This is a genomic window from Rhizobium sp. YIM 134829 (genome assembly GCF_046546455.1).
In genome coordinates, this window is record NZ_JBKHKI010000006.1 from 1 (window position 1) to 57671 (window position 57671).

General features: G+C 66.4%; 42 protein-coding genes (1 of these 42 running past the window's edge). 20 read left to right on the top strand and 22 right to left on the bottom strand.

Annotation, left to right across the window (positions count from 1 at the left end):
* Both ACLE20_RS11935 and hutC read right to left on the bottom strand, forming a co-directional pair.
* A partial coding sequence (locus ACLE20_RS11935) for a HAMP domain-containing protein (protein ID WP_410940522.1) occupies positions 1–1215 on the bottom strand: 1215 nt, incomplete at its 3' end.
* A 155-nt stretch (positions 1216–1370) separates the two neighbouring features.
* Complete coding sequence (hutC, locus tag ACLE20_RS11940) at positions 1371–2150, bottom strand: histidine utilization repressor (RefSeq protein ID WP_410940523.1); 780 nt, start codon at positions 2148–2150, stop codon at positions 1371–1373.
* Positions 2151–2298: 148 nt separating this feature from the next.
* On the opposite strand from hutC, the gene hutI reads away from it, so the two are divergent.
* The 5 genes from hutI to ACLE20_RS11965 are packed head-to-tail and all read left to right on the top strand — an operon-like array spanning position 2299 to position 8240.
* Complete coding sequence (gene hutI / locus ACLE20_RS11945) at positions 2299–3555, top strand: imidazolonepropionase (RefSeq protein ID WP_410940524.1); 1257 nt, start codon at positions 2299–2301, stop codon at positions 3553–3555.
* Positions 3556–3591: 36 nt separating this feature from the next.
* Complete coding sequence (gene hutH / locus ACLE20_RS11950) at positions 3592–5127, top strand: histidine ammonia-lyase (protein ID WP_410940525.1); 1536 nt, start codon at positions 3592–3594, stop codon at positions 5125–5127.
* 1 nt (position 5128) lies between these two features.
* On the top strand, positions 5129–5938 hold the full coding sequence (hutG, locus tag ACLE20_RS11955) for an N-formylglutamate deformylase (RefSeq protein ID WP_410940526.1): 810 nt from the start codon (positions 5129–5131) through the stop codon (positions 5936–5938).
* 21 nt (positions 5939–5959) lie between these two features.
* Positions 5960–7645: a urocanate hydratase gene (hutU, locus tag ACLE20_RS11960; protein WP_410940527.1), complete on the top strand. Its 1686-nt coding sequence runs from the start codon at positions 5960–5962 to the stop codon at positions 7643–7645.
* 4 nt (positions 7646–7649) lie between these two features.
* On the top strand, positions 7650–8240 hold the full coding sequence (locus ACLE20_RS11965; protein WP_410940528.1) for a HutD family protein: 591 nt from the start codon (positions 7650–7652) through the stop codon (positions 8238–8240).
* Here the strand turns inward: ACLE20_RS11965 and solA are convergent.
* Positions 8212–9357 (bottom strand): N-methyl-L-tryptophan oxidase, encoded by a 1146-nt coding sequence (gene solA, locus ACLE20_RS11970; RefSeq protein ID WP_410940529.1) that lies wholly within the window; start codon positions 9355–9357, stop codon positions 8212–8214. The genes ACLE20_RS11965 and solA overlap by 29 nt on opposite strands.
* A 319-nt stretch (positions 9358–9676) precedes the next feature.
* On the opposite strand from solA, the gene ACLE20_RS11975 reads away from it, so the two are divergent.
* Positions 9677–11791, top strand: coding sequence for a methyl-accepting chemotaxis protein (locus ACLE20_RS11975; RefSeq protein ID WP_410940819.1), 2115 nt, complete (start codon positions 9677–9679; stop codon positions 11789–11791).
* 172 nt (positions 11792–11963) lie between these two features.
* Complete coding sequence (locus ACLE20_RS11980) at positions 11964–12950, top strand: aldo/keto reductase (protein ID WP_410940530.1); 987 nt, start codon at positions 11964–11966, stop codon at positions 12948–12950.
* Between the two features lie 79 nt (positions 12951–13029).
* Here the strand turns inward: ACLE20_RS11980 and ACLE20_RS11985 are convergent, their stop codons facing one another.
* Positions 13030–13389: a c-type cytochrome gene (locus ACLE20_RS11985; protein ID WP_410940531.1), complete on the bottom strand. Its 360-nt coding sequence runs from the start codon at positions 13387–13389 to the stop codon at positions 13030–13032.
* Positions 13390–13502: 113 nt separating this feature from the next.
* On the bottom strand, positions 13503–14471 hold the full coding sequence (locus ACLE20_RS11990; RefSeq protein WP_410940532.1) for an AraC family transcriptional regulator: 969 nt from the start codon (positions 14469–14471) through the stop codon (positions 13503–13505).
* 184 nt (positions 14472–14655) lie between these two features.
* Here ACLE20_RS11990 and ACLE20_RS11995 point away from each other — a divergent pair, with 184 nt between their 5' ends.
* Positions 14656–15837, top strand: a complete 1182-nt coding sequence (locus tag ACLE20_RS11995; RefSeq protein ID WP_410940820.1) for an MFS transporter — start codon at positions 14656–14658, stop codon at positions 15835–15837.
* A 187-nt stretch (positions 15838–16024) separates the two neighbouring features.
* On the opposite strand, the gene ACLE20_RS12000 is transcribed toward ACLE20_RS11995, so the two are convergent.
* Positions 16025–16936 carry a LysR family transcriptional regulator gene (locus ACLE20_RS12000; protein ID WP_410940533.1) on the bottom strand — a complete coding sequence of 304 codons (912 nt, stop codon included), beginning with the start codon at positions 16934–16936 and terminating at the stop codon, positions 16025–16027.
* Positions 16937–17080: 144 nt separating this feature from the next.
* Here ACLE20_RS12000 and ACLE20_RS12005 point away from each other — a divergent pair, with 144 nt between their 5' ends.
* The 3 genes from ACLE20_RS12005 to ACLE20_RS12015 all read left to right on the top strand — a co-directional run bounded on the left by ACLE20_RS12005 (position 17081) and on the right by ACLE20_RS12015 (position 22532).
* A complete protein-coding gene (locus ACLE20_RS12005; RefSeq protein ID WP_410940534.1) occupies positions 17081–17926 on the top strand; it encodes an alpha/beta hydrolase fold domain-containing protein in 846 nt (281 codons plus the stop codon).
* A gap of 52 nt (positions 17927–17978) precedes the next feature.
* A complete protein-coding gene (locus tag ACLE20_RS12010; RefSeq protein WP_410940535.1) occupies positions 17979–19172 on the top strand; it encodes an efflux RND transporter periplasmic adaptor subunit in 1194 nt (397 codons plus the stop codon).
* 132 nt (positions 19173–19304) lie between these two features.
* On the top strand, positions 19305–22532 hold the full coding sequence (locus ACLE20_RS12015) for an efflux RND transporter permease subunit (RefSeq protein WP_410940536.1): 3228 nt from the start codon (positions 19305–19307) through the stop codon (positions 22530–22532).
* Positions 22533–22594: 62 nt separating this feature from the next.
* On the opposite strand, the gene ACLE20_RS12020 is transcribed toward ACLE20_RS12015, so the two are convergent.
* From ACLE20_RS12020 to ACLE20_RS12035, 4 genes are all read right to left on the bottom strand, one after another.
* Entirely contained in the window at positions 22595–22882 is a 288-nt protein-coding gene (locus ACLE20_RS12020) for a hypothetical protein (RefSeq protein WP_410940537.1), read from the bottom strand.
* A 74-nt stretch (positions 22883–22956) separates the two neighbouring features.
* The gene (locus ACLE20_RS12025; protein ID WP_410940538.1) at positions 22957–24051 is read right to left on the bottom strand and encodes a lipocalin-like domain-containing protein; all 1095 of its coding nucleotides are present in this window, start codon (positions 24049–24051) and stop codon (positions 22957–22959) included.
* On the bottom strand, positions 24041–26452 hold the full coding sequence (locus ACLE20_RS12030; RefSeq protein ID WP_410940539.1) for an FtsX-like permease family protein: 2412 nt from the start codon (positions 26450–26452) through the stop codon (positions 24041–24043). Before ACLE20_RS12030 ends, ACLE20_RS12025 begins: the two co-directional genes overlap by 11 nt.
* The gene (locus tag ACLE20_RS12035) at positions 26449–27105 is read right to left on the bottom strand and encodes an ABC transporter ATP-binding protein (protein ID WP_410940540.1); all 657 of its coding nucleotides are present in this window, start codon (positions 27103–27105) and stop codon (positions 26449–26451) included. The genes ACLE20_RS12030 and ACLE20_RS12035 overlap by 4 nt, the downstream gene beginning before the upstream one ends.
* Positions 27106–27335: 230 nt before the next feature.
* Here ACLE20_RS12035 and ACLE20_RS12040 point away from each other — a divergent pair, with 230 nt between their 5' ends.
* The 5 genes from ACLE20_RS12040 (at position 27336) to glgB (ending at position 38036) form a co-directional block, all read left to right on the top strand.
* Entirely contained in the window at positions 27336–28511 is a 1176-nt protein-coding gene (locus tag ACLE20_RS12040; RefSeq protein WP_410940541.1) for a zinc-dependent alcohol dehydrogenase, read from the top strand.
* Positions 28512–28553: 42 nt separating this feature from the next.
* A complete protein-coding gene (locus tag ACLE20_RS12045; protein WP_410940542.1) occupies positions 28554–29117 on the top strand; it encodes a hypothetical protein in 564 nt (187 codons plus the stop codon).
* Between the two features lie 120 nt (positions 29118–29237).
* A complete protein-coding gene (locus tag ACLE20_RS12050; protein WP_410940543.1) occupies positions 29238–32477 on the top strand; it encodes a maltotransferase domain-containing protein in 3240 nt (1079 codons plus the stop codon).
* 98 nt (positions 32478–32575) lie between these two features.
* Positions 32576–35836 (top strand): maltose alpha-D-glucosyltransferase, encoded by a 3261-nt coding sequence (gene treS / locus ACLE20_RS12055; RefSeq protein ID WP_410940821.1) that lies wholly within the window; start codon positions 32576–32578, stop codon positions 35834–35836.
* Entirely contained in the window at positions 35829–38036 is a 2208-nt protein-coding gene (gene glgB / locus ACLE20_RS12060) for a 1,4-alpha-glucan branching protein GlgB (RefSeq protein WP_410940544.1), read from the top strand. The genes treS and glgB overlap by 8 nt, the downstream gene beginning before the upstream one ends.
* 190 nt (positions 38037–38226) lie before the next feature.
* Here the strand turns inward: glgB and malQ are convergent, their stop codons facing one another.
* Entirely contained in the window at positions 38227–40035 is a 1809-nt protein-coding gene (gene malQ / locus ACLE20_RS12065) for a 4-alpha-glucanotransferase (protein ID WP_410940822.1), read from the bottom strand.
* A 151-nt stretch (positions 40036–40186) separates the two neighbouring features.
* Entirely contained in the window at positions 40187–41959 is a 1773-nt protein-coding gene (gene treZ, locus ACLE20_RS12070; RefSeq protein WP_410940545.1) for a malto-oligosyltrehalose trehalohydrolase, read from the bottom strand.
* 236 nt (positions 41960–42195) lie between these two features.
* Between treZ and ACLE20_RS12075 the strand changes: the two genes are divergently transcribed.
* The 4 genes from ACLE20_RS12075 (at position 42196) to ACLE20_RS12090 (ending at position 46515) form a co-directional block, all read left to right on the top strand.
* The gene (locus ACLE20_RS12075; protein WP_410940546.1) at positions 42196–43002 is read left to right on the top strand and encodes a hypothetical protein; all 807 of its coding nucleotides are present in this window, start codon (positions 42196–42198) and stop codon (positions 43000–43002) included.
* Positions 42995–43414, top strand: a complete 420-nt coding sequence (locus ACLE20_RS12080; RefSeq protein WP_410940547.1) for a phage holin family protein — start codon at positions 42995–42997, stop codon at positions 43412–43414. The genes ACLE20_RS12075 and ACLE20_RS12080 overlap by 8 nt, the downstream gene beginning before the upstream one ends.
* Positions 43411–44418: a DUF3618 domain-containing protein gene (locus ACLE20_RS12085; protein WP_410940548.1), complete on the top strand. Its 1008-nt coding sequence runs from the start codon at positions 43411–43413 to the stop codon at positions 44416–44418. Before ACLE20_RS12080 ends, ACLE20_RS12085 begins: the two co-directional genes overlap by 4 nt.
* A gap of 270 nt (positions 44419–44688) precedes the next feature.
* Positions 44689–46515 (top strand): PAS domain S-box protein, encoded by a 1827-nt coding sequence (locus ACLE20_RS12090; protein WP_410940549.1) that lies wholly within the window; start codon positions 44689–44691, stop codon positions 46513–46515.
* A 17-nt stretch (positions 46516–46532) separates the two neighbouring features.
* On the opposite strand, the gene ACLE20_RS12095 is transcribed toward ACLE20_RS12090, so the two are convergent.
* The 10 genes from ACLE20_RS12095 to ACLE20_RS12140 form a co-directional block, all read right to left on the bottom strand.
* Positions 46533–48074 carry a cation:proton antiporter gene (locus tag ACLE20_RS12095; RefSeq protein ID WP_410940550.1) on the bottom strand — a complete coding sequence of 514 codons (1542 nt, stop codon included), beginning with the start codon at positions 48072–48074 and terminating at the stop codon, positions 46533–46535.
* A gap of 153 nt (positions 48075–48227) precedes the next feature.
* Positions 48228–49112 (bottom strand): PhnA-like protein, encoded by an 885-nt coding sequence (locus tag ACLE20_RS12100; protein WP_410940551.1) that lies wholly within the window; start codon positions 49110–49112, stop codon positions 48228–48230.
* Positions 49113–49333: 221 nt separating this feature from the next.
* The gene (locus ACLE20_RS12105; protein ID WP_410940552.1) at positions 49334–50389 is read right to left on the bottom strand and encodes an LLM class flavin-dependent oxidoreductase; all 1056 of its coding nucleotides are present in this window, start codon (positions 50387–50389) and stop codon (positions 49334–49336) included.
* Positions 50390–50771: 382 nt separating this feature from the next.
* Positions 50772–51656: an MBL fold metallo-hydrolase gene (locus ACLE20_RS12110; RefSeq protein ID WP_410940553.1), complete on the bottom strand. Its 885-nt coding sequence runs from the start codon at positions 51654–51656 to the stop codon at positions 50772–50774.
* Between the two features lie 282 nt (positions 51657–51938).
* Entirely contained in the window at positions 51939–52145 is a 207-nt protein-coding gene (locus tag ACLE20_RS12115) for a hypothetical protein (RefSeq protein WP_410940554.1), read from the bottom strand.
* Between the two features lie 77 nt (positions 52146–52222).
* Positions 52223–53650 (bottom strand): gamma-aminobutyraldehyde dehydrogenase, encoded by a 1428-nt coding sequence (locus tag ACLE20_RS12120; RefSeq protein ID WP_410940555.1) that lies wholly within the window; start codon positions 53648–53650, stop codon positions 52223–52225.
* Between the two features lie 34 nt (positions 53651–53684).
* A complete protein-coding gene (locus ACLE20_RS12125; protein ID WP_410940556.1) occupies positions 53685–54500 on the bottom strand; it encodes an ABC transporter permease in 816 nt (271 codons plus the stop codon).
* On the bottom strand, positions 54490–55443 hold the full coding sequence (locus tag ACLE20_RS12130; RefSeq protein WP_410940557.1) for an ABC transporter permease: 954 nt from the start codon (positions 55441–55443) through the stop codon (positions 54490–54492). Before ACLE20_RS12130 ends, ACLE20_RS12125 begins: the two co-directional genes overlap by 11 nt.
* The gene (locus ACLE20_RS12135) at positions 55443–56441 is read right to left on the bottom strand and encodes an ABC transporter ATP-binding protein (protein ID WP_410940823.1); all 999 of its coding nucleotides are present in this window, start codon (positions 56439–56441) and stop codon (positions 55443–55445) included. Before ACLE20_RS12135 ends, ACLE20_RS12130 begins: the two co-directional genes overlap by 1 nt.
* 218 nt (positions 56442–56659) lie before the next feature.
* Positions 56660–57671 carry the 3' portion of an ABC transporter substrate-binding protein gene (locus ACLE20_RS12140; RefSeq protein WP_410940558.1) on the bottom strand. The gene runs 149 nt beyond the window's last position, so only the last 1012 of its 1161 coding nucleotides appear in the window; the start codon falls outside the window, past its right edge; the stop codon is at positions 56660–56662.

Here is a 57671-nt window from a genome sequence, read left to right on the forward strand (position 1 = left end):
GCGGGCCTCTTCCGCACGCTTGGACGAGTTCGCCACATTGGCGGTGATCTCGTCGAGCGCGGCGGCGGTTTCCTCGAGCGAGGCCGCCTGCTGTTCGGTGCGCTTGGAGAGGTCGTCGGCGCTGCGGCTGATCTCGCGCGAGCCGCCATCGATCGAGCCGGTGGCATCGGCGACGGAGGCGAGCGTCGTGCGCAGCTGGTCGACGGCCTGGTTGAAGTCGGCGCGCAGGCTTTCGAACTCCTCGGCGAAACGGTCGGTCAGCTGGAAGGCGAGGTCGCCGGAGGCGAGATGCTTCAGCCCGCTTGCCAGACCCGAAGTCGCTTCGGCCATGGCCTGCGCCCGGCGGCGATCCTCTTCCTCGCGGGTCAGGCGTTCCTGATCCGACAGGCTGCGCTGACGCTCGGCTTCGGATTCCAGGTCGCGGGCCTTCAGGCCATTATCCTTAAAGATCTGCACGGCGCGGGCCATGCCGCCCACTTCGTCTCGACGCGCGGTGCCATCAACGGGGGCCGTCAGGTCGCCGCTGGCCAACGTCGTCATCACGCCCGAGAGCGTGGTGATCGGGCGGATCAGCCAAGCGCGGATGGCAAAGAAGCCGATCAGGACGACGACCAGCGTACCGCCGATCACGAGGCCGAGCGTCGTCCAATAGGTCGCAATCGAGGTGGCCGTCAGCTCGTCGCTGCGGCGGTCGACATTGGCGAGCAGCGTGTTGGTGCCCTCGGTCAGGGCCTTGCTGAGCGGCGGAAAGTTGGGCTCGCATTCGCGCAGATAGGCGGCCTGCGCGCTGATCCGGTCCTGCGAACCGCGTGCCTGCGCGCCGCGGGTAAAGGCATTGGCGCAGGTCTGGTCGAGCACCGTCAGGCCATCGGCCTTCAGCTTGGAAATGATCGTGTCGCTTTCGCTGGCCGCCAGGGCATTGTCCGCATGCAGCACGAATTCGTCGTGGGCCTGCTTGAGATTGTCGGCCGCGGTCTTGGTGGCCTCGGCCGTGTTGACGATCATCAGCGTTCCGGCGGCAGCCCGCGCGGCCTGGAAGGCGCGGTTGGCGCGGGCAAGTTCGGTCGCGGCGCGGCTCTCATTCTTGAGCATGTCCGAATAGGCGTCGTCCGTTCGGATAATCCGGTCACCCGAATAGAGCGCCGTCCCAAGAGAGAACAGAGCGAAGAGACCCATCAGGGCCAGAAATTTTCCGATGATTGGAATGTTTTGCATGGAACGCCTCGAGCGAAGTCTGAGCCGGAACACGGCTCCCTGAGTAAGGGAGCCCGGACGTTATTCGCATCAATTTAAGGCGAGGTTTACGGAGTTTCCTCTTTTCAGGCATCTGCAACCGTACAGAGGATCGTGAGAACTCCGCCGCCCTCCGCCTATCGCTCCTTCGGCTGCGAAGGGGCGAAGCTCGCGGTCAGCGCATGGCGGTCGCCAGGATAGATCAATCTCACATGGGTGATGGTCGCGCTCTGGCTGAAGGTGCGCCGCTCGACGATGAGGCATGGGGCGCCAGGCCCGAGGCCGAGCGCTTCGGCAATCTCGGCATCGGCGGCACGCGCCCGAATCGTGTGCTCGGCCGCATTCCAGGGCACGAGCGTCAGCAGCCAGGCGCCGGGCGCGGTCTCGGCGAAGCTCTCCTCCTCCGCGCCGGGGGCGCAGTCGAGATTGATCAGCCGCTCTTCCAGACAGAAAGGCCGCCCGCCGGCCAGATGCAGGCAGGTGAGCTCGAGCACCGGCCGACGGAGCGGAAGCCCCAGCCGGTCGCGGTCCTGCGCGCTTGCCAGCCGGCGCTTGCGGGAGAGCAGCCTGTAGTCATAGGCAAGCTCCAGCCCTTCCACCTCGGCGCGGATTTCGTGGATCTCCAGAACGGCGGATTGGGAGACCGGGGCGCGCACCGTCGAGCCGCTCTTGCGACGCCGTTCGATCAGGCCGAGCCTGGCCAGTTCGGACAGCGCCTTGTTCGCGGTCATGCGTGAGCAGCCATAGGTTTCCGCCAGCGCCGTTTCCGCCGGGATCTTGTAGCCGGGCGGCCAGGCGCCGGACAGGATCTGGCCCTCGATGGCGTGAAAGATGCGCTGGTGCAGCGTGCCTTCGCCAGCTCCATCCGGCCCTGCCGCCTGCGGCGTCGGTGTGTCGCGTGTCTGATCGTCCGTCATCCGCGGTCCTTCGCCATCCCGTGAGGCTCTTCAGCCGGTCCTGCGGTCTGTCCGCAAGGTCATGCGCCGGTTCCGCAGCTGAAAATCCGCTTGCCGGTTTCGATATTATGTCTATACATAACTTCGGAACCGGAAAGGCGCAAGATTCATGTCGTCCTCGACCCCGCAGGCATCCTCTCCCTCATCCGCCGGCACCCGCTATGATCGGGTCTGGCGTAATGCGCGGCTGGCGACGCTCGATCCGCGTCTGCCGGGCCTTGGCCTGGTCGAGGGTGGCGCGATCGCCGTGCGCGATGGCCGCATTGCCTATGCGGGGTCGGAAGAGGGGCTGGCGCTCGCTGCTGGAGAGGCCGGAGAGGTGATCGACTGCGAGGGTCGCTGGATCACGCCGGGCCTCATCGATTGCCACACCCATCTCGTTCATGCCGGCAACCGGGCCAACGAGTTCGAGATGCGGCTTGCCGGTGCGACTTATGAGGAGATGGCGCGTGCCGGCGGCGGCATCATCTCTTCGGTCAGGGCGCTGCGGGCGGCCAGCGAAGAGCGACTGGTCGAGGAAAGCCTGCCGCGGCTCGATGCGCTGATTGCCGAAGGCGTCACCACGGTCGAGATCAAGTCCGGCTACGGCCTGGACCTCGATAATGAGGCGAAGGCGCTGCGCGCCGCGCGGACGCTCGGTGAGCGGCGCGATGTCACCGTCCGCACCAGCTTCCTCGGTGCCCACGCCCTGCCGCCGGAATACAAGACCGACCGCGCCGGCTATCTTGCTCGGCTGATCGACGAGATGCTGCCGGCAATCGCAACCGAAGGTCTGGCCGATGCGGTGGATGGCTTCTGCGAAGGCATCGCCTTTTCGCCGGAGGAGATCGCTCAGCTCTTCACGGCCGCGCGGGCGTTCGGCCTGCCGGTCAAGCTCCATGCCGACCAGCTTTCCAATCTTCATGGCGCGGCGCTCGCCGCCTCCCTCGGAGCGCTCTCCGCCGACCATCTGGAACATACGGATGCCGAAGGCGTCGCGGCCATGAAGGCGAGCGGTACCGTCGCGGTCATCCTGCCCGGCGCCTATTATTTCATCCGTGAAACGCAGAAGCCGCCGATCGCGCTCTTTCGCGAGGCGGGCGTGCCGATGGCGGTGGCGACGGACTGCAATCCCGGCACATCGCCGCTCACCTCGCTGCTGCTCACCATGAACATGGCCGCGACGCTGTTCGGCCTGACGGTCGAGGAATGTCTTGCCGGTGTGACGCGCGAGGCGGCTCGGGCGCTCGGCATCGGTCACGAGGTCGGCACGCTGGAGACCGGCAAATGGGCCGATTTCGCGCTCTGGAACATCGAGCGCCCCGCCGAACTCGTCTACCGCATGGGCTTCAATCCGCTCCATGCCCGCATTCGCAACGGACAGTGATGTGGCCGCGCCGCCACTGAGGAGGACCCTATCGCCATGACCCTCGTTCTCCATCCGGGCTCCGTTCCGCTCTCGGTGCTGGAAACCATCTACTGGACCGGCGAGCCGGCCCGGCTCGATTCCGCCTTCGATGCGGGCATCGAGAAGGCGGCGCGGCGCATTGCCGAGATCGCGGCCGGCAATGCGCCGGTCTATGGCATCAATACAGGCTTCGGGAAGCTCGCCAGCATCAAGATCGACGCGGCGGATGTGGCGACCTTGCAGCGCAACCTCATCCTCTCTCATTGCTGCGGCGTCGGCGCGCCGCTGCCGGAGGATGTGGTACGGCTGATCATGGCGCTGAAGCTCATCTCGCTCGGCCGCGGCGCCTCCGGCGTGCGGCTGGCGCTGGTGCGGCTGATCGAGGCGATGCTCGATCGCGGCGTCCTTCCGGTCATTCCGGAAAAGGGCTCGGTCGGCGCGTCAGGCGATCTCGCCCCGCTCGCCCACCTGGCCGCGGTGATGATGGGCGAGGGGGAGGCCGTCTATCAGGGTCAGCGCCTGGAGGGTCGCCTGGCGCTGGAGCGGGCCGGGCTGGAGCCGGTGGTGCTGGCGGCCAAGGAGGGCCTGGCGCTGATCAACGGCACCCAGGCCTCGACCGCGCTGGCACTGGCCGGCCTCTTCCGCGCCCACCGCGCGGCGCAATCGGCTCTCATCACCGGGGCGCTCTCGACCGATGCCGCCATGGGCTCCTCCGCACCCTTCCATGCCGACATTCACACGCTGCGCGGCCATCGCGGCCAGATCGATGCGGCGGCGGCGCTGCGCGGCCTGCTCGCCGGCTCGGTCATCCGCGAGAGCCATATCGAGGGCGACGAACGCGTCCAGGATCCCTATTGCATCCGCTGCCAGCCGCAGGTGGATGGCGCCTGCCTCGACCTTCTGCGCGCTGTGGCGCGGACGCTGGAGAGCGAGGCCAATGCGGTGACCGACAATCCGCTGGTCCTCTCCGACGACAGCGTCGTCTCCGGCGGCAATTTCCACGCCGAGCCGGTGGCCTTCGCCGCCGACCAGATCGCCATCGCCGTCTGCGAGATCGGCGCGATCGCCCAGCGCCGCATCGCACTGCTCGTCGATCCGGCGCTCTCCTACGGCCTGCCGGCCTTCCTCGCCAAAAAGCCGGGGCTGAATTCCGGCCTGATGATCGCCGAGGTCACCTCGGCGGCTTTGATGAGCGAGAACAAGCAGATGTCCCATCCGGCCTCGGTCGATTCGACGCCGACGTCGGCCAATCAGGAAGACCATGTCTCCATGGCCTGCCATGGCGCCCGGCGGCTCCTGCCGATGACCGACAATCTCTTCGGCATCATCGGCATCGAGGCGCTGACGGCGGCGCAAGGGGTCGAGTTCCGCGCCCCGCTTGCCACCAGCCCGGAGCTGCAAAAGGCGATCGGCGCGATCCGCGGCGTCGTCGAGACGCTGGAGACCGACCGCTATATGGCGAACGACCTGAAGGCCGCGAGCGACCTGATCGCCACGGGTAAGCTCAACGCTGCGGTCTCGCCCGGCATCCTGCCGAGACTGGAGGCGTGACATGGCCGTTTTCGAACTCATCCAGGGGACGTCCCCCGTCATTCTCGCCTTTCCCCATACCGGCACCGCCGTGCCGGAGCGCATCTATGCCCGGCTGAACGAGAAAGGCCGGATGCTTGCCGATACCGACTGGCACATTCACCGGCTCTATGACGGATTGCTGCCGCGCGCGACGACCGTTCGGGCGCTCTTCCATCGCTATGTGATCGACGCCAACCGCGATCCGGCGGGTGCCAGCCTCTATCCAGGCCAGAACACGACCGGCCTCGTGCCCGAGACCGACTTCGACGGCCAGCCGATCTGGCGCGAGGGCGAGGCCCCGGATGCCGCCGAGATCGCCGAACGCACGGCCGCCTTCCACGCGCCTTACCACGCCGCGCTGGCCGCCGAGATTGCGCGAATCCATGCGTTGCATGGCATCGCCGTCGTCTATGACTGCCACTCGATCCGCTCGCACATCCCCTACCTCTTCGAGGGCACGTTGCCCGACTTCAATATCGGCACCAATGACGGGACGAGCTGCGACGCCGTCTTCGAGGCCGCCGCGATCGAGGGCGCGCGACAGGCGGAGCGCTATACGAGCGTGCTCAACGGCCGCTTCAAGGGCGGCTGGACGACGCGCCATTACGGTCGGCCGGAAACGGGTGTGCATGCGGTTCAGATGGAGCTCGCGCAGGCGACTCATCTCGCAACCGAGGCGCCACCTTTCGCCTATGACGCGGCCAAGGCCGAGCGGCTGCGCCAGTCGCTGAAAGCCATTCTCACCACCATCGAAGGCCGGGCGCTCACGCTGTCGCGCCAACCCCACTGAACGACAAGAAAGGGACCACCCATGAGCAACCCGCGCCACAACCTCCGGGACGTTCGCGCCCCCCGCGGCCCGAATCTCAATGCCAAGAGCTGGATGACCGAAGCGCCGCTGCGCATGCTGATGAACAATCTCGACCCGGACGTGGCCGAGAACCCGCATGAGCTGGTCGTCTATGGCGGTATCGGCCGCGCCGCGCGCACCTGGGAGGATTTCGACCGGATCGTTGCCGCCTTGAAGGATCTCGAGGAGGAGGAAACGCTCCTCGTCCAGTCGGGCAAGCCGGTCGGCATCTTCCGCACGCACAAGGATGCGCCGCGCGTCCTGATCGCCAATTCCAATCTGGTGCCGCATTGGGCGACTTGGGATCATTTTCACGAACTGGATAAGAAGGGCCTCGCCATGTACGGCCAGATGACGGCCGGCTCCTGGATCTATATCGGCAGCCAGGGCATCGTGCAGGGCACTTATGAAACCTTCGTCGAGGCGGGGCGCCAGCATTATGGCGGCGATCTCACGGGCAAGTGGATTCTGACCGGCGGGCTCGGCGGCATGGGCGGCGCCCAGCCGCTTGCCGCCGTCATGGCCGGCGCCTGCTGCCTCGCCGTCGAATGTGACGAGACCCGTATCGATTTCCGCATCCGCACCCGTTACGTCGATGAGAAGGCCACCTCGCTCGACGAGGCGCTCGAGAAGATCGACCGCTGGACGAAGGCGGGGGAGGCGAAGTCGGTTGGCCTGCTCGGCAATGCCGCCGACATCTTCCCGGAACTGCTCGCCCGCATGAAGGCCGGCGGCCCGCGGCCGGATATCGTCACCGACCAGACCTCGGCCCATGATCCGCTCAACGGCTATCTGCCCTCCGGCTGGACGGTCGAGGAGGCGAAAGCCAAGCGCGAGAGTGATCCGAAGGCGGTGGAAGCGGCGGCCCGCGCTTCGATGCGCACCCATGTCGAAGCCATGGTCGGCTTCTGGAATGCCGGCGTTCCGACGCTGGACTACGGCAACAACATCCGCCAGGTGGCCAAGGACGAGGGGCTGGAAAATGCCTTCGCCTTCCCAGGATTCGTCCCGGCCTATATCCGCCCGCTTTTCTGCCGCGGCATCGGTCCCTTCCGCTGGGCGGCGCTTTCCGGCGATCCCGAAGATATCCGCAAGACCGACGCGAAGGTAAAGGAGCTGCTGCCCGACAATGCCGCACTTCACCGCTGGCTCGACATGGCAGCCGAGCGGATCGCCTTCCAGGGCCTGCCGGCCCGCATCTGCTGGGTCGGGCTGGGGGATCGCCACCGCCTCGGCCTCGCCTTCAACGAGATGGTGCGCAATGGCGAGCTCAGCGCGCCGATCGTCATCGGCCGCGATCACCTGGATTCCGGCTCCGTCGCCTCGCCGAACCGCGAGACGGAAGCCATGAAGGACGGATCGGACGCTGTGTCCGACTGGCCGCTGCTGAACGCGCTGCTCAACACCGCGTCCGGCGCCACCTGGGTGTCGCTGCATCACGGCGGCGGGGTCGGCATGGGCTTCTCGCAGCATTCGGGCGTCGTCATCTGCTGCGACGGTTCGGAAGCCGCCGACCAACGCATCGCCCGCGTGCTCTGGAACGATCCCGCCACCGGCGTCATGCGCCATGCCGATGCCGGCTACGAGATCGCGCTCGACTGCGCCCGCGACAAGGGTCTGCGCCTGCCCGGCATTCTCGGCAACTGAGCCGATGGCAAGCGAGACGGGGGTGACGATCCTGCGCAGCGCCAACCACCGGCGCATGCCCTGGAAGAATGGTGGCGGCGAGACGATGGAGATTGCCGTCCATCCCACGAACTCCGGGCTCGAGGACTTCGGCTGGCGGGTAAGCATGGCGCGGGTGGAGAGCGACGGGCACTTCTCGCTCTTCCCCGGCATCGACCGGACGCTGGCGCTCCTTGAGGGTGACGGCATGGCGCTCGCGATCGACGGCGCCGCCGAGCGCCTGGTCACACCCGCCACAGAGCCGCTGACCTTCCCCGCCGATCGGCCGACCGAGGCCCGCCTGGTCGGCGGCCCGATCCTCGACCTGAACGTGATGACCCGACGCGGGCTCTGGGACCATAGCGTCACGCATCTGTCGCTCGCGGGGCCACATCTTCTGACGCCCAGGGCAGAGCTGACGCTGCTGCTTGCGCTCGCACCCATCGAGATCGACGCGCATGGCAAGCTCGATCGGCTCGATGCGGCCCTTCTATCGACGCCCGTTCACGTCGCCGCCGAACAGCCGGCGAGCGTTTACCTGATCGCGCTCACGCCGTCCGCGCGGCGAGGGCGCTGAAGGAGAAGGGGGCGATCGGCAGGCCGGTCTCGCCGTCAGCAGCCAGATCGGCGAGGATTTCGCCGATGACGCTGACGAACTTGAAGCCATGGCCGGAGCAGGGGGAGGCGACGACGATCCGCTTCTCGCCCGGCATTGTGTCGATGAGAAAGGTCTCGCCCGGCAGCATCGTATAGCGGCAGGAGACGGCGCGGCTGCGCCGGCCACGACCGGTCGGAATGCGGCGGGCGATGAAGTCGTCGATCAAGGCCAGATCGACATCGTTGACCGGCGGGTTCGGCTGGTCTGGATCGATCTCTTCCTGCAGATGCAGATGCCGGCCGACCTTATATCCGTCCGGGCCGATCACGGGGAAGCCGAAGAAGCTCCCCTCTTCCCCCTCATCGCGAATGAAGGATGGCATGCGGCCGGGAACGGTCAGGAACCCATCTTCGGGCTGATACCAGGCGACCACCTGCTTGATCGGCACCGCATGCGGCCGAAGCGCCGGGACGAGCCGGCTGATCCAGGGCCCGGTGGCCACGATCACCTTGGCGGCGCGCAACCGGCGCCCCGCGCTCACCACGGTCACGCCGGCATCGTCCGGCTCGATCGCCTCGACCGCCTCGTTGAAGTGCAGCTGCGCGCCCGCGGCGGCCGCCAGCCGGACATGGCCGGCTATCGCCCGCTCCGGCCGCAAATAGCCGCCCTGCGGGTCGAAACAGGCGACTTCGCCCTCGTCCATGGTAAAGGCCGGATGACGCTGGCGGACGGTTTCGCGGTCGAGCATCTCGATCGTCAGCCCGTGCAGCGCGGCGCTCTTCTTTGTCCCGAGCACCACGTCGCAATCCGGTGCGCCGATCTGCAGCACGCCGGTCAGCGTCAGGATTTCCTCCCGCAGCGCCTGTTCCAGTTTGCGCCAGTTTTCGTAGGCGCGGCGGAGCAGGGGGACGTAAGCGGGATCTTCGAAATAGCCGAGGCGGATCAGGCGGCTGTCGCCATGCGAAGAGGAAAGGGGATGCGCCGGATAGGCCGCCTCGAACCCGACCACACGCACTCCCCGGGCGGCGAGATGCGCGGCGGCCGCGCTCCCCATCGCGCCGAGGCCCACAATCGCCACGTCGAAACCATCACTCACTGCCTTGCTCCTGCCGCCGATCGGCCCATGCCCTGCGCATGGCCTCGACTGCGGATTAAGCATGCCGAGCGCCGCGCCGCGAGGGCTTTTGTCAGAATCACACCGTTCGGCGATCGGCGCGAAGCTGAGCGACCGTTTAGATCACATTAACGTTGCATCGTTAGTTTCCGCTTGCCAAGGCCGCAGATCGGCCGGGACGGTCGCATGAGGCGGCCGACAATGCCGGACGCGGCATATGTCTCCTTGCAGCGAACCTCCCCGCTTTCACCCCGTGCTGCCCTCGTGCAGGCCCGGCCGCATGCGCGGTCCCTTGTTGGCTGTGCGGCCGCTCTTGAAGGATTCGAACTTGCCCAGACGGTCCAACCTCATGACGCGCATTCTGCTTGCCGCGTCCGTCGCCGTGGCCGGCGCCTTTGCCGGCTTTTCCCTCTATATCGACACGCTGCAGCACGGCGCCGCGAGGCAGGCGGTGGAATCGACCGTTGCCTCGTCCGGCAAGCAGGCGGCGCAGAGCGTCGCCAACTGGCTGAATGGCCGCGTGACGCTGACGGCGATGACCGCCCAGGCCGCAGGCAGCGCCGAGGGAGAGGATGGCCTCCTCCGCGTTTTGAAGAACGACGTCCTGGTCAAGGAATTCATGACGACCTATGTCGGCGACGAGACCGGACGCTTCACCATGTGGCCGGACAGCCCGATGCCGGCCGGTTACGACCCGCGTCAGCGCCCCTGGTACCAGGATGCCGTCAAGGCGCAGAGCGCGGTGCTGACCGATCCCTATATCGATGCCTCCACCAATGAGTTGATCATCAGCGCCGCCGTGCCGGTCACGAAGGATGGGGCGCTCAAGGGGGTTGCCGGCAGCGACTTCTCGCTGAAGACGCTGGTCTCGATGATCCAGTCGATCGATGCCGGCCCGGGCGGCTTTGCCTTCCTCGTCAACAAATCCGGCCAGATTCTCGTCCATCCCGACGCCAAGCTGGTGACGAAGCCGATCGCCGAGGCCTTCCCCACCAACACGCCGGCTATTGCGAGCGACATTTCCACGACCGAGCTCGCCGGCAAGCCGATGTTGGTCAGCTTCGTCCCCGTGGCCGGCCTGCCGACGGTCGAATGGTATGTCGGCTTTGCGGTCGATGCGGATGCCGCCTATGCCGGCGTCGGCCAGTTCCGCGCCGCCGCTGCGGTCGCAACTCTGCTCGCCGTGGGCATCATGATCGCGCTGATGGCGAGCCTGCTCAGCCGCCTCGTGGTCCGCCCGGTGACCGAGATGACCGGCGCGATGGAAAAGCTCGCTGCCGGCCAGTATGACGTCACCATTCCCGGCGAAGAACGTCGCGACCAGATCGGCTCCATGGCCGCCGCCGTCGCCGTCTTCCGCGGCAATGCCATCGAGCGGGCACGTCTCGAAGGCGAGGCTGAAACCGGCCGTTCGCTTTCCGAGCAGGAACGGCGCGAGCGCGAAGTGGTCAAGGCGCGGGAAACCGCCGATATCCAGCAGGCGGTCGAGGAACTGGCCACCGGTCTCGGCCGGCTGGCCGAGGGCGATCTTGGCTATCGGATCGACCGGCCCTTCGTTCAGCATCTCGACCGGCTGCGGGCCGACTTCAACAATGCCGTCGGCAAGCTTCACGATGCGCTCGAAACCGTCGGCAGCAATGCCAAGGCGATCGATGCCGGCGCCAGCGAGATCCGCCATGCCGCCGATGACCTCGCCCGCCGCACCGAGCAGCAGGCCGCATCGGTGGAAGAGACCGCCGCGGCGCTGGAAGAGATCACCACCACCGTGCGCGACAGTGCGCGGCGGGCCGAGGAAGTCGGCGCCCTGGTCGACCGCACGCGTGCCGGTGCCGAGAAGTCGGGCGATGTCGTCGGCAAGGCCGTCCAGGCCATGCAGGGCATCGAGCGCTCCTCGGGCGAGATCGCCAACATCATCGGCGTGATCGACGAGATCGCCTTCCAGACCAACCTGCTGGCGCTGAATGCCGGTGTGGAAGCCGCCCGCGCCGGGGAGGCCGGCAAGGGCTTTGCGGTGGTCGCTCAGGAAGTGCGCGAGCTTGCGCAGCGTTCCGCCAATGCCGCCAAGGAGATCAAGGCGCTGATCACCACCTCGAGCGAGCAGGTTCGCGCCGGCGTGACTCTCGTCGGCGAAACCGGGCAGTCCTTGCAGGCGATCGTTGGCCAGGTCCAGGAGATCAACGGCCATATCAACGCCATCGTCACGGCAACGCGCGAACAGTCGACCGGCCTGCAGGAGATCAACACTGCGGTCAACAGCATGGATCAGGGCACGCAGCAGAACGCGGCGATGGTCGAGGAGCAGACCGCGGCGAGCCATGGCCTCGCCTCCGAAGCCGCGGCGCTCAACGACCTGCTCGCCCAGTTCCGCCTCGGCGCCACACGGCAAAGCACCACGCCGCATCGCCGCGCGGCCTGAGTCTGCGACGGATCGAACCAGAGAAGGGGCCGGGGAGACCTGGCCCTTTTCCATGTGAGATCATTCCGAATGTCCGCTCCGCCTTGCCAAGCCCGGCCCCATCGGCCATAGGCTTGCGCCTTGAGTGACGTGCATCGGCTTTCCCGATGCCGTCCCAAGCGGAGGTCTTGTCGTGAAATATCATTCCTTTGGGCGCATGCCCTTCACCGTCTCCAATGTCGGCTTCGGCGCCTGGCAGATCGGCGGGTCCTGGGGCGAGATCAGCGAGGCGGATGGCCGCAAGGCGCTGAACGCCGCGCTCGATGCCGGCATCACCTTCATCGACACGGCCGACGTCTATGGCGATGGCCGCTCGGAGAAGATCATCGCCGAGGTTCTCTCCGAACGCGTTGGCGATCGCCCCATGGTTGCCACCAAGGCCGGCCGCCGGCTGAGCCCACATGTGGCCGACGGCTATACCAAGGCCAATCTCGAAGGGTTCATCGACCGGAGTCTCGCCAATCTGAAGGTCGAGTGCCTCGATCTCGTCCAGCTCCACTGCCCGCCGACCGAGGTGCTCTACCGCCAGGAGGTGTTCGAGGGCCTGGCCGAGCTACAGGCGGCGGGCAAGATCGCCGGCTACGGCGTGTCGGTCGAAAAGGTCGAGGAAGCGCTGAAGGCGATCGAGTATCCGGGCGTCGTCAGCATCCAGATCATCTACAACCTGTTCCGCCAGCGCCCGGACCATCTGTTCTTTACCGAAGCGCGGCGGAAAAACGTGGCCGTCATCGCCCGCGTGCCCCTGGCCAGCGGCCTGCTCTCCGGCAAGATCAAGGCCGAGACGCAATTTGCCGCCGACGACCACCGCAACTTCAACCGCAATGGTGAGGCTTTCGATGTCGGGGAGACCTTCGCGGGCGTTCCCTTCGAGGTCGGGCTGCAGGCGGTCGAGGAGGTGCGCAAGCTGGTGCCGGAGGGGGCGAGCATGGCCGCCTTCGCGCTGCGCTGGATCCTGATGAGCGAGGCCGTCACCGTCGTTATCCCCGGCGCCCGCAACGAGGAGCAGGCGCGCGCCAATGCCGCCGCCGCCGATCTGGCACCGCTGTCCAATGAGCTGATGACCGCCTCACGCGAGATCTACACGCGGCTGATCAAGCCGCATGTGCATCAGCGCTGGTAGCGGCACTGCCGCCTCTCATCTCTGCGGTGAGGGGCGGGCCCGCCAACCTGCCGGCCTTTCTGTCAAGCGGGCTCGGTCCTCAAGGGTTTGCCTTGAGATAGGCGATGACGTCGTCGATCGAGGATTGCGACCAGAAGCCCCAGAAGCGCATGCTGGTGCCGGGCACCTTGCGCTTGGGGTTTGAGAGGAAGGCGGAGAGATCGGCCTCGGTCCAGACGAGGCCTTGGTCTCCCGCTGCCTTCATCGCCTCCGAATAGCGAAAGCCAGGCAGGCTGCCGGCGCGCCGGCCGACGACGCCCTGCAGGCTTGGGCCGAAGACGGTGCGGTCACCGACGGCCACATGGCAATTGGAGCAGGCCTTGAAGGTCGCTGCCCCGCGCTTGGCGTCGCCGTCTTCGGCGCACGCGGTGAACGGCACGGCCAGCAGGGTCGCGAGCACCAATATCGTCCGTATTCTCCAAGAACGCTGTCCCATCCGCCGACCTCCTGAGCATGACGCCTTCGCCATCTTGAGCCGGAAGATAGGGCGGCTGCCGGCTTCCCGAAGGCCGCTTATTCTGCGGCGGCCAGAGGTGTGGCCGCCAGAGGTGCGGCGGCGAGCGAGGCGCGGCCTGGGCTGCGCGCCTGGCTCGGCGAGGTGCCGACGATGCGCTTGAAGGCGCGGCTGAAGGAGGCCTCCGACTCATAGCCGAGCCGCTCGGCCACCAAGGCCACGCGCTGGCCGTCGCGCAGCCATTGATGCGCCTGCTGCATCCGCATGCGCGCCACATAGCGGGCCGGCGTTTCTCCGACGGCGTCAGCAAAGCGCTGGGCGAAGCCGGAGCGCGAGGCACCCATCTCGCGCGCCAGGGCCTCGACGCTCCAGTCGTGGGCGGGGTTCAGGTGAATGGCGGCGAGCACCCGGCCGACATCGGGATGGCGCACGGCGGCCAGCCAGCCCGAGGAATCGCCGCAGCCATGCTCCACCCAGGTGCGGATCAGCGTCGCGGTCAGCACGTCGGCGAGGCGCGCGAGAATACCGCCGGCGCCGACACGGTCCATGTCGACCTCGCGCATCATCGCGTCGAGCAGCGGCGGGATCGTGGGCTCGCTCGCGGCCAGATCGCGCGTTTCGATCACTGCCGGCATCATCTGCAGAAGCGGATGGCGCTTGTCGATATTGAACCGCATCTCGGCGAAGAACAGCGTGTTGCGCTTCTCCGCGCAGGGGCATTGCAGGTCGATGATCCCATCGCAGACGGTCTTGCGCGGCATGGCCCCGACCGGGACCGGCGGCAGCCCCGGTTCGCTCGCCAGCACATGCGCATCGCCGCGCGGCAGAAGCACGGCGTCACCTGCCTGCATCTCGATCCAGTGCCCGTCCGGTGCCTGCAGGAAGGCATGGCCCATGGCAAGGAAGTGAAAATGCGCCTCCTCCTTGGCTGGGAAGCCCGTGGCAAACGGATGAGAGGGCTGGCAGCGTCCATATTCCACGCCGTCCAGTCTCAGGCCGCGCAACATTTCGGTGAGGGGATCATGCATGCCCGGCTCCTGCAACAGAGGTTTACGCTCTGCAATGCATGACCTGCATTGGACGAAAGGTCAAGATTTTTGGATTAACTAGCATAGAAACGCCAGGACGTGGCGCCTAGCTTGCGGCTTCCTCCCAAGGAGCACGCTGATGAATACCACCTCCCTTTCTGATCCCTTCGACGACGACCGCACCATGGCCGAGACCGGACCCGAGCAACCCGCTTATTGGGCCGGCGTCGTCTCGCTGGCGCTCGGCGTCTTCGGCCTCGTCACGGCCGAGTTCCTGCCGGCCAGCCTCCTGACCCCGATCGCCAAGGATCTCGGCGTCAGCCTCGGCGCGGCCGGCCAGTCCATGACCATGACCGCCGTCGTCGGCGCCATCGCCGGTCCGGGCGTCGTCATCGCCACCCGCAGCTTCGACCGCCGCCTCGTCCTCTTCGGCCTGACGGCGACGCTGGTCCTCTCCAGCCTGCTCGCCGCCACCGCCGGCGGGCTGGTCCAGCTATTCCTCGCCCGTGCCCTGCTCGGCATCGGGCTCGGCGGTTTCTGGGCCATGTCGCTGGCGCTCGCCATGCGGCTGGTACCCGGGCGGCTGATGCCGCGCGCCATGGCAATCGTCATGTCCGGCGTGTCCGCCGCCACCGTCTGCGCGGCGCCTATCGGCGCCTATGTCGGCGACCTGCTCGGCTGGCGCGCCGCTTTCGCCATCGCCGCGGTTCTCGGCCTCGCGGCACTCCTCTTGCAGATCCTGACGCTGCCGGCCATGCCGCCCAAGGGCTCGGCCAGTCTCGCGACCATGGCGGCCGTGCTGCGCCGGCCGAGCATTCGGCTCGGGCTGCTCACCGTGCTTTTGGTTGTCTCGGGGCATTTCGCCGGCTTCACATTCATCCGGCCCTTTCTCGAAACCGGGCCGCAGATGAGCGTCGGCGGCATTTCCGCGACGCTGCTCGCCTTCGGCGTCGGCGGCTTCCTCGGCAATCTGGTCGGCGGCGTCCTCGCCGAGCGCAACACGCCGCGCGCCATCATCTTCTCCTCCGGCGGCATCGCCGCCATGGCGCTGGTGTTGACGCTTGCCGGAAGCTCGGTCGCCCTCGTTGCCATCGCCACCGCGCTCTGGGGCTTCTTCTTCGGCGCCCTGCCGGTCAGCGTTCAGAGCTTCGTGACCAAGGCGGCCGGCGACGAGGCCGAAAGTGCCGGCGCCATGATGCTCACCACCTTCCAGATCGCCATCTGCAGCGGCGCCATCTTCGGCGGCCTGATCGTCAACACGCAGGGCCCCGCTGGTGTCTTCGCCTTCACGACCCTCGGCACCCTCCTTGGCGCCGCCACCATCGCCTTCGGCAGCCGGAGACGGCTGGTGCCGAGCGAGGGGTGAATTCATCCTCGGCCAGTGGAATGGACAACGCCGTCTCTCGCGAGACGGCGTTGTCCATTGCAAGAGAAGCCGTTTAGTGAAATTGAAAGTGCGAGCTTTAGCAGGAGCTTGCCCGGGCGGCATGATGCAGTCGACGAAAGACTTCATCCACCCTGCGAATCGCCGGAAACGTCCCGCCACCAGCGCCTTACAGCCCCGCCGCCCTATGGCTCTGGATCAGCTTGGCGAGCCAGTCGACGAAGACGCGGACCTTGTTGGAGAGGTGGCGGGTCTGGGGGTAGACGATGTAGAGCGGAATGCTCTCGCCCGACCATTCGGGGAGGATCCGCACCAGCTCGCCCTTCGCCAAGGCCTCGCCGACCATGAAGCGTGGTGACTGGATGACGCCCATGCCGGCGAGTGCGGCGCTGACATAGGAGCGGGCATCGTTGACGGAGACGATGTAGTTGGGCGTAATCTCCCGCAGCTCCTCGCCGCGGCGGAACTCCATCGGATAGACGCGGCCGGTCTGCGTGGCGAGATAGCCGACGGCCCAGTGCTCGCCGTTGAGATCTTCGGGATTTTCCGGCAGGCCGAACTGCTCGATATAGCTGGGGGCGGCGCAGGGCACCATGGCCATCTCGCCCACCTTGCGGGCGATGAGCGACTGGTCGCCCGGCGTGCCCGCGCGCAGCGCGCAGTCGACATTCTCGGCGATATAGTCGACCAGCCGGTCGCCGACGCCGATGTCGAGTCTAATCTGCGGATATTGCTGGTAGAAGTCGCAGAGGGCCGGGACGACGATCAGGTCGGCAAAGGCGCCGGCCATTTCGACCCGAAGCCGGCCGCTCGGCTGTGTCTGGGAGCTGGAGAGGCTTGAATCGAGCTCGTCGAGCTCGGCCAGGATCTGCATGGCCCGCTCGTAATAGAGCGCGCCATCATTGGTAACCATGACGCGGCGGGTGGTGCGATTGAGCAGCGTGGTGCGCAAATGCTGCTCCAGGCCTTGGACCAAAGTCGTGACCGTCGTCTTCGGGATGTTCAGCGTCGTTGCGGCCCGGGTGAAGTTGCCGGTTTCCACGACGCGGACAAAGGCCCGCATTGCCGCAATCTGGTCCATGATCGCTCTCTCTTGCTGCGCCGCGGAATTGTTCGGAAATCCGGAACAGTGATGTCGTCTACAGCTGCTTGTGTCGTTTGCGCGGAATAATAATATGCAAACAGACGAGGCCGCAAGTGACGGCTAACTTTTGGAGTTCGGCGGATGACCGGCGAGTGGCGCGAAATGGCGGTGGAAGGGCAGGGCGGTGCGCCATTGGCGCTGCGCTTGCATGCGCCGCACAAGGCCGACAAGGCCGCGCCGCTGGTCCTCTATTTGGGCGGCGGCGCCTTCCTGGACAAGGGCCTGCCGGTTGAGGCCGGGCCGGCCGTGCGTGCACTCGGTGCCAGCGGCGCGATCGTGCTCGAAGCCGATTATGCGACTGCATCCGAGAACGAGTTTCCCCAGGCGCTTGAAACGGCTTTCGCGGCGCTCCAGCAGCTCTCGGTCAAGCGCAAGCAGTTCGGTGGCGGCGTCAAGGCGCCGCTTTTCGTCGCTGGCGCCGAGGCCGGCGGAAACGTTGCAGCCGGCGTGGCGCTAAAGGCCCGCGATCAGATGCCGGGCGGGCTTACCGGGCAGATCCTGCTCTCGCCGATGATCGACCCGCGCATGACGACCCATTCCATCCGCCGGGCAAACGAAATCGGCATGCTCGACCGCTGGTCGGACGGCTGGCGCAATTATCTGCGCCAGACGCTCTGCGGCACGCAGCATCCATATGCGGCGCCCTGTCTCTGTTCGCGGCTGATGGGCGTTGCGCCCGCGCTCGTCCTCACTTCCGAGGACGACCCGCTGAAGGACGAAGTGCTCGGCTATGCCGACCGGCTGGCGCAGGGCGGAACGCTGGTGCGTCGGACCATTCTGCCGGAAAGCCTCGGCTGGACCGGCATCTATCGGGGGAAGACGGGAGCTTGGGTCGAGGCGCTCAAGGCGGCCTTCACCCATTTCGTCGAGGAGCTTCGGCCCGGCGCTTTGCCGGGTCTTCGGGCGGGGGCGGTCGTCCCCACCTGAGTTGATTTTGATGAGTGATTGAAACGGCCCGAACCGGCCGAGGAGTAGCATCATGACAGCGACACGCAACCGCTGGGCCCTGACGGGCGCCGGCCTGGGCCTTGCTGCGACCATCGCAGCCGCCACCGTCACCTTCGACCTTCCCTTTGGCAGCCATGCCAGCGCGGAGACGACCGCGGCCGCCGCGCCGCCGCCGGCAACGCCGGTGACCGTCACCACCGTCGAGCCGAAGCGCGTCTCCACCTGGCAGGATTTCTCCGGCCGTCTCGAAGCGGTCGGCCGCGTGCAGATCCGCCCGCGGGTGGCGGGCACCATCCAGTCGGTCCATTTCCGCGAGGGCGGTCTGGTCAAGGCCGGCGATCTGCTGGTGACCATCGATCCCGAGCCCTACCAGGCGGTGGTGGCTCAGGCGGAAGGGCAGGTTGCCTCCGCACGTGCCAGGGTCGAGCTTGCCAAGACAGAGCTCGATCGTGGCCAGAAGCTCGCCGCCAAGGAAGTGATCTCCGATACCGATCTCGTCCAGCGCGGCAGCACCTATCAGGAAGCGGAAGCCACGCTTAAATCGGCGCTTGCCACGCTGAAATCGGCCCAGCTCAACCTCGGCTATACCGAGATCCGCGCGCCGATCTCCGGCCGTGTCGGTCGTCTGGAGATCACCGAAGGCAATCTGGTCGCGGCCGGATCCGAGGCGCCGCCGCTAACGACGCTCGTGTCGATGGATCCGATCTATGCGAGCTTCGACGCCAATGAGGAGCTGGTCGGCCGGACGCTCTCCGAGCTCACTCCCGGTCCCGACGGTACGCCCAATCTGGCGGATGTGCCGATCGAGCTGGGGCTGGCCAGCGATAGCGGCACGCCGGTCCATGGCAAGCTGCAGCTGGTCGACAATGAGGTGAACTCTGCCAGCGGCACGCTGCGGCTGCGCGCCATCTTCGACAATCCCGGCGGGCGGCTGATCCCCGGCCAGTTCGTGCGGCTGCGCATGGGCGAGCCCAAGGCCGAGGAGCATCTGATGATCAGCGAGCGGGCGATCGGCACCGACCAGGACAAGAAGTTCGTCTATGTGGTCGGCGCCGACAACACGGTCGCCTATCGCCAGGTGGCGCTCGGCGCGGCCGTCGAAGGTCAGCGCATCGTGACCAGCGGGCTGAACGCCGGCGATCGCATCGTCATCAATGGCCTGCAGCGCATCCGCCCCGGCGCGCTGGTTGCCCCGTCGACCGAGCCCGAAGTCGCCCAGAAGTAAAACGGTGCGGCGGACTGTTCCACCCGCCGCCCGCACCCACTGCCTGACGCCAGAGCCTGCCCTTGCGGTCCATGCCGGATCCGCAAGCGGTAGCCTGCGCCATTCTCGTTCATTCCCGGAGAGGGTTTCGATATGAACATTTCCCGTTTCTTCGTCGACAGGCCAGTATTTGCCGGCGTGCTGTCGGTGCTCATTCTGGTCGCGGGCCTGCTCGGCATGCGCGCGCTGCCGATTTCGGAATATCCCGATGTCGTGCCGCCTTCGATCGTCGTGCGCGGCACCTATCCGGGCGCCAATCCCAAGGTGATCGCCGAAACGGTGGCAACGCCGCTCGAGGAATCGATCAACGGTGTCGAGGACATGCTCTACATGTCCAGCCAGGCGACCTCGGACGGAGTTCTGACGCTGACGGTCACCTTCAAGCTCGGCACCGATCCGGACAAGGCCCAGCAGCTGGTGCAGAACCGCGTCTCTCAGGCCGAACCGCGCCTGCCGGCTGAAGTCCGCGCGCTCGGCGTCACCACGGTCAAGAGCTCGCCCGACCTGATGATGGTCGTCCACCTCGTTTCGACCGGCGACCGCTACGACCTCACCTATCTGCGCAATTACGCGGTGCTCAACGTCAAGGACCGGCTCGCCCGCATCGAGGGCGTCGGCCAGGTCCAGGTTTTCGGCGCCGGCGACTATTCCATGCGCGTCTGGATCGATCCGCAGAAGGCGGCCGAGCATGATCTCGCTGCGAGCGACATCACCAATGCCATTCGCCAGCAGAACGTCCAGGCCGCCGCCGGCACGATCGGCGCCTCGCCGAGCCTCGCCGGCGTCGATCTGCAGCTCTCCGTCAACGCGCAGGGCCGCCTGCAGACGCCGGAGCAGTTCGGCAATATCATCGTGAAGAGCGGCGCCAATGGCGAGATCACCCGGCTGCGCGACGTTGCACGGGTGGAAATGGGGGCAGCGGACTATACGCTGCGCTCGCTGCTCGATGGCAAGCCTGCCGTCGCCGTGCCGGTCTTCCAGGCGCCGGGCTCCAACGCGATCGCCATTTCGGACGCCGTTCAGGAAACGATGAAGCAGCTGAAGGTCGCCATGCCGGAGGGCGTGAGCTACGAGATCGTCTACGACACGACCGAATTCGTCCGCTCCTCGATCGACAAGGTCATCGATACGCTGCTCGAAGCCGTTGCCCTCGTCGTCCTCGTCGTCATCCTCTTCCTGCAGACCTGGCGCGCCTCGATCATCCCGCTGATCGCGGTTCCGGTTTCGATCGTCGGCACCTTCGCCGTCATGTACGTCTTCGGCTTCTCCATCAATGCGCTGACGCTCTTCGGCCTCGTGCTGGCGATCGGCATCGTGGTCGACGATGCGATCGTCGTCGTCGAGAATGTCGAGCGCAATATCGAAGCCGGCTTCTCGCCGCGCGAGGCGACCTACCGGGCGATGCGCGAAGTCTCCGGCCCGATCATCGCCATCGCGCTGGTGCTCGTCGCCGTCTTCGTGCCGCTCGCCTTCATCACCGGCCTGTCCGGCCAGTTCTACCGACAGTTCGCGCTGACCATCGCCATCTCGACGGTCATTTCGGCGATCAATTCGCTGACCTTGTCGCCGGCGCTCGCCGCCCTGCTCCTGAAGGACCATCATGCCAAGAAGGATTTCCTGACCGTCTTCATGGACAAGACGCTCGGCTGGTTCTTCCGCGGCTTCAACCGCGCCTTCGGCGCCATGTCGCGCGGCTATGGCCGCAGCATCGGCGGGTTGCTCACCCGCAAGAGCATCGTCATGGTAATCTATCTGGCGCTGGCCGGTGCCACCTACAGCATGTTCAACGCCGTGCCCGGCGGCTTCGTGCCGGCGCAGGACAAACAGTATCTCATCGGCTTCGCCCAGCTTCCCGACGGCGCGACGCTCGACCGCACCGAAGAGGTGATCAAGAAGATGAGCGCGATCGCGCTCGAACAGCCTGGCGTGAAGAATGCGCTGGCCTTCCCCGGCCTGTCGATCAATGGCTTCACCATCGGCTCCAATGCCGGCATCGTCTTCGCCGTGCTCGACGATTTCGAGGATCGCAAGACGCCCGAACTCTCGGGCGGGGCGATCGCCATGCAGCTGAATCAGAAGTTCACCGGCATTCAGGATGCCTTCATCGCCATGTTCCCGCCGCCGCCGGTCAACGGTCTCGGCACGACGGGCGGCTTCAAGCTGCAGATCGAGGACCGCGCCGGCCTCGGCTACCAGGCGCTGGACGAGGCGGCCAAGGCCTTCATCGGCAAGGCCTACCAGACGCCGGAACTGGCCGGCATCTTCTCGAGCTACCAGATCAACGTGCCGCAGCTCTATGCCGATCTCGACCGCACCAAGGCCGAGCAGTTGGGGGTTTCGGTCACCGACGTCTTCGATGCGCTGCAGATCTATCTGGGCTCGCTCTATGTGAACGACTTCAATGCTTTCGGCCGCACCTACAGTGTGCGCGTCCAGGCGGATGCGAAGTTCCGCGCCAAGCCCGAGGATATTGGCCAGCTGAAGGTCCGTTCGCAGTCCGGCCAGATGATTCCGCTTTCGGCACTTCTGAAGGTGGATGCGACGACCGGGCCGGAGCGCACGACGCGCTATAACGGCTTCCTCGCCGCCGACGTCAATGGCGGGCCGGCACCGGGCTTCTCCTCCGGCCAGGCCCAAGCGGCGATCGAACGGATCGCCGACGAGACGCTGCCCACCGGCATCGACTTTGAATGGACGGACCTCACCTATCAGCAGATTCTCGCAGGCGACTCCGGCATTCTGGTCTTCCCGCTCGCTCTGCTGCTCGTCTATCTGGTGCTTGCCGCCCAGTATGAGAGCCTGACGCTGCCGATTGCCATCATCATGATCGTGCCGATGGGCGTGCTCGCAGCCTTGACCGGGGTTTGGTTCACCGGAGGGGACAACAACATCTTCACCCAGATCGGGTTGGTGGTGCTGGTGGGGCTTTCGGCGAAGAACGCGATCCTGATCGTCGAATTCGCGCGCGAGCTCGAATTTGCCGGGCGGACGCCGGTTCAGGCGGCGGTGGAAGCGAGCCGCTTGCGGCTGCGGCCGATCCTGATGACGTCGATGGCCTTCATCATGGGCGTCGTGCCGCTGGTGATCTCCACCGGCGCCGGTGCCGAAATGCGGGCTGCCATGGGCATCGCCGTCTTCTCGGGCATGATCGGCGTGACCTTCTTCGGCATCTTCATGACGCCGATCTTCTATGTGCTCGTCCGGCTGCTGTCCGGCAACCGGCCGCTGAAGAACCATGGCGCCGTGGAGGATATCGCCCCGGCGCATGTGCCGGCCGAGAAGGACGAGCCGCAGCTCGCCCTACCTCTCGCCGCCGAGTAAAGACCTGCCGATCGTCCGATGGATCGACGCGCCCCCGCCACCCGGCGGGGGCGTTGTCTCGTTCAGGGCCTGTCGCTCAAGCCCACCTGGCGGGCGAAGGCCTTGAAGCTCGCGCTCTCGCCGCGCTCGGCGGCGTCGTTGGCGAGGCTCAGCAGCCGGATGGGGAAAAGGATGCCCTTCTGGTTCGAGCCGGAGAGTTCGCTGCCGGCACTCGCCACTGCTTCCGCCTCCGCCTGGCCGAGCGCGCTGCGGATGTCCTGATGCGTCACCAGGCCCTTTTCCGTCAGCATCCGGGTGATGGCCGCCACCGCCATGGTCAAGCCTTCGAGCTGTAGATTGGCCGTATTCATGCCGCGTCTCCTCCTCCTCATCGATACAACTTCAGAATGGCGCCTCCCTGCCGAGGTTCCAGCTTTCGCTGGGCTCAGTAGCCGGTCATCTCCAGATAGCCGCGGCCCTTGTGACTGCCTGAAATGGTGATCGGGCCTTCCCAATAGGGCGTGCGGGTTGCCATCCAGGCCTGAGTGTTGATCGGTTCGGTCACGATGTCGAGCCCGCGGGCCGGGAGGCGGACCTGCCAGCGTGTCGGAACCGCACGGCCGGCGACCTTGCTACTGCCGAGCGGCACGACGCTGAGGGCACCCGCGGGCAGAGGCGTCGGCGTACCGTTGGCGGCGATCCAGGTGGCGGACGTATAGCCCTCTCCGCTGTCGCGCAGGCGAAAGCCCATCAGCTTCTCGCCGCTGGCAAAATGGAGCGAGAACCAGTCCCAGCCGGTCTGGTCGCTGGCCAGCGGCTGCGAGGACCATTCGCGGTCCAGCCATGCCTGGCCGGTGACGGGGATGGTGCCAGAGGGGAGGACGAGGGTGCCTTCGACCGTATAGAAAGGCTGAGAATAATAGAAGCTCGCCTGGCCCGCGGCGGATTTGACCGAATAGCCGTTCTGCCCCTGTGGCACCAAGGGTCCGGTGGCGGTGAGGCGGAGATCATAGGAAAACTCCGTACCGCTTGCCTGCAACGCGACATGGGAGAGCTCGTCGGCGCCTGCCGGAGCGTCCGGGCGGCGGGCGAGCCGCCAGTCGTCGATCGAGGCGGCGAAGGGTGCGGCGATGACGCCCGCCTGTCCGATACCACCGCGCGACAGCCTTTCGGCGACGAACTGCTTGTCGCGCGTGGTGATCGCCGCATGGCCGAGCCAGATCTGCGGGCTCTGCCAGCCCTCTGCCTCGCGTGGGGCGAGCGCGGAGCGGAACAGCGTCCATTGCACGCCATAGGGCGTGCCGTCGGGTCCTTCGAGGTTGGCCGTCAGGTACCACCATTCGATGCGGAAATGCGGATGGGCGCCGTGGTCGCGCGGAAAGACGAAGGGCTTGCCCGGCGCCGGCACGGAGAAGCCCTCGGCCGTGGTGCCGAGCCCCGCAAAGCCCTGCGCCAAGGCCAGGCGCGGCACAGCGAGGCTCGCGAGCCCGCCCAGCAGCAGGCTGCGGCGCAAGAAGCCCGGAGCGGCGTCATCGTTCATTGGCGAAGACCTTCAAAAGATCGGCCGGTGCGAGCACCGCCAGCCGGCGCAGCGGGATCAGGGCCGAGACCAGGCTGGCGAGGAGCGCCAGGCCGCCCAGCCTCAACCAGTCGGCGGGGAAGATGTGGATCGGCAGCCGCCAGCCGAAGGCCTCGACATTGACGATCGAAAGCAGCACCCAGGCAAGCCCCAGGCCGACGGGCAGGGCGGCGACGAAGGTCAGCAGTGCCAGCACCAGCGTCCGCAGCACTTCGAGACCGACCAGCTGGCGGCGGGTGAGCCCCATCGCCCAGACAGGCGCGAGCTGCGGAAGGCGCATGGTGGAAAGCGTCATCAGGCTCGCGAACATCGCCAGGCCCGCGACCCCGAGGGTTAGAACATTGAGCGCCGCGGTGACGGAGAAAGTCTGCTCGAAGATCTCCAGCGAGCGCCGCTTGAGTGCGGCCTGGTCGATCATCGCCTCTTCTGGCAGGCCGAATCGCTCGCGAAGGGCGGCTTTCAGCGCCGGCACTTCGGCCGGTGGCAGGCGCAGGCCGTAGCGCAGCCGCTCGACTTCCGGAAAGTGCCGAGCCAGCGCCTCGACATTGACGATCACCTGGCCGACCGGATTGCCATAGTCGGAATAGATGCCGGCGACCCGCGTCGCCCAGCCGCCCGGCAGGGCGAGCGGGTCGCCGACCGCAATGCCGTCGCGCCGGGCCATCTGCTCGTTGACGAGCGCGCCGGTGCCGCGTGCCACCTGGTCCCAGGCATCCGGCGCGCGGTCGAGAAGCGGCCAGTTGTCGCGATAGGTGGCATGGTCGGCGGCGCCATAGATCTCGGCGGGCTGTCCGGCCACCATGCCCTCCACGCTCCAGATCGGCAGGATCGCCTGCACTCTACCCGGCAGGAAGGCGCGAAGGGCGGCCGCCTCGCTCTCGTTGCGGGCGGTGACATAGAGTTCGGAGGCGAGCCGCTGGTCGAGCCAGCCGGTGAAGGTGAGGCGGAAACTCGAGACCATGGTGCCGACGCCGATATTGGCGGAGAGAGCCAGGAGCAGAGCCATCAGCGCCAGCGACAGACCGGGCAGCTGCTGGCGCGTATCGGCCCAGAACCACTGCGGCAGCGCTTGATGCGACAGCCGCTCCATGCCCGCCAGCAGCAGGGTGAGAAGAACCGGCAGGAGCAGGGCCGCACCGAGCAGCAGCGCGCCGAGGACGGCAAAGCCGGCAACAAGGCCGTGGCCCCAGACAGCAAGCGCGATCGAGGCCATGAACAGCAGAACGCTCGCCAGCGCCTGGATCCGCAGCGCACGCTCGGAGGCGCGTGCCCAGGCCCGTGGCTGCGCTGGGGCGAGCAGCGGCATATGCGCAACCCGCCAGAGGCTTTGCGTGGCGGCGGCGAGAGCACCGAGGATGGCGATCAGCAGGCCGGAGACCCACCATTCGGGCCGAAGCGTCAGCGCGCCCGGCACCGAGGCGCCATAGAGCCCCTGCAGGGTGGCTGCAACACCCGGCAGCAGCAGCGAGCCGACGAGATAGCCGAGCGCGACGCCGGCCAGCCCGGCGAGCGTTGCGAAGGCGAGCAGCTCGGCGATCAGCAGCAGGGTCAGCGCCCGGGCGGAGAGGCCGAGCGAGCGCAGCGTGCGAAAGGTCGCGCGGCGCTGTTCGAAGGCAAGGCCAATCGCCGAATAGACGATGAAGAGCCCGACGGCGAAGGCCAGGAAGCCGAAGGCGGTGAGGTTCAGGTGAAAGCTGTCGGTGAGGCGGGAGATGTCGCCGCCGCCCTCCGGCGCCTTCACCGTCAGGTCCGGCGCCACCTCGGCGAGCGGCCGGCGCGCCGCAGGCTGATCCGGCGCCAGCAGCAGGCGGCTGATCTCGCCGGGGCGGTTGAGCAGCGTCTGAGCAATGCCGATATCGGCCGTGCCGGTTCCGGGCACCATGCTCTGCTCGGCCTTGAGCGGCACGGGGGAGGCGGCGCGGAGGCGCTCGGCGGTCTCGGGCGCGACGACGATCAGGCCGGGGGGCGTGATGAAGGGCAGGAAGTCGCCAAGCGCGTCGGCGGAGAGGGCGCCGGCCTCGCTTGGTAGGGTGGCAGGGTCGATGCCGATCAGCCGCAACCGCGTCGCCCCGATCTTCAGCTCGCCCTCCAGCACCGGCGAGACGAGCCAGCCCGCCTGGCGGAGCGCGACATAGGTCGCCTGCGAAATCGGTCGTCCATCGGCGTGGACGAGCTCAGACAGCCGGTCCTGGCCGATCAGCCGGGCGGCACGGTCGTAGCTCGCCCGCGCCTCGGCATTGATCGCCTGCACGCCCGACCAGAGCGCGGTGGCGAGCGACAGGCCGAGGAGCAGCATGAGGAGTTGCATTGGCCGGCGCCGCCAGTGGGAGAGCAGCGCCCCGAGCGCGGTGGTGGCGCTCATGCGATGCGCCCGGCGGTCAGATGAACGCGGCGGTCGAGCCGGTCGGCGAGCTTCAGCGAGTGCGTGACCATCAGCAGCGCGGCGCCGGTCTCGGCCACCAGCGACAGCATCAGGTTCAGCACCTGCGCGCTCGTCGCCTCGTCGAGATTGCCGGTCGGCTCATCGGCCAGCACCAGCTTGGGCCAGGCCGCCAGCGTCCGGCCGATCGCGACGCGCTGCTGCTGCCCGCCCGAGAGCTGTTCCGGATAGCGCGCGAGCAGGCTGTCGAGGCCGAGCCGCTTGGCGAGCGTGTCGTTCCAAGCCGGATCATGCCGGCCGGCGAGCCTCGCGTGAAAGGCGAGATTGGCGCCGACGGTCAGAGAGGGGATCAGATTGAACTGCTGGAAGATCAGCCCCACCGTGCTGCGCCGCAGGGCCGCGCGGCCGCGATCGTTGAGCGTGCTCATCTCCGCGCCGTCGATCACGATGCGCCCGCCGTCGGGATGGTCGAGACCGGCGGCGAGATGCAGGAGTGTGCTTTTACCGCTGCCGGACTCGCCGGTCAGCGCCAGGCTCTCGCCGGATTTGAGCGTGAGGTCGATCCCGTCCAGAACCTTGAGCGGCCCCTCGGCTGTCCGATAGGTCTTCGACACGTCCGTCATCGCGATGACCATGCGGTTCCCGTCCGTTTCCTCGTTTGTTGAAGGGCATATAGGCGGGAGCGCCCAGCCTGCGAGGCGTCACAGTGCCGCGCCGCCAAAAGGCACGCTTTGCGGAAAAGCTGCCCGACGCCCTGCAACTTCCCCAGTTTCTATGGGTTGGACGGACCAGCGGCAGGCCAGCACCGATTGCACAGCCCGCCTCTGACCATAGTGAAACGGGACAGAAACAGGCGGAATTCATCATGCGGGCATTGGTTTGGCACGGCAAGGAAGACATTCGATGTGACACTGTCAGCGATCCGGAAATCGAGGATCCGCGCGATGCCATCATCAAGGTGACGAGCTGCGCGATCTGCGGCTCGGACCTCCATCTCTTCCACAATTTCATTCCGGCGATGATGCCGGGTGACGTCATGGGCCACGAAATGATGGGCGAGGTCGTCGAGACCGGTTCGGATATGCGTGGCAAGCTCAAGAAGGGCGATCGCATTGTCGTGCCCTTCACCATCAATTGCGGCGAATGCGACCAGTGCAAGCGCGGCAATTTTTCGGTCTGCGAGCGGTCCAACCGCAACAAGAAGATCGCCGACAAGGCCTTCGGCCACACGACGGCCGGCCTCTTCGGCTATACGCATCTGACCGGCGGCTATCCGGGCGGGCAGGCGGAATATCTGCGCGTCCCCTTTGCCGACGAAACCCATATCAAGGTGCCCGACAGCCTGACCGACGAGCAGGTGCTCTTCCTCGGCGACATCTTCCCGACCGGCTGGCAGGCGGCCGTTCATTGCGACATCGAACCCACTGACACGGTGGCGGTCTGGGGCTGCGGTCCCGTCGGCCAGATGTCGATCCGCAGCGCCATCCTGCTCGGCGCCAAGCAGGTCGTGGCGATCGACTGCATCTCCGAGCGCCTGTCCATGGCGAAGGCCTCCGGGGCGATCACCATCGATTTCTCCGAAGAGAGCGTCGTCGAGCGGCTGAACGAGCTGACCGGGGGCAAGGGGCCGCAGAAATGCATCGACAGCGTCGGGCTCGAAGCCCATGTCTCCGTTGGACAGCCGGACACGCTGCTCGACCGCGCCAAGCAGATGATGATGCTCGAAAACGATCGACCGCATGTGCTGCGCGAGATGATCTATGTCTGCCGACCCGGCGGCATCATCTCCATTCCCGGCGTCTATTCCGGCCTCGTCGATAAGATCCCCATGGGCCAGGCCATGAACAAGGGGCTCACCTTCCGTATGGGGCAGACCCATGTGCGCCGCTGGACCGACGATCTTCTGCGCCGCATCGAGGAAGGCCAGATCGACCCGTCCTTCGTCATCACCCATACGGCGACGCTGGAGGAGGGGCCCGAGATGTACAAGGTGTTCCGCGACAAGCAGGACAGCTGCATCAAGGTCGTGCTCAAGCCCTGATCCTCCCCGCTCCACCTTTCAATTCCTCCAAGGAGTCTCACCATGACATTCCTGTCCAACTACGTCCGCTCGGAGGGCGATCCGAAAGTCATCTCCAGCGGGCCGAGCTCCCGCTCCACCGCCGACAGTCTGGCGAAGGGCCTCGGCTGGTTCAGCCTGGCGCTCGGTTTCACCGAACTCATCGCGCCCGGTCGCCTTGCCCGCACGCTCGGCCTCGAAGGCAAGGAGAATTTGATCCGAGCCTATGGCATCCGCGAGATCGGCTCTGGCATGCTGACGCTGTCGGTCGACAGCCAGGCCGGGCTGATGAGCCGTGTCGCCGGCGATGGTCTCGACATTGTTACCCTGATGGGCGCGATGGGCGAGAACAATCGAAAGCGGCACAATGCCGGTGCGGCTCTGGCCATGGTGCTGGGCATCACGGCGTTGGACCTCATCGCCACCAAGGCCACGAATGCCCGCCATTCCCGGACGGCCGGCGGGCCGACGGGCCGCGATTATTCGGGTCGCACCGGCTTCCCGAAGGGCGTCGCATCCGCCCGCGGGGCGGGTGTCACTCCGCCCAAACAGATCTCCGACCAACGCAGTGCGCCGCAGCCTGCCTGACACTCAAAGACGCGATCATTTTAGAGCAGTGCGGGAGAGCGCTCCTTCCGCACTGCGAAAGATCGCGAGGAACCGAACCGGCTCCCCGGGGTTCTCAATGAAAAGCTGCGAGACGAACTCATGAATGCACATGCCCGTCCCGAAACCACGACAAGCCTCGACCAGCCACCCCGCATCTACTATGCCCACCCGCTCCTTCTGAGCGGACTGGATCAGTGGCGGGAGTTGTTCGACCACGTGCGGTCGCTCGGCTTCGATGCGGTGATGGTGGCACCGCTCTTTCCGCGTGGCGAGGGCGCCAGCGTCTTCGTCAGCCGCAGTCAGGACCGTCTCGATCCCGTCTATGGCCTCGGCGAGGACCTCGACCAGGGTCTGCGCAGTCTCGTGGCTGCGGCGCGGGCCGCCGGCCTGACGCTGATGATGGATCTGGTCGTTGACCGGATCGCCGAGGAGACGGGTGGCGCGCGACAAGCGCTCGACCCGCGCATTCCGCCGGTCGTCGCCGGCAGCCGCCGGCTCGACCCCCTGCAGGATGGGGAGACGTCCACCCGCTGGGCGGAGCGTCTGACGCGGCTTGCCGGCCTGGGCCTCGGCGGCGTCCGCTGCCTCGGACTCGCCGATGCCGATCCCGCTGCCTGGCGGACTCTGATCGCCTCCGTCCGCGCCGCGGCGCCGGGATTCAGGCTCTTTGCGTGGACGCCGGGCACGTCCTTTTCTACCCGTGCGGCGCTCGCCGGCGCCGGGTTCGACGGCTGCTTTTCCTCCTTCGCCTGGTGGGACCTCGAGGAGCGATGGTTCCTGGACGAGGCCGAGGTTCAGGGCGCGTTTCCGCTGCAGATCGCCTTTCCCGAAGCACCCTTCGCCAAGCGTGTCGCCCATGGCACGGAGAGCGCGGAGGTGCTGGAGCGCCGCGCGGCCCGCATGCTGCGGCTTGCCGCGCTACTTGGCGGCGGGCTGATGGTGCCGATGGGCTTCGAGTTCGGCGTGGCAGCGCCGCTTGACCCGCTTTTCGGCCGACCCGACGGATTGCGCGGCCTCAGGGACAACCGCGCCTTCGACCTCTCCGCCGAGATCCGCAGCGTCAATCAGTCGCTCGCCACGCAGGGCGCGGCGCCGCGCCCTGCGCCGCAGCTGATCACGGCAGCGAAGTCGTCCGTGGCCGCACTGATTTCCGGCGATCGCGCCGATCTGCGCCAGGCCGAGCGGGTGCGCGTCGTTCTCTTCAACCGCGATCTGCGCCAAAGCGCCCGCGTGCCCTTCAATGCCGTGCGCGAGGCTGTTTCCGCCTTCCTGCCGCTGGCTTCAGTGGAGGATGGCTCGCTCGTTCTGGACGCGGGCCTTCGTCTCGCTCCCGGCGCTGTCCGGGTCTTCGAAGGCAGCGCCTCGCCCGTGATCCGCCTGGACGACTGGGCCGTCGAGGCAACCGATGCGGCGGCCTCGCCGCGTCTGGCGATCGAGGCGGTGACGCCATCGGTCGATGAGGGGCGCTTTCCCGTCAAGCGCGTCGTCGGCGAGACGGTCCGGGTCGAGGCTGACATCTTCGGCGACGGTCATGACCCGCTCGCTGCTGCCCTCTTCTGGCGTGCGGCGGATGAGGCGGAATGGACGGAGGTGCCGCTGCAGCTGGTCGTCAACGACCGCTGGCGCGCGGAATTTACCCCGCGGCGCATGGGTCGGCATGAATTCGTCGTTGAGGCCTGGCGCAACCCCTTCGCCATCTTCCGCTACGAGCTCGGCAAGAAGCACGAGGCGCGGCTCGATCTCACGCTCGAGAACCAGGAAGGCATCAACCTCGTCAAGGAGGCCGCAGCCGAAGCGCCGGCAGCGCTGAAGACCGAACTCGACGCTCTCGTGAAGCGGCTGGAAACGGCGGATGCCGCAGGCCGCACCAGCCTCCTGCTCTCTGCGGAGGTCTCGGCGCTGATGGCGCGTGCCGACCGGCGGCCGCATCGCGTGCGTTCCGCGGTCATCCCGCTTGATGCCGAGCGCAAGGCAGCGGCCTTTGCGAGCTGGTTCCAGGTCTTCCCGCGCTCGCAGAGCGGCGACGCCAATTGCCATGGCACCTTCGACGACGTGATCGGCCGGCTGCCGGCGATCCGCGAGATGGGCTTCGACGTCCTCTACTTCCCGCCCATCCACCCGATTGGCAAGACCAACCGCAAGGGCCGCAACAACACGCTGACGCCGGCCCCGAACGATCCGGGCAGCCCCTATGCAATCGGTTCGCCGGAAGGCGGCCACAAGGCGATCCATCCCGAACTCGGCGATTTCGACGACTTCCGCCGTCTGATTGCCGCCGCTGCCGATTACGGTCTTGAAATCGCGCTCGATCTCGCCATCCAGGCCTCGCCTGACCATCCCTGGCTGAAAGAACATCCAGGCTGGTTCGACTGGCGACCGGACGGCACGATCCGCTATGCGGAAAACCCGCCGAAGAAATATGAAGACATCGTCAATGTCGATTTCTACGCGAAGGACGCCGTGCCCTCGCTCTGGATCGAGCTGCGCGACACCGTCCAGCTCTGGGTCGACCAGGGCGTCAAGCTGTTCCGCGTCGACAATCCGCACACCAAGCCGTTCCCCTTCTGGGAATGGCTGATCGCCGATATCCGCGCCCGTCATCCGGAGGTGGTCTTCCTCTCCGAAGCCTTCACGAAGCCCAAGGTCATGTACCGGCTGGCGAAGGTCGGCTTCTCGCAATCCTACACCTACTTCACCTGGCGCAACACCAAGTGGGAGCTGGAGGAGTATATGCGCGAGATCACGACGCAGGCGCCGAAGGAGTTCTTCCGGCCGCATTTCTTCGTCAACACGCATGACATCAATCCGGACTTCCTGCAGAACGCCCCGCGCTCGGCCTATCTGATCCGCGCGGCCCTGGCCGCGACGCTCTCCGGCCTCTGGGGCGTCTATAACGGCTTCGAACTCTGCGAGGGTCGGCCGGATGCCAAGCGCAAGGAATATGCCGACAGCGAGAAATACGAGATCCGCGCCTGGGACTATGACAGGCCCGGCCATATCAAAAGCGAGATCGCGATGCTCAACCGCATCCGCCGCGACAATCCGGCGCTGCACTCGCATCTCGGCCTGACGCTGCTTCCCGCCTGGAACGACAATGTCATGTTCTTCGAGAAGGCGAGCGCCGGCCGCGAGAATGTCGTCCTCGTCGGCATCAGCCTGGATCCGCACCACGACCAGGAAGCCGATGTCGAGATCCCGCTGTGGTCGTGGAACCTTCCGGACAGTGCATCCCTTCCCATGGAAGATTTGATCGCCAACCGCGCCTTGACCTGGACAGGGAAAATCCAGCGCCTGCGCTTTAGTCCGCACATGCCCTTCGGCATTTGGCGCGTGAGATGATGGGAGAGATGAGAATGGATGCGACGACCGCCGAGACCCGGGCCGATTACGAGACGCAGACCCAGACGGGCGGCCCCGATGCGACGGCGACCGTGCAGATGGACCCGCTCTGGTTCAAGGATGCGATCATCTACCAGCTGCACATCAAGTCGTTCTGCGACGGCAATGGCGACGGCATCGGCGATTTTGAGGGCCTGCTCGGCAAGCTCGACCATATCGCCTCGCTCGGCGCCACCGCCATCTGGATTCTGCCCTTCTTCCCGTCGCCGCGCCGTGACGATGGCTATGACATTGCGGACTACGGCAATGTGAGCCCGGATTACGGGACGATGGAGGATTTCCGCGCTTTCGTCGCCGCCGCGCATGCGCGGGGCCTGAAGGTCATCATCGAGCTCGTCATCAACCACACCTCCGACCAGCATCCCTGGTTCCAGCGCGCCCGCAACGCGCCGATCGGTTCCCCCGAGCGCGACTTCTATGTCTGGTCGGATACGGACCAGAAATTCCCCGAGACGCGGATCATCTTCCTCGACACGGAAAAGTCGAACTGGACCTGGGATCCGGTGGCCGGCCAGTATTATTGGCACCGCTTCTATTCCCACCAGCCGGACCTCAACTTCGACAATCCGCTGGTGATGGAAGAACTGCTTTCGGTCATGCGCTTCTGGCTGGAGACCGGCATCGACGGCTTCCGGCTGGATGCCATCCCCTATCTCGTCGAACGGGAAGGGACGAACAACGAGAACCTGCCGGAAACCCACGACATCCTGAAGCGGATCCGCGCCGCCCTCGATGCGAGCCATCCCGGCAAGATGCTGCTTGCCGAAGCCAATCAGTGGCCGGAAGACACCAACGAATATTTTGGCGATGGCGACGAATGCCACATGGCCTTCCACTTCCCGCTGATGCCGCGCATGTATATGGCGATCGCCAAGGAAGACCGCTTCCCGATCACCGACATCATGCGCCAGACGCCGGAGATCCCGGAAAATTGCCAATGGGCGATCTTCCTGCGCAATCACGACGAGCTGACGCTCGAAATGGTGACGGATGCGGAGCGTGACTATCTCTGGAACACTTATGCCGCCGACCGGCGGGCCCGCATCAACCTCGGCATCCGGCGGCGCCTGGCGCCCTTGATGGAGCGTGACCGGCGCCGCGTCGAGCTGATGAACGCGCTGCTTCTCTCCATGCCGGGCACGCCTGTGCTCTATTACGGCGATGAGATCGGCATGGGCGACAATATTTATCTCGGCGACCGCGATGGGGTGCGCACCCCCATGCAATGGTCGCCGGATCGGAATGGCGGCTTCTCCCGCGCCGACCCGGCCCGCCTCGTCCTGCCACCGATCATGGACCCGCTCTATGGCTATGAAGCGGTCAATGTCGAGGCACAGTCGGCCGATGCGCATTCGCTGCTGAACTGGACGCGGCGCATGCTGGCATTGCGCGGTCGCCATACGGCCTTCGGCCGCGGCACACTGAAATTCATCAACGCCGGTAACCGAAAGATCCTGACCTATCTGCGCGAGCATGAGGGCGAGACGATCCTCTGCGTCTTCAACCTCTCGCGCCTTCCGCAGGCGGTCGAGCTCGATCTCTCCGCCTTCGAAGGCCGCGTGCCGATCGAGCTGACCGGCATGTCGCCCTTTCCGCCGATCGGCCAGCTGACCTATCTCCTGACCCTGCCTCCCTATGGCTTCTTCTGGTTCCAGCTGGTTGCCGAGGCCGATGGCCCCGTCTGGCGCACCGATCCGCCGGAGCAGCTGCCGGATTTCGTGACCATGGTCATGCGCCGCGATCTGATGGAGGTCGTGGAAGAGCCCCGGCTCTCCGGCGTGCTGTCGCGCGAGGTGCTCCCTGCCTATCTGGAAAAGCGCCGCTGGTTCGGCTCCAAGGGCGAGCGGCTGAAACGCGCCGAGGTGGTGGCCGCGACGCCGATGGGCTTCCCGCACAATGTGTTGCTTGGAGAACTGGAAGCGGAGATGGAGGGTCACACCGAGACCTATCTCCTGCCGCTCGCCGTCGCCTGGGACGAGACGCAGCCGCCGGCCCTTGCCCAGCAGCTGGCTCTCGCTCGCATCCGCCACGGACGGCGCGTCGGCTTCCTGACCGATGGTTTCGCGATGGAGAGCTTCGCCCGCGGCGTCATCAAGGGCCTGTGCGAGCGCGCCACAATCTCAGGCCGCAACGGCACGCTCGAATTCCTGGGCACAGACCAGCTCGACTGCATGGCGGTGACCGATGACATGCCGGTGCGCTGGCTGTCGGCGGAGCAGTCGAACAGCTCGCTGATCGTCGGCGATCTCGCCATGGTCAAGCTCATCCGCCACATCTTCCCCGGCATCCATCCGGAAGTGGAGATGACCCGCTATCTGACCGAGGTCGGCTACCAGAACACTGCGCCGCTGCTCGGCGAAGTGGCGCGGACGAATGCGGACGGTGTTCGCACGACGCTGATCATCATCCAGGGCGCCATCCGCAACCAGGGCGACGCCTGGAACTGGATGCTGACCAATCTGCGCCGCGCACTCGACGAGGTGCTTCTGGCCGAGGGCGAGGTGAGTGGCGAGGCGGAGACGTTCCGCCCGCTGGTCGACTTCGCCGGCATGGTCGGCAAGCGCCTGGGCGAGCTGCATGTGGCGTTGAGCCGTCCGACCGAGGACGAGGCCTTTGCGCCCGTGACGGCGGGCGATGGCGAGATCGATGCCTGGAAGCAAACGATCCTGGCGCAGGTGACGGAAAGCCTCGACATCCTCGCCGACGCGCGAGGGGCGTTGGAGGCAGACGTCGCGAGGGACGCCGATGCGCTGCTCGCCCGTCGTGACGAGGCGATGGCCATCGTCGCCGGACTCGCCGACTCGGCTCTGGGCACGCTGATGACCCGCAACCACGGCGACTTCCATCTGGGCCAGGTGCTGGTGGCCGAGGCGGATGCCTACATCATCGACTTCGAGGGAGAGCCCGCCCGCGATCTCGCCGACCGTCGCGCCAAGACCAATCCGCTGCGCGACGTCGCCGGCCTGCTGCGCTCGCTCGGCTATCTCGCCGCCACCGCCGAACTCGACATCGAGGGTGTGGGCGATCCGGGCGATCCGCGCCGGCCGGGGCTGATCCGCGACTTCACCTGGCGAGCGCACCAGGCCTTCCTCTCGATGTATTTCGAGGCGACGGCGGCCTCCGAAGCGCTGGCGCTGACACAGGATCAGCGTGTGCGCATCCTCGACCTCTTCCTCCTCGAAAAGGCGGCCTACGAGATCGCCTATGAGGCACGCAACCGGCCGAAATGGCTGCCGATCCCGCTCGAGGGCTTCGCTACCATCGTCCACAGATTGTCGGAGCCGACAGAGAATGCTTGAGCGTCTGGACACTCTTTCCGGTCTCGATCCCCAGGCCGTAAGCGCGCTCGTCGAAGGTCGTCATGGCGATCCCTTCGCGATCCTCGGTCGTCATCCCTATGGAGACCGAACCGTGGTGCGGACGCTGGTGCCCGGTGCCGTCGGGGTCGAGCTGATCGATCCCGGCAGCAATGCGGTCGTGGCGCAGATGACGCTCGCCCATCCGGCCGGCCTCTTCGCCGCTGTGGTGGATTCGATCGCGCGGCCGCTCTTCCGCATTCACTGGCCGGACGCGATCCAGGAGACGGAGGATCCCTATTCCTTCGGCCTGCTGCTTGGCGATCTCGATCTGCATCTCTTCTCGCAGGGCACGCATTACAGCCTCGGCCGCACCTTTGGTGCTCGGCCGATGGAGATCGACGGGGTATCCGGCGTGCGCTTTGCCGTCTGGGCGCCGAACGCGCGGCGCGTCTCCGTCGTCGGCGATTTCAACGCCTGGGATGGGCGGCGCAATCCGATGCGCTTGAGGCCGTCGGCAGGTGTCTGGGAGCTCTTCCTGCCGCGGCTCGGCAAGGGCGAGCGCTACAAATTCGAGGTGCTCGACGCCTGGGGCAACCTCCTGCCGCAGAAGGCCGATCCCGTCGCCCGCGCCAGCGAGGCGGCGCCGGCCACAGCCTCCGTCGTCGCCTCCGCCACGCCCTATGCCTGGACGGACGACGCCTATATGCGGGCGCGCGCCGAAAACCGCTCGGGCGAGGAGGCAATCTCGGTCTATGAGGTGCATCTCGCCTCCTGGCTGCGCATTCTGGAGGAGGATCAGCGCTCGCTCGATTGGGTCGAGCTCAGCCAGCGGCTGATTCCCTATGCCAAGACCATGGGCTTCACCCATATCGAGCTGCTGCCGATCATGGAGCACCCGTTCGGCGGCTCCTGGGGCTACCAGCCGCTCGGCCTTTTCGCGCCGACCGGGCGCTATGGCACGCCGGAGGATTTTGCCTATTTCGTCGACCGCTGCCATGCCGCCGGCATCGGCGTCATCCTCGACTGGGTGCCGGCGCATTTCCCGACCGATGTCTGGGGCCTCGCGCGCTTCGACGGAACGGCGCTCTACGAGCATGAGGATCCGCGCGAGGGGTTTCACAGGGACTGGAACACGCTGATCTACAATTTCGGCCGCAACGAGGTGAAGGGGTTCCTGATCGCCAGCGCGCTCGAATGGCTCGAAGAGTACCATGTCGACGCTCTGCGCGTGGACGCGGTCGCCTCCATGCTCTACCGCGACTACAGCCGCAACGCCGGCGAGTGGGTCCCCAACAAATATGGCGGACGGGAGAACCTCGAAGCCGTCGAGTTCTTCAAGCATCTGAACTCGATCATTCATCAACGCTGCCCGCATGCGATGACGATCGCCGAGGAATCGACGGCCTGGCCGGGCGTGACGAAGCATGTCGCCGATGGCGGGCTGGGCTTCGACTTCAAGTGGAACATGGGCTGGATGCACGACACCCTGCATTACATGCAGGAGGATCCGGTCTATCGCCGCTACCATCACGGCATGATGACCTTCGGCATGGTCTATGCCTATTCCGAGCGCTTCATGCTGCCGATTTCGCATGACGAGGTGGTGCATGGCAAAGGCTCGCTGATCGGCAAGATGCCGGGCGACGCCTGGCAGAAACGGGCGAACCTGCGCGCCTATTTCGGTTTCATGTGGGCCCATCCCGGCAAGAAGCTGCTCTTCATGGGCCAGGAGATCGGCCAGACGACCGAATGGAACCATGACGGCTCGGTGGTCTGGAACCTGCTCGATCAGCCGGAGCATCGCGGCATCCAGAGCCTGGTGGCCGATCTGAACGCCCTTTACCAGAGCGAGCCGGCCCTTCAGTTCGGCGACCTCGATCCCGCCGGCTTCGAATGGGCGGTGGGCGACGATGCCGAACACTCCGTCTTCGGCATGCTGCGCAGCGCGCGCGACGGCGCAAGCCGCATCCTGGCGCTGTCCAATATGACCCCCGTGCCGCGCACCGGCTACCGGGTCGGCGTTCCCGAGGAAGGGCGCTGGGAAGAGGTGTTGAACTCCGACGCCGGCGTCTATGGCGGCTCGAACCTCGGCAATGTCGAAGCCTGGACCAGCCCCGATCCGGCCCATGGCAAACCCCACTCCCTCCTCCTGACCCTCCCACCGCTCTCGACGATTTTCCTGCGCTGGCGGCAAGCGTAGCGACTTCTCGCTTTCGCCTTGGTCCGCCGCGCAAGCTCATCATCCTCGGGCTTGTCCCGAGGATCTGCTGCCGTTGCCGCGACTGGGAGGATGATGGCTTCGCTCCGCGTCGGCCGGCGTCCAGCCCGCTGCAGCTTCGGCAGATGCTCGGCACGGGGCCGAGCATGACGATCGCGGTGAGAACCGCTTCTCACCCCCGCCGTGGGCGTTCCTCGCGCATGGCTTCGGCGACCGTGCGCAGGAGAGGGGTGTCGGGCAGGTCTTCCAGCGTGACAGAGAGCTTCGGCTTCCAGTTCGGATAGTCGCCGCTGGTGCCGGGCACGTTGGTTGGCTGGCGTTCGCGGGTCAGATCGGCGAGGCGGACGGCGGCGAGGAGCGAGGGGGTGCGGGCGATGAAGCGGTGGGCGCTGACGATGAGAGCTTCGAGCTTCTCGTCGTCCGGGGAGGTAGCAGAGATCGGGCCGGGCGCCTCCAGTCCCGTCTCTTCCAGAACGTCGGTCAGGTCGCGTCGCTCCGCTCTGCGCTCCTTCTGCTGCTCCCTGGTCAGGTCGGCGGGCTGCAGCCCGTGCTTGTCGCGCATGCGGATGTCGGCGCCCCGCCACCAGCCGTCGAGCGTCTGGTGGTCGTGGGTGGAGATGCAGGCGAGCGCCAGCTCCGGATAGCTTTCCGCCGGCTTGAAGCCCTCCGCGCTGCGCTCATAGGAGAGAATGCGGTAGGCGAGGATCTTCGCCTTGGCGAGATCGTCCTGCAGGCCGGCGGGCAGAGTGCCGAGATCCTCGCCGATCACCAGGCACTGATACTCGCCCGAGCAGCGAGCGAGGATGGCGAAGAGCTTGTCCTGCGGATAGTCGACATAGGCGCCGCCATCGGGCTTCAAATCGAGCGGCACGAGGAACAGGCGGCGAAGGGCCGCCGCATGGTCGATGCGGATTGCGCCGGCATAGCGCATCGCCGCCCGCACCATGCGCTCGAAGGGCGAATGGCGGCCGCTGGCGATCGCGGCGGGTCGCAGCGCCGCCAACCGCCAGTCCTGGCCCCCCGCCGCAAAGGGATCGGGCGGGCTGCCGACCGTTGCGGTCGCGACATAATGCTGCCGCTCGCTCCAGGTGGCCGAGCCGTCGAGCGCCTCGCCGACCGCGAGATCGAGATAGAGGCCGATGCGCAGGCCCGCCGCTTTGGCCCGCGCGACAGCATGGTCCAGCTGCTCATGCGCCACCCATTGCAGCCACATGTGAAAGCGCAAGGCGGCGCCATTCTGCTCGGCAAAGGTCGCGACCTTATCGGAGAGGGGGTCCTGATATTCCTCGGGCCAGCCATGCCAGCCGGTGCCAACCCCGGCCGCGCCGTGCCTCTCGGACAGGGCCTCGAAGAGCGCGTGGCGCCGCAAGGCCTCGCCGCGCTCCTTGATGAAGTCGGTGAAGCGGCCTTCCGCCTCGGCATCGCCCGCCGGCCAGGCTTTGTAGATGCTGTGCAGACCGGCGAGCTTGACGGCGGCGACGCCGGCATAATCGACCTGTCTTGCTGCGCGCAGAGCCGCGAGGCGCCTGGAGGTTTTCTCGTCCATCTCGTGACCCGGCAGCCGGTCGACGGCAATATAGAGCGGGTTGAGGAATTGCCGGTTCGAGGGCTCATAGGGGCTGCAGCGCTCGGGGTCGGCGAGGAAGGGGGCGTGCAGCGGATTGAGGCCGATGAAATCGGCGCCGAGCGCGCCGGCGAGATCCGCCATGACGGCGAGATCCTCGAAATCCCCGATGCCCCAGTTGCGGGCCGAGCGCAGTTCGTAAAGCTGGAGAGACAGGCCCCAGACCTTCTCCTCGCCGAGGAACGCCGGCACGAAACAGGCCGGAATCGGCTTTGCTTTCGGTCGTGGCGGAGCGGCGGTCACCGTGTCGGCGGGGTCGATGCCCAGCGCCTCGAGGATCTGCCGCTTGGTCTCGTCCGAGATCGGCGTCTGCGTGCCGTTCAGTCCTGGCCGCATCAGGTCGATCCCGTTGCGCATCGCCACCGTATCGAGCGGGTTCGGGTCGGACTTCGCGGTCCGGGGTGCGGCGGCGGCTTTGGGTCGGGCGGGAGCGGTCATCGGTCAGTCCTCTTCAAGGGGCAGTGCGCAGGCGCCGGGCCGAGGCCCGGCGTCCGGTCAACCGAGCGTGTCAGCCGAGCGTCCAGCGAACCGACCAGGGGCCGAGCGCCCCATCATCCGCCGTGCCGAGCAGGTAGAGCACCTCGGCCTCCTGCTGGTCTTTCGGCAGGGGCGCCGGCCGGTTGGAGGGGTTCGCGGCAAGTGCCAGGCGCTTTCCGCCCGCCAGCGTCCAGCTGACGGCAAGCGTTTCACCTTCGGCCTCAAAGCGGCCGCTGTCGCCGCCGACACCTTTCAGCAGAGGAGTGATGCGCTCTTGCCGGAGCGTCAGCAGGCTGCGGTAGAACTTAATCAGCGCGCGGCCCTCCGGCGTCTCGCGCTGGCTCCAGTCGAGCGTGCCCGAGGCGAAGGTCTCCAGTGCGGTCGGATCCATCAGGTCGTCGGCATCGAAGCCCGGCAGACGGGACAGTTCCTCGCGCCGGCCCTTGCGCACCTTCTCGTTCAGCTCCTCGTTGAAATCGCAGAAATAGGGGAAGGGCTCGCGGGCACCCCATTCCTCGCCCATGAACAGCATGGGGATCTGCGGGCTGAGCAGATAGACGGCGGCAACGGCCTTGATCGCCTCGAGCGGCTGCGAGACGATCATCCGGTCGCCGAGTGCCCGGTTGCCGATCTGGTCGTGGTTCTGGATGAACGAGATGAAGGCGGTTGGCGGCAGGCCGGCGCTCGGCTTGCCGCGTGCCTCGCCGCGATAAGGCATGTGTTCGCCCTGGAAGACGAAGCCTTCCGCTAGCGCCCGCGCCGTCTTTTCAGGCCGGTTCTCGGCGTAATCGGCGTAGTAGCCGAAGGTCTCGCCGGTGGCGGCGATGTGGAGCACATGGTGGATGTCGTCGTTCCACTGCGCTGTGTAGAGCGGCACGGAGCCGTCCGGATTGCGCTTGAGCAGGTCGCTGTCATTGTCCTCGTTCTCGACGACCAGATGGACATGGCGGCCGCGGGCACTCTCGCGCACCCGGCGCGCGAGCTCCACCAGCAGATGTTCGCCATTATCGTCCTTGATCGCATGGACCGCATCGAGCCGCAGGCCGTCGATCTTGAACTCCGTGATCCAGGAAATCGCGTTCTCGATGACGAAATCGCGTACCGGCTTGGAGTTCTCGCCATCATAATTGATGCCGTTGCCCCAGGGCGTCTTGTGGTTTTCCGTGAAGAGCGGCGCGTAGAGGGGCAGGTAGTTCCCGTCCGGGCCGAAATGGTTGTAGACGACGTCGAGGAAGACAGCGATGCCCCGCGCATGGGCGGCATCGACCAGCGCCATCAGATCCTCCGGCCGGCCATAGCTGTTGTCGGGCGCATAGGGCAGCACCCCGTCATAGCCCCAATTGTAGCGGCCGGGGAAATCGGCGATCGGCATGATCTGGATCGCCGTGACGCCGATCTCCTTCAGCCCGTCCAGCTTGTCGATCGCCGTCCGGAAAGTGCCTTCCTTCGTGAATGTGCCGGTGTGCAGTTCGTAGAGCACGACCTCTTCCCAGGGCCGGCCCGCCCACTCCACGCTCTTCCAGCGATAGGCTGCCAGGTCGACCACCTCGCTCGGACCATGCACGTCCTCCGGCTGATGGCGGGAGGCGGGGTCGGGCACCTCCAGGCCGTCCGGCAGGCGAAAACGGTAGCGCGTGCCGGGGCCGGCACCCTCGACGCGGAGCGTGTGCCAGCCCTCCGGCGACCGCTCCATCCGGCGATCGTCCTCTCCCTCGATCACCAGCGTGATGGCGTCATGCAAAGGGGCCCAGAAGCGGAACAGAACGGCATCGGAAGAAACAACGGGACCGAAGGTGAATGCCATGGAGGAGAGTGCCTTTCGAGCAGTAGGGGCGAACGGGGGCACAAATCGCGAGATGGCCAAAAGGTTCAGCGCTTGAGGCCAGATTCTCTGCTTCGGCCTTTATCCTGCCAAAGCACGCCTGAGACCCGACGCTCCTCGATTTTCCCAGGGAACCGCCGAGGCCTTCCCCGGTTCGATTGCTGATGGCGTTGGATGCATCCCCGCAACCGCGCCGGAAGAAGAACCCGGAGACAACCATGACCGATGAAACGACAAGAAGCGGCGGCGGTACGACACCCGCTTCGCCGAGCCCGCAGGGCTTTTCCACCCAGGCCACATCCGGCCCCACCACCGCGGGCTCAACCGGCGCGCAGGGCGGCGGCAGTCAGTCGACCGGCGGTCAGGACAGGCAGGACGATGCGTCTTCGGGCGACCAGTCCTCCGGCAGTCAGTCCTCCGGCAGCAAGGCGTCGCCCGGCGATCTGAAGGCCCGCCTGCACGAGGATGTGGAACAGGCGCGGGAAGGCCTCAAATCCTATTCGAACTCGGCCATGGACCGCATGCACGAAACGCTGAACGAGGAGGCGGGATACGCCGCCCGCCAGGTGGCCGGCGTCGCCGATGCCTTGAAGCGGGTCGGCGAGGAGTTGGAAGGCGGCGAACAGGCGCGTATCGGCCGCACGGCGCGTCGTCTCGGCGAAACCGTCCAGTCCTTCGCCCGCGATATCGAAGGCAAGGATGCCGGCGAGATCGTCCAGCTGGCCGAGAGCTTCGGCCGCAGGCAGCCGATCGCCTTTCTTGGCGTCGCCGCCCTTGCCGGTCTGGCCGCCAGCCGCTTCATCACCGCCTCTACCCGTGGCAGCAGCAGCGGGAGCAGCACGCGCGGCTCGGCCGGGACGACGGTCAACCGCACCGGCAGTTCCGGCTATGAGACGGCCGGTCAGTCCGCCAATCGCGCGCCTGGATCCTCGCCTCGCACTCCGGCCAGCTCGGCCCGCCCCACCACCGGTTCTACTTCCGGCGCTGGGACAGGCGGCTCAACGGGGGGCCCGACCAATGGCTAACCCGACCGACAATGTCTCGTTGACCGAACTCATCGGCGGCCTCGTCTCCGATGTATCCGGTCTTCTGCGCAAGGAGATCGATCTCGCCAAGACTGAAGCGTCCGAAAAGGTTTCGCGCGCGCTCGGCGGTGTCGAGGTGCTGCTGATCGGCTTGATTCTCGCGATCGGCGCTGTCGGCGTGCTGCTCGGTGCGCTCGTTTCCGGCCTCTCGGCCCTGCTCGTCTCGATGGGGCTGAGCGAGGTTGCGGCCGATGCCGTGGCGGCGCTGGTCGTCGGCGTCGTCATCGCGCTGATCGCCTGGGGCATGATCTCGCGCGGAATCAACCACATGCGCGGATCCAATTTCAAGCTCGAGCGGACGGCCGACTCGCTTCGCCGTGACGCCGCCGTGATCAAGGAGACACGCTCATGACCGACAAATCCTCCGCTGAACTCCAGCAGGAAATCGAAAACGACCGCCGCCGGATCGAAGATCGCATCGGCGCCATCCAGGAGCGCATGTCGCCCGGCCAGATGGTCGACGAGGTGCTCGCTTATGCCAAGGGCAGCGGCGGCGGCGACTATCTGCGCAGCCTCGGCGGCCAGATGAAGTCCAATCCGATCCCGCTGGCGCTGATGGGCGTCAGCCTGGCCTGGCTGATGGCCGCCCCGAACAGGGGTGACAGCAGCGAGACCACGTCCCGCTCATCGACGGGCACGGGCTCCGGCTCGAACGAGGACTATCCGCTTTACACGACCCAGGGCGTCGTCCGCCGGGTCGGACCGCCTGAGGTGAGCAATGGCGCACGCTATTCGCATTTCACGGATGAGTCGGGCCGAAAGCTTCGGGCGCTGAGCGACCGAAGCGGCCGACGCGCCGGGCATTTCGTCGATGAGGCCGGCAAGACCTATCGCGGCCTTGCAGATGCCACCGGCCGGCAGGTTTCCTCGATCCTGGACGAAGCAGGCTCCGCACTCGACGCGTCGCTCGGCTGGCTCACCCATACGTTCGAAAGCGTCACGCATAGCGCCGGTCAGACCGGTGCGCGGGCCGGTGCCTCCGTGCGCCAGGCGGCGAGTGGCGTTTCGCAGCGCTCCTCCGAACTTGGATCGGGGCTGCTGGACCGGTCCAGCGGGATCAACGAGTCGTTGATGTCGACCTTCCGCGAACAGCCCCTGATCGGCGGCGCCTTGGCCTTTGCGCTCGGCGCGGCGCTTGGCGCGGTGCTGCCCAATACGGAGGTCGAGGACGAAGCGATGGGCGAAGCGGCCGAGCAGATGCGATCCGACCTTGCCGACCGTGCCGCGAGCCTTGCCGACAAGGGCCAGGACATTGCCGCCTCCGTGGCGGAAAAGGCCGCCGAGGTGGCGACCGATCTCCACGACACAGCGCGCGACCGCCTCATGGAAGAGGCGGAACGCGTTCGCCAAGGCTAGAATCGATCACCGGAGTGGGTTCCTCCGGCCGGCAGCGGCCTCGGCTGCGGCCGTGATCGATGAAACCCCCGACGTGTGCGGCGTCGGGGGTCTTCCTGCGTTCGGGCTCGAAAATCATTAAATTAAAGGATGCTCCTGCAAATCCTCCCCTGTGCTCCTATCTAGGCAGCCGAAAGCCGGACTCGCGACGCGAGCGGAGCGGCTGTCTGCCGCCGTCGCGGCCGGCAAGAGACAATGGGACGGTTGGAGCGCGTGGACGTACAGGACGGGATGGGACAGGACGAGCGCCGCGGACAGGCGCTTCTCGAATATGGCATCCTCGATACGCCGCGCGAGCAGGACTTCGACGAGATCGCTGAACTGGCCGCCAACATCTGCGAAACGCCGATCGCGGTCGTCAATCTCATCGCGGAGAACCGGCAGTTCTTCAAGGCAGAGATCGGGCTTGGCGCGCGCGCCGCACCGCTCGATGGCGCCTTTTGCCGCCAGGCGGTTCTCGAAGACGAGCTGCTCGTCGTCGCTGACGCCCTGCAGGATCCGCGTTTTGCCAAGAGCCCGCTGGTCGAAGGACCGCCGCATCTGCGCTTTTATGCCGGTGCCCGGCTGACAACGCCGCAGGGCGTGGCGATCGGCACGGTCTGCGTGCTCGATCATCAGCCACGTACGCTGACCGAGACGCAGAAGCGGGCGCTGAAGGGCCTTGCCCGCCAGGCGATGGCCCAGCTGGAACTGCGCCGGCTGGCGCGGCTCGAAAGTGCGGCGCGCCTTCGCGCCGAGAGTGGCGAACACCGCTATCGCGCCGTCTTCGACAGCGCCGTCGACTACGCGATCGTCGTCCTCGATCAGGAGGGCGTGATCCGCGACTGGAACGAGGGCGCGGTCCAGATCCTTGGCTGGAGCCGGGCCGAGGCCGTTGGCAAGGACGTCGAACTGTTCTTCACGCCCGAGGACCGCGACCATGCGATTCACAAGAAGGAGATGGCGAGCGCCTATACGGTCGGGCGTGGCATGGACGAGCGCTGGCATCTGCGCAAATCCGGCGAACGGTTCTGGGCGAGCGGCGAGATGATGCCGCTGCGCCAGGATGACGAGACGCTGGTCGGCTATGTGAAGATCCTGCGCGACCAGACCGGCCAGAGGCTGGCGGAGGAACGCCTGAAGGCCAGCGAAAAGCGCTGGCGCGAGCTGTTCGAACAGATGGCCGAGGGCTTCTTCGTCGGCGAACTGATCCGCGACGAGGCGGGCCGGCCGATCGACTATCGTTTCATCGAGATCAACCCGGCCTTTGCCGCCCAATCCGGAATCCCCGCCTCCGCGGTCGGCACGACGATTCGCGCTTATGCGAGCGACGTGCCGCAGCAGCTGATCGACCATTGCGCCATCGCCGTCGAGACCGGCGAACCTCAGTCCTTCGAGATCGAGATCCAGCAGCTCGGCCGCTGGTTCGATGTACGCTGCGCACGCGAAAGCGAAGGGCGCTTCCTCTGCCTGTTCTTCGACATCACCGCCCGCAAGTCCGCCGAACAGGAGCGCGAGCTCCTGACCGGCGAGCTTGCCCACCGCGTCAAGAACACGTTCTCCGTCGTCCAGGCGATCGTGGCGCAGACGCTGCGCAAGGCGGACCCGGTGTTGGGCGAAACCTTGCAGAACCGGCTGGCGGCGCTCAGCAAGGCGCATGGCGTACTGCTGCAGACCAATTGGGAAACCTCGACCGTCGAGAGCCTCGCGGTCGGCGTGCTGAGCCTCCAGGCCGAGCCCGATCGCTTCGACCTGGCCGGTCCGGCGGTCATGGTCGGGGCCAAGACGGCGCTGTCGCTCTCGCTCCTCCTGCATGAGCTGGCGACCAATGCGCTCAAATATGGCGCGCTCTCCGTCGATGGCGGACGGGTCAACATCCGCTGGAGCCTCGAAGAGGACGAGTTCAGGCTCGTCTGGCAGGAGGTGGGCGGTCCACCCGCCACGCGCCCCGAACGCCGCGGCTTTGGCTCCCGGCTGATCGAGATGGGCATCAACGGCGCCCGGGATACGCAGCTCGACTACGGCCCGACCGGCCTGACGGCGACCTTCACCGCTGTGCGCGGCGCGATGGCGAGCTGACGCTGGCTCGATTGGTTTCAGATCTCCTCGATCCGCCGGTCCTCGAGCGGCAGGATCGAGAGTTCCCGCCAGTCGATCTCTTCCAGAAGCAGGTTGTATTCATCAACATTCATTCGGTTTTCCGCCCGCAATCTCTCCAGCTTGACGCGCTGGGCACCGATGGCGGTCAGTGCCAGGTCGCGGTAGGCGCGCATCGCGCCCTTCTCGTCGCTGTCGGCGAGTGCCTGTTTCTCCATTACGAATTTCGAGCGGATCAAGTCCGCCTCGGGGCCGGTCTCGTCCTTGATCGTGGCTAGGCCGGCACGGGCGATCTCGGATCGGAGTGCTGCGAGCTCGCGCGGTCCATCATGCCGGCGGTCGAGGCCGAGCCGGACGATCAGTGGCGCAAGCGTCAGCCCCTGGAAGACCAGCGTCGCCAGCACGACAGCAAAGGCTGCGAGCAGGACGACGTCGCGCTGGGGGAAATCGGCCGGCAGCGCAAAGGCGGTGGCGAGCGTCACCAGGCCACGCATGCCGCACCAACTGGCGAGGATCGCTTGTTTCGTTGACGGGATATCGGTCTCGCCGCGCCGGCGCAGGAGGATTGCATGAATGCGGTTGAAGCCGATGCAGACCGCAAAGCGCGTGGCGATGACGATGGCGACGACCAGCGCCGCAAAGCCGACGGCTTCGCCGAGGTGCCCGTTCGGCATGCTGCCGAGAATATCGCGGACCTGCATGCCCATCAGCAGGAAGGCCATGACGTTCAGGACGAAGACCACGACGCTCCAGACCGCATAGGACTGCACGCGCATACGGGCCGAGGAGCGCACGTCGGGGCTGCGCGCGATGGTCATTGCGAAGGCGACGATGGCGAGAACCGGTGAGAGATGCAGATGTTCAGCGACGATCCAGAGCAGGAAGGTCTGGACGAACTGAAGGAGATTGCCGCCGAGCGTCGAGGCGACGGCCGTGCCGAGCCGCTGGATCACGAACGCAGAGACGATGCCGAGCAGGATGCCGCCCGGTGCGGCGATGATGAATTGCAGGCCGACCGTCGTGCCGATATTGCCGGTGGTCTGCACGGCGAGCGCCGCCGAGAAGATCAGCAGCGCCGCTGCATCGTTGAACAGGCTTTCCCCGCGCAGGACCGCATCGGTGTTGCGGGGGATGGACATGCCGGAGAGCACGGCGGTCGCCGCCGCCGCATCCGGTGGAGCAACGACTGCGCCGAGTACCAGGGCGGCGGCGAAGGGCAGCCCGGCATAGGCCCAGCCGGCGAGCGCGACGCAGAGCGCCGTCACCACCACGCCGCCGATGGCAAAGACGACCAGCGGCACCCAGTAGCGCCGCGCGGTGCCGATCGGAAAGTCGAAGGCGGCATCGAGCAGAGCGGGAGAGATGAAGAGGGCGAGCGCGATTTCCGGATCGAGCGCGATATAGGGCACGCCCGGCACCAGCGCCACGGCGGTGCCGGCCATGGCGAGCATGGAGGGGTATGGGACCGAAAGCCTGCGGGCGAGCTGCAGAAGCAGAATGGCGACCAGCAGCAGAACCAGCAGCGTTTCGAAGAAGTTCATGTGAGGCGGCTCCGGCGTCTCGCGACTGTCAGCGCCTCATTACCGAACAAAAACAGGCATTGCGCAAGTGCAGGGAGGCGGTTGACGTGAAAAGACCGGCAGGCTTGCGCGCTGCCGGTCTTCGAGGTCGGATTGACGGGTATGCCGATCGCCTTAGGCGATGCGGGTGCCAGCCCGCTTGGTGCCGGCCATGCCGCCGAACCAGGCAGCGAGAGCGCCGAGAGCCAGAGCGACGAAGCCGGCAATCGCACCGGCCGAGACGGCGGCGGTTGCGGCTTGGGCGGCTTCGACGGCCTGCTGCTTGGCAGTCTCGATATTGGCGCGGTAGCTCTGCTCATACTGGGCAACCTGCTGGCGCGCCTGGTCGATCGGGATGTTCTGGGCACGCGCCACGGCTTCGGCTGCACGGTTGCGGGCTTCTTCGGCCTGGGCCTGATCACCGGTCAACACGGCCTGGACGGCGGTGACGGCGGCGCTCTGCAGGGCCTGCGGGTCATTGCCGGTGGCCGAGCGAATCTGTTGCTCGATGCCAGCCATCGGGTTCGTGCTCTGGGCGATCGACGGAGCAGCGGCCGTGGCCGCGGTGGCTGCCGTGCTGCCGACGCCGCCGATGACGCTGGTGATGCCCGAGAAGGCACCGCCGACCAGCGCGCCGATCGAGGTGGTGAGCAGGTAGAGGACGACGAGGGTGGTGACAGCCCAGGCGGTTACGCCGTGATAGCCACCGGTCGAGCGGCTCGGACGGCCGGAGAGACGGCTCGCAATATAACCGCCGACGAAGGAGGCGATGATGCCCGAGACGATGAACCAGACGCCACCGGCGATCGAGAAGGTGCCGGCTGCCGGATTGTCGGATGTGGCCGGATCGAGCACGGCTGCGCCGATCCCGACGCCGAGCAGGTTCAAAAGGAACTGGATGGCGAGCGCGAGCACGACGCCCGCGAAGATCGCTCCCCACGACACTTTGTGAAACGCCGACGTCACCGAGGCGCTGTCGTAAGTGTCGGTGGCGACGGGAGAATTGATGTGTGTTGTCATGGCGGGTCCTTACCGTTCGGTCCACATGCCGGCCGCCGATATGCCTGCCGTCCCATGTGAGCGTCCCAAAACGCCGTCGCGCCGCTTAAGTTCCCGCTGTTTAAGATTATTCGGGCCAATGATAGTTTTTGACGCTGATCATGCCAGCGAAGGTCGCCGAGCTGGCCCGCCGCGGTCAAAAACACGGCGGGCGCTGGTCGAAGCTGTCGGATCGGACGGCCTCAGGCGGCCCGCAGCGGCGGCGGGGCCTTGGCGCTCCAGCCGAGAGCGGGAGCGACATGGGTCAGCACACTTTCAATGACATGGGCGTTGTAGGCGACGCCCAGCTGGTTCGGCACAGTCAGAAGCAGCGTATCGGCCTCGGCAATCGCCTCGTCCTTCAAAAGCTCTGCGACCAGCCGGTCGGGCTCGGCGGCATAGCTGCGGCCGAAAATAGCGCGGGTCGTGGCGTCGAGATAGCCGATTGTGTCGCTGCCTTCCCCCTGGCGGCCGAAATAGGCGACGTCGCGATCAGAGACCAGCGGGAAAATGCTGCGGCTGACAGAGACGCGCGGCGTGCGGCTGTGTCCGGCGTCCTTCCAGGCCTCGCGATAGAGGCGGATCTGCTCGGCCTGCTGCTCCGCAAAGGGCTTGCCGCTCTCGTCGGTCTTGAGCGTCGAGCTCTGCAGATTCATTCCGAGCTTCGCGGCCCAGACGGCCGTGGCATTCGAGCTCGCACCCCACCAGATCCGATCGCGCAGGCCGGGTGCATGCGGCTCGAGACGCAAGAGGCCCGGAGGATTGGGAAACATCGGCCGCGGGTTCGGCGCGGCAAAGCCTTCGCCGCGCAGTACGTCGAAGAACACCTCGGCGTGGCGGCGGGCCATGTCGGCCTCGTCCTCACCCTCAGCCGGCTCATAGCCGAAATGACGCCAGCCATCGATCACCTGCTCTGGCGAGCCGCGGCTGATGCCGAGCTGCAGCCGGCCGCCGGAGATGAGGTCGGCGGCGCCAGCATCTTCCGCCATGTAGAGCGGGTTCTCGTAGCGCATGTCGATGACCGCCGTGCCGATCTCGATCCGGCTCGTCTTGGCGCCGATGGCAGCCAGAAGCGGGAAGGGTGCGGCGAGCTGCCTGGCGAAATGGTGCACACGGAAATAGGCGCCATCCGCGCCGAGCTCTTCCGCCGCGACGGCGAGATCGATCGATTGCAGCAAGGCATCGCCCGCCGAGCGCGTCTGCGATTGCGGGGAGGGGGCCCAATGTCCGAAGGACAGGAAGCCGATTTTCTTGGTCATGATCATCCCCTTCTCGGGTTCTCTTCAAGGCGGCAGTCTCGCATGAATCGGCATTTTTCGACAGCTGGGGCCGTCGAACGCACTGTTCGCAGATTGATGCCAATTGACGACCAGTCGATCCTTGATCGCGCGGCGCCAGGCGCCGGGCTTGTTCAAGGGCGGCTGGAAAAGCATGGTGAAGCGGCTCCGATCGGCAAAGCGGCAATCGATCGCGATTTCATCCAGCCGCACGGCGGTGGTGCGCAGAGCGAAATCGCCTTCATGCTCCCGGCCGATCGCGCGGGGACACATGGTCGTCGCGCTGGAAAGATCATCCCGATGACGACGACCAGTCGTGACGGAGAGTCATGCTTTTGGAGAAAAGTGGGGTGTGGAGCCGTGATCAGCGATAGGCGTCATTCTCGCTTTTGCCCGGCTCGGCCGGCTTGCGGTCGTAATGGCCGCCTTCGGGAACGGCGATCTCGCGGAAATCCCGGGCGAGAAGGTCGAGCTTCTCGCGCGCTTCGAGCCCGTGAACCGGCTGGCCGTGACCGGTGACGATCAGTTCCGGCTTGAGCCCGGCGAGCAGGCGCACCGAAGTCTCCGCCTCCATCCAGTCGGGCGTCAGATAGCGCGGCGGTCCATGCATCTCCAGCCGCTGCGTCATCACCGCATAGGCGGATTCTTGGCCGGTGGTGACGATGGCGTCGCCGGCGATCAGCGTCCGGTCGCTCTCGCGGAACAGCGAGACGTGGCCGGGCGTATGGCCGGGCGTGTGGACCCATTGCCATCCCGGCATGCCGGGCACCGACTGGTCGGGCGGCAGCATGTGCAGCCGCGGCCCGACATCGACCGGCGAGCGCGGATAAAGCGGCGAAAGGAGCGCCATGACGCCGCCCCCGACCAGCGGGTCGGCCGGCGGATAGGAGGCCTGGCCGTTCAGATAGGGATGTTCGAGCGGATGGGCATAGACCGGCACATCCCAGCCGCGCGACAGGCTCTCCACCGAGCCCGCATGGTCGAAATGGGCGTGCGTCATGATGATCGCCTCCGGCCGGGCGTCGCGGCCGAAGCGGCGTTCGACGCAGTCGCGGATCGTGTCGGCCGAGGTCGGCAGGCCGGTATCGATCAGCACGAAGCGCCCGTCGGTCGATGGATTGCCGTAGAGAAAGACGTTGACGATGGAGAGCGTGCGCATGGCAAGCTCGGGCAGGACAGCCTGCGTGCCGTCGCCGGGGTCGGTCAGCGGCGCACGGGCCTCTTCGCTCAAGCCAAGCTGGGTGGTCATCGCCGTCTCCTCGATCCGCAGGTTACCGGAAGGCTCGCCAACAGCGCGCGGGGGCAAAGGTTCCAGGCGCGGAGCGAAAGGCACGCGCCGAAAAGTCGAGCCTCGGCGGAAACTTCGCCTATTCTCTCTCTCTCAAGATGCGCTCCGGCCGTTGATGCTCCACGGCCGCGGCGCGCTGCCGGCGGGCGGCATCGCGGGCCGCGGCTGTCTCGGATTCACAATCAGCAGGACGTGAAGGAGGTGGGCCGAAGCGGTCTCTGCGACCCTGATCGGCCCGTTGCGTCAGACGTCGTTCATGCTCGGCAGCAGCAGTTCCACCTCGCGGCGGCGTTTGTCGTCGAGCGGCGCGATATGTTCCTGCCAATAGGCATCTGCCTCGGCCGGCTCGTCGTCCCAGGTGCGGGTGCTGACGATATTGTCGTCCACCTTGGCCTTGCGGCGTCCGCCGAGGCGCAGATATTCGTCGGCCAGTTTCTTGCTTTCGGTCATTCCCGTCTCCTTGCGAAAGGGTCGTTCCCCTTACCAACCCCTTCGCAAGGGCAAAGTTTCGTGTCCGTGCGGGCTGATCAGCCGTGGTTGATCATGATGTGGCGCACGGCGGTATAGTCTTCCAGCGCATAGGCCGAGAGATCCTTGCCATAGCCGGACTGCTTCAACCCCCCATGCGGCATCTCGCTCACCAGCGCGAAATGGGTGTTGATCCAGGTGCAGCCATATTGCAGCCGGGCGGCGGCCTGCATGGCTTTGCCGATATCCTTCGACCAGACGGAGGAGGCGAGGCCGTAATCGCTGTCATTTGCCCAGGCGACCGCCTGTTCCGGCTCGGAGAAGCGGGTGACGGAGACGACGGGGCCGAACACCTCGCGCCGGACGATCTCGTCCTCCTGTCGGGCGCCGGCGATCACCGTCGGCTGGAAGAAGAAGCCGCCGCTCGTGCCCGGCGAGCCGCCGGTGGTGACCTCCATATGGCCGAGCTCGCTGGCACGTTCCACGAAGCTCGCCACCCGGTCGCGCTGGCGCCGCGAGATCAGCGGGCCGATCTCGTTCTGGCTGTCGTCTTCGCCCGCATAGCGGATGGTGGAGACGGCGCTGGTGAGATCAGCGACAAGCGTCTCGTAGATCCCGTCCTGCGCATAGATGCGGCAGGCGGCGGTGCAGTCCTGGCCGGCATTGTAATAGCCGAAGGTGCGGATGCCGGAGACGACGGCCTTGAGATCGGCATCGTCATAGACGATGACCGGCGCCTTGCCGCCGAGCTCCAGATGGGTGCGCTTCACCGTCTTGGCGGCCGCGGTCAGCACCTTCTTGCCGGTCGCGATATCGCCGGTGATCGAGACCATCGCCACTTTCGGATGGTTGATCAGCGCATTGCCGACCGTTTCACCGCGGCCGAGCACGATGTTGACGACGCCCTCGGGCAGGATGTCTGCCAAAAGCTTCGCCATCTTCAGCGCGGTCAGCGGCGTCTGTTCCGACGGCTTGAAGACGATCGTGTTGCCGCCGGCGAGCGCCGGGGCGAGCTTCCAGGCCATCATCATCAGTGGGTAGTTCCACGGCGCGATGGAGCCGACGACGCCGATCGCGTCGCGGCGGATCATCGAGGTGTGGCCCGGCAGATATTCCGCCGAGACAGGGCCGTTCAGCATGCGGATGGCACCGGCGAAGAAGCGCCAGCAGTCGATGATGCCCGGCAGCTCGTCATTGCGCACCGCATTGATCGGCTTGCCGCAATTGAGCGCCTCCAGTGCCGCGAAGGCATCCGCCTCACGCTCGATCGCATCCGCGATTTTCAGGAGATAGCCGGAGCGCTCGGCGGGCGTCGTGCGCGACCAGCCGGTGAAGGCCGCTTCCGCCGCGTCCACCGCCGCGTCGATCTGGGCATGCGAGGCTTCCGCCAGGCTGAGGATCGTCTCGCCGGTCTTGGGGTTGAGAATGGTCTCCTCGGCTTCGGTGCCGGGCTCGAAGCGCGCGCCGATCAGAAGGTCCGTGTCCATGGTCGATCTCCCAGTATGGTCGGTGAAAGGGGCATCATTTCCCGCCGCCGGCGATGCGGTCGCCGTCGCGGGTGAGCAGATAGGCAAGCAGAATGGGCAGCAGCGTCACCAACACCACCACCATTGCCACGACATTGGTGACCGGGCGCTGGCGGGGGCGGATCAGCTCCTCCAGCATCCAGATCGGCAGGGTCGATTGCTGGCCGGCGGTGAAGGTTGTGACGATCACCTCGTCGAAGGAGAGCGCGAAGGCGAGCATGCCGCCGGCGAGCAACGCCGTGCCGATATTCGGCAGGATCACATAGCGGAAGGTCTGGAATCCGTCCGCGCCGAGGTCCATCGACGCCTCCACCAGCGAGCCAGAGAGGCGCCGGAAGCGGGCGACCGCATTGTTATAGACGACGACGATGCAGAAGGTGGCGTGGCCAAGCACGATGGTGAAGAAGGAGAAGGGGATCTCCGCCAGCGAGAAGGCCTGGCGCAGCGCGATGCCGGTGATGATGCCGGGCAGGGCGATCGGCAAGATGACGAGCAGCGACACGGCCTCGCGGCCAAAGAAGGCCGAGCGCGAGACGGCGGCGGCGCAGAGCGTGCCCAGCAACAGCGCGATTGCGGTGGCGAGCGTTGCGACCTTGAGCGACAGCGTCAGTGCTGCCCAGACATCCGGCCGGTCCCAGGCGACCGCGAACCACTGCAGCGTCAGCCCCGGCGGCGGAAAGCGATAGCTCTTCTCCTCCGTCGTGAAGGCATAAAGGAAGATGAGCAGGATCGGCGCATGCAGGAAGACGAGGCCGAGCGCGGCGGAGAATTTCAGCGCCAAGGGCGCGCGATCGGTCCGGTCAGAGCGCATCGAAGGCCCCCAGGCGCCGGGCCATGGCGAGATAGACGCCCATGATGACGATCGGCACGACGGTGAAGGCGGCGGCGAGCGGCACGTTGCCGGCCGTGCCCTGCTGGGCATAGACGGCCTGGCCGATGAAGAGGCGCGAGGAGCCGATGATCTGCGGGATGATGTAGTCGCCGAGCGTCAGCGAGAAGGTGAAGATCGAGCCGGCGACGATCCCTGGCAGGGCGAGCGGCAGGAGAACGTGACGGAAGGTCTGGCCCGGCTCGGCGCCGAGATCGGCGGAGGCCTCGATGAGCGAGCCCGGCACCCGCTCGAGCGACGCCTGGATCGGCAGGATCATGAAGGGCAGCCAGACATAGACGAAGACGAGGAAGGTCCCGAGATAGCTGACGGAGAGCGAATTACCGCCAATCACCGGCAGCGCCAGCACGGCATCGAGCAGCGGGGACAGATGCAGCGTCGCGAAGGCCCAGGTGAGGATGCCTTCCTTGGCAAGGATCAGCTTCCAGGCATAGATCTTCACGAGATAGCTCGACCAGAGGGGCAGCATAACGCCGAGATAGAACGCCGCCTTCCAGGCGCCGCGGGCATAGCGGGCGGCGTAATAGGCGATCGGGAAGGCGACCAGGATCGAGGCCAGCGTGACAGCGCTCGCCATGGTGAGCGTGCGCAGGATGATGTCGAGATTGGCGTCGGTGAGCAGCTGGGCATAGGTGGCAAGCGTCGGCTCGTAGGTGATGAGGCCCGAGAAATCGTCGATCGCAAAGAGGCTCTGCGCCAGGAAGACGGCGAGCGATCCCAGATAGACGATGCCGAGCCAGAGGAGCGGGGGAGCGAGAAGAAGGGCAAGCAGCAGCCGGGGCCGCTGCCAGAAGAGATCGGACAGGCGGCCGGCGAGGCCCTGTCGCGGCTCGGTCACCGCGAGCGGGGAGCTTAGCGCCGCCATCAGGCCTGCTCCATCAGATGCAGGTCGTGCCGGTCGAAGGAGAGCGTCACCATAGCCCCTTCGGCGGGGACGGGCTGACTGGCGGGCAGGGCGGCGATCAGCCGCTCGCCCTCGCAGTCGACGGTCAGCCGCGTGACCGGGCCGAGAAAGCTCGCGCCCACCGCCCGACCGCTCAAGCCGAGCCCGTCACCCAAGGGGGCATCCAGCCGGATCGCTTCCGGACGTAGGCTGGCGGCCGGCGCGTCGAGCCCCAGCCGGTCGCAGAGATGTTTGGGAAGGATATTGGAGGAGCCGACGAAGCCGGCGACAAAGCGGCTTGTCGGCCGGCGATAAATCTCCTCGGGCGTGCCGACCTGCTGCACCTTGCCTTCGTTGAACACGGCGACGCGATCGGCCATGGACAGTGCTTCGCTCTGGTCATGGGTGACGAAGACGAAGGTGAGGCCGAGGCTTTTTTGCAGGCTCTTCAGCTCCTCCTGCATCTGCTCGCGCAGCTTCAAGTCGAGCGCGCCGAGCGGCTCGTCGAGCAGCAGCACGCGCGGGCGGTTGACGAGTGCGCGGGCAAGCGCCACCCGCTGGCGCTGTCCGCCGGAAAGCTGGCCGGGCTTGCGGGCGCCATAGCCGGGCAGGGCCACCATGGCGAGTGCTTCCTCCGCCTGGCGCCGCCGCTCCGCCTTGCCGACGCCCTTGACCATCAGCCCGTAGGCGACATTGTCGAGGATCGTCAGATGCGGGAAGAGTGCATAGTCCTGGAACACGGTGTTGACCGCGCGGCGATAGGGCGGCACGCCCTCGGCCGTCTCGCCGAAGATCTCGATATGGCCCGACGTCGGCTGCTCGAACCCGGCGATCAGCCGCAGGCAGGTGGTCTTGCCGGAGCCGGACGGACCGAGCATGGCGAAGAATTCCCCCTCGGCCACCGCCAGATCCACCCCATCCACCGCGCGCACGGCGCCAAAATGCCGGGAGACGGACTGGAAGAGAACCGCTGTCATGATCGTTCCTTCTCAAACAGATGTGCCATGTCTTGGGCTTCTGCGTGCTCGTGTCCGTGTAGCGCCGACGCTCCTCCGTCATCCTCGGGCTTGTCCCGAGGATCTGCTGTTGGACCGGCTGGATTCGAGGCCGATTGTTCGGATCGGCGTAGGTAGATCCTCGGGACGAGCCCGAGGAAGACGATCATTGGAGTCCGGTCCTCAATCCTTGCCACGGTTGCCTATCGGCCGCCGATGACGCCGATATAGTCGGAGACCCAGCGGTGATAGGGCACGCATTCGCTCTGGCTGGCGCATTTGGCGACCGGCGTCTTCCAGAACTTGACCTTCTCGAACTGGTCGTAGCCATTGGTCTTGCACCCTTCGTCGGTCAAAAGCGCATTGCCCTTGCAGGCTGCGCCGACGGACGGGTTGGCGCCGAACCAGGCGGAGACATCGCCCTGCACCTTGGGCGAGAGCGAATGCTCCATCCAGAGATAGGCGCAGTTCGGATGTTCGCTTTCGGCGGCGAGCATGGTCGTATCGGCCCAACCGGTGGTGCCCTCCTCGGGGAAGACCGAGGCGATCGGCTGCTTCTCGCCTTCGAGCAGGTTGACCTGGAAGGGCCAGGAGCCGGAGGCGACGACGCCTTCGTTCTTAAAGTCGTCGATCTGGATCATGGCGTCATGCCAGTAGCGGCTGACCAGGGTGCGCTGGACGCGAAGCAGATCGAGCGCCGCCTTGTACTGGTCTTCGTTGAGCTCGTAGGGGTCCTTGATGCCGAGTTCCGGCTTGTGCGCCATCAGATAGTTGGCGGCGTCGGCCACATGGATCGGCCCGTCATAGGCCTGGACGCGGCCCTTGTTCGACTTGCCGTCGGGCAGCGTCATCTCCTCGAAGACGACCTTCCAGCTGGTCGGCGCCGCGCCCTTGAAGGCCTCGGTGTTGTACATCAGCACGTTCGGGCCCCAGACATAGGGCACACCGTAGTGCACGCCCTTGACCGTATGCCAGGGCGCATCCTGCATGCGGGCGTCGAGCGTCTTCCAGGAGGGAATGAGGTCGGTGTTGATCGGCTGGACGCGCTTGCCGGCCACCAGCCGCAGCGAGGCATCGCCGGAGGCCGTCACGAGGTCGAAGCCGCCCTCGTTCATCAGCGCCACCATCTCGTCCGAAGTCGCGGCCGTCTTCACCGAGACCTTGCAGCCGGTCTCCTTCTCGAAGCCGGTGACCCAGTCGTAGTTCTTGTCCGTC

Excerpts from the sequence above, each read along its gene's own strand:
- hutC (WP_410940523.1), bottom strand. The coding sequence starts at position 2,150 with ATGACGGACGATCAGACACGCGACACACCGACGCCGCAGGCGGCAGGG.
- hutI (WP_410940524.1), top strand. The coding sequence starts at position 2,299 with ATGTCGTCCTCGACCCCGCAGGCATCCTCTCCCTCATCCGCCGGCACC.
- hutH (WP_410940525.1), top strand. The coding sequence starts at position 3,592 with ATGACCCTCGTTCTCCATCCGGGCTCCGTTCCGCTCTCGGTGCTGGAA.
- hutG (WP_410940526.1), top strand. The coding sequence starts at position 5,129 with ATGGCCGTTTTCGAACTCATCCAGGGGACGTCCCCCGTCATTCTCGCC.
- hutU (WP_410940527.1), top strand. The coding sequence starts at position 5,960 with ATGAGCAACCCGCGCCACAACCTCCGGGACGTTCGCGCCCCCCGCGGC.
- ACLE20_RS11965 (WP_410940528.1), top strand. The coding sequence starts at position 7,650 with ATGGCAAGCGAGACGGGGGTGACGATCCTGCGCAGCGCCAACCACCGG.
- ACLE20_RS11990 (WP_410940532.1), bottom strand. The coding sequence starts at position 14,471 with ATGCATGATCCCCTCACCGAAATGTTGCGCGGCCTGAGACTGGACGGC.
- ACLE20_RS11995 (WP_410940820.1), top strand. The coding sequence starts at position 14,656 with ATGGCCGAGACCGGACCCGAGCAACCCGCTTATTGGGCCGGCGTCGTC.
- ACLE20_RS12000 (WP_410940533.1), bottom strand. The coding sequence starts at position 16,936 with ATGGACCAGATTGCGGCAATGCGGGCCTTTGTCCGCGTCGTGGAAACC.
- ACLE20_RS12005 (WP_410940534.1), top strand. The coding sequence starts at position 17,081 with ATGACCGGCGAGTGGCGCGAAATGGCGGTGGAAGGGCAGGGCGGTGCG.
- ACLE20_RS12010 (WP_410940535.1), top strand. The coding sequence starts at position 17,979 with ATGACAGCGACACGCAACCGCTGGGCCCTGACGGGCGCCGGCCTGGGC.
- ACLE20_RS12015 (WP_410940536.1), top strand. The coding sequence starts at position 19,305 with ATGAACATTTCCCGTTTCTTCGTCGACAGGCCAGTATTTGCCGGCGTG.
- ACLE20_RS12020 (WP_410940537.1), bottom strand. The coding sequence starts at position 22,882 with ATGAATACGGCCAATCTACAGCTCGAAGGCTTGACCATGGCGGTGGCG.
- ACLE20_RS12025 (WP_410940538.1), bottom strand. The coding sequence starts at position 24,051 with ATGAACGATGACGCCGCTCCGGGCTTCTTGCGCCGCAGCCTGCTGCTG.
- ACLE20_RS12030 (WP_410940539.1), bottom strand. The coding sequence starts at position 26,452 with ATGAGCGCCACCACCGCGCTCGGGGCGCTGCTCTCCCACTGGCGGCGC.
- ACLE20_RS12035 (WP_410940540.1), bottom strand. The coding sequence starts at position 27,105 with ATGGTCATCGCGATGACGGACGTGTCGAAGACCTATCGGACAGCCGAG.
- ACLE20_RS12040 (WP_410940541.1), top strand. The coding sequence starts at position 27,336 with ATGCGGGCATTGGTTTGGCACGGCAAGGAAGACATTCGATGTGACACT.
- ACLE20_RS12045 (WP_410940542.1), top strand. The coding sequence starts at position 28,554 with ATGACATTCCTGTCCAACTACGTCCGCTCGGAGGGCGATCCGAAAGTC.
- ACLE20_RS12050 (WP_410940543.1), top strand. The coding sequence starts at position 29,238 with ATGAATGCACATGCCCGTCCCGAAACCACGACAAGCCTCGACCAGCCA.
- treS (WP_410940821.1), top strand. The coding sequence starts at position 32,576 with ATGGACCCGCTCTGGTTCAAGGATGCGATCATCTACCAGCTGCACATC.
- glgB (WP_410940544.1), top strand. The coding sequence starts at position 35,829 with ATGCTTGAGCGTCTGGACACTCTTTCCGGTCTCGATCCCCAGGCCGTA.
- malQ (WP_410940822.1), bottom strand. The coding sequence starts at position 40,035 with ATGCGCAACGGGATCGACCTGATGCGGCCAGGACTGAACGGCACGCAG.
- treZ (WP_410940545.1), bottom strand. The coding sequence starts at position 41,959 with ATGGCATTCACCTTCGGTCCCGTTGTTTCTTCCGATGCCGTTCTGTTC.
- ACLE20_RS12075 (WP_410940546.1), top strand. The coding sequence starts at position 42,196 with ATGACCGATGAAACGACAAGAAGCGGCGGCGGTACGACACCCGCTTCG.
- ACLE20_RS12080 (WP_410940547.1), top strand. The coding sequence starts at position 42,995 with ATGGCTAACCCGACCGACAATGTCTCGTTGACCGAACTCATCGGCGGC.
- ACLE20_RS12085 (WP_410940548.1), top strand. The coding sequence starts at position 43,411 with ATGACCGACAAATCCTCCGCTGAACTCCAGCAGGAAATCGAAAACGAC.
- ACLE20_RS12090 (WP_410940549.1), top strand. The coding sequence starts at position 44,689 with ATGGGACAGGACGAGCGCCGCGGACAGGCGCTTCTCGAATATGGCATC.
- ACLE20_RS12095 (WP_410940550.1), bottom strand. The coding sequence starts at position 48,074 with ATGAACTTCTTCGAAACGCTGCTGGTTCTGCTGCTGGTCGCCATTCTG.
- ACLE20_RS12100 (WP_410940551.1), bottom strand. The coding sequence starts at position 49,112 with ATGACAACACACATCAATTCTCCCGTCGCCACCGACACTTACGACAGC.
- ACLE20_RS12105 (WP_410940552.1), bottom strand. The coding sequence starts at position 50,389 with ATGACCAAGAAAATCGGCTTCCTGTCCTTCGGACATTGGGCCCCCTCC.
- ACLE20_RS12110 (WP_410940553.1), bottom strand. The coding sequence starts at position 51,656 with ATGACCACCCAGCTTGGCTTGAGCGAAGAGGCCCGTGCGCCGCTGACC.
- ACLE20_RS12115 (WP_410940554.1), bottom strand. The coding sequence starts at position 52,145 with ATGACCGAAAGCAAGAAACTGGCCGACGAATATCTGCGCCTCGGCGGA.
- ACLE20_RS12120 (WP_410940555.1), bottom strand. The coding sequence starts at position 53,650 with ATGGACACGGACCTTCTGATCGGCGCGCGCTTCGAGCCCGGCACCGAA.
- ACLE20_RS12125 (WP_410940556.1), bottom strand. The coding sequence starts at position 54,500 with ATGCGCTCTGACCGGACCGATCGCGCGCCCTTGGCGCTGAAATTCTCC.
- ACLE20_RS12130 (WP_410940557.1), bottom strand. The coding sequence starts at position 55,443 with ATGGCGGCGCTAAGCTCCCCGCTCGCGGTGACCGAGCCGCGACAGGGC.